We start from the raw sequence: 57,671 nt of genomic DNA on the forward strand, positions 1-57,671 counted from the left end.
CCGTCTTAACTTTTCTACAAGTGATATTATACCATAATATCCGCAAGCAATTAATTTTGATTTAAGCTTACCATACTATAATAAAGTCATTCCTAAAATATTTTTTCATAAAAACTCCCAAATAAAAAGGCTATCACTAGCCTTTTTATTTGCTTTCTTCAGTTGCTGCGTTTTATACTGATGATTGTTTTGACCATTTTAGCTGACTCCAAATCTATAGTGAATTGTCTTTGACACTTTCTCATCTGGTAGAAGTGCGATGCTGCCCCATTCTGGATGATGCGGTAAATCCGGCAACTCCTGAAATTCAATCGCTAACCCCAGTTCTTTTGCCATCGGATGATCATTCACTTGAGTATCCCGATCCCACGCACTGACGCTATAAATGATCACACTCCTAGCCTCGCTCGTCACGTCTAGTCGTCTACCACTTGCTTTATCGTACAGGGTAACATGGTGGTCACCCGCATGGTCATCGAAAACAAAAGCTGTATCTAAGCCACTCGGAAGCGCATTTAGCGCATTTTCTACTGGTTTAGCTGTCGTGAAGTCGTAGGGCGTCTCTGCTACTGGTAAAAATAGTCCTGTCGGAATTAACTCGGCATCTGTGTCCAGAATGTGATCAGCTGAAATTTCAAGGATTTGTTGTCGAATATCTGTTTTCAACTCACCACTAAGGTTAAAGTAGCCATGATTGGTTGGATTAAAGAAGGTAGCAACTGGCGACTCTCCTGTGAAGGTAATGCTGAGCTGATTGTCGATTAGGTGATAAATAACCTGGGCAGCAATCGGACCAGGGAAACCAGATTTGTGATCGATATAACTGAAAGTAACAGTGATCTCGTCATCGCTTTCTTGCCAATCTAAATCCCACTCTTGGAATGACCAGCCTTGAGAGCCACTATGAAGCGAATTTGTATTGTCGTTAACTTCTAAGCTTAGGTCACCAATTTGTGCTTGTTTAATCCGGCCCGCGACTGGTCCTACAGTGGCCCCAAAATACTGTAAATCAGTGGCTAATGCGGATATTGGTGTCACATTTAGAACGACATTTTCAGCAATACCCTGCCTATCTTTAGCCAAGACACGATACAAATGTGCCCCATAGGCGACTAATTCAACTGTCAGACTGGCATTCTCCAATCTGACCAACTGGGTTGTTTTTCCCTCACCCATGCTAACTTTTTCGACTCTTACACTCATATTTTTTCCCTTTCTGCGATTTCACTTCATGAAATCTTGAAACTTGCCATCCGCAAAAGTTAGTGACAGACGTTTCTTATGTGTATCATAAACAGGGTAGACTGTACTTAAGTATTATCAAAGACCTGTATGATAACTCTATTTTAGCTTACAATCTATCAAAATTCAATGATAATCAGTTAGTCTTTGAGAATTTAGACCTTGTTTTCAGAAAAGATTGGGACAAATCAAAATCTTGTCTTTTGCATTCAGATCAAGGATTTCAGTATACGAACAAGCAGTATCACAAAAAACTTGAAACTTTTAATGTGACCGTTTCTCATTCTCGTAAGGGAAACTGTTATGACAACGCTTGTTGTGAAAACTTTTTTTCTCATCTTAAAAGTGAATCTTTGGAATTATTTGTACCTGAAAATGAGACGGAATTGATGCAGCAGATTGACGATTTCATTACATGGTATAACTTTGATAGACCACAACTCAAACTAAAAGGCATGACTCCTATTGAATATAGGCAGACATACCTTTGAGTGGAAATGTGTTTTTTTTGAACTGTCTGTTTTGTTTGGGGCTTGACACCCTGTCTGATTTGGAGTGTTTTTTATTTTTTTTTCGCATGATTACCTCTTACTAATCAAATATTTTCTAGCATTTTTATTACCAATACGCTGTATCTTTCCACGTTTACTTCTGATCGTAAATATTTGATCATTCAATCTAGCAACAAAACCATAAACCTTAGGAAATTCAGTCTTATCCTTTGGATAAGCGACATATTTCCCACCAGGAATAGCTTTAAAACTGATACACCCGAACTGATCACTAATCGCTGAAATCGGCATACCATCTTTTTTAACAATTTCATGTCCTCTTTCCTCGATTAAAATGAAAGAAATGTTGACTAATGGTTTTTGATCAACCAATGCATAAAATACAAAATTATAGTTATGTTTCATGCATTGGTAACTCACATATTTGCGCCAAATCCAATAAGCAAATAGGAAGCAGAGAATTGGTATAATACTTGCAAAAATGAACATTCTATACAGATGATAATCTTTTGTCAACTTAATCTGCTGTGTCATTTTTTTTGTTTCAAATCCGACTCGGACACCTGTTACTAATAAACGGTGTGTGTTAATCATATAGGGCGTGCAGGTCAATAACGTTACAAGGTCGCTCGAGTCTTCTATTTTCAGACTGTCTAATTCCGTTGGTAAAATGGTTTTAAAACGTTCAACACGATAGGCCAATTTTTTTCCTGAGACTTCAATATAAAAAAGATCTCCTTTTTTAAGTTTTTCTAAGTCAGTAAACAACTTTTTTTCAGGTAATCCAGTGTGGCCTGTTATAACAGAATGAGTGCCTTTTCCACCAATCGGAAACGACGTACCTTGAAGTACCGTAGCCCCTTTTTCTAGTAAATCATTGTTTGTTTCATCAAAAATAGGAAGACTAACATGGATTGAAGGAATAAAAATAGCGCCAATCATATGTTTTTGAAAATAGGATTTATCTGGTGATTTAGTATTTTTCACCGCTGCTTCAAATGGATCGGCAACCAATCCCAAGCCTGGAATATTGGTCATTTTATTATTCTTTACTAACGCTTTATTGCTAATTTCCATCTCACTTAGACGTCTTTTTTCCTGTGCTTTATACTGTGTCTGCATTTCTTTTTGATAATTATTAATTGAGAGTTGGTCATAGAAATTATTAACTGAGTCAGCAATAAAGGGATATGAAAAAACGATTGCACCTAGTACGAATAAAAAGGCCATTAAACTTTTTAAAAGCAGATTCACTTTTTCATCTTTTAACCTATCTTGATGTGAATTTAGTTTCTTAACACGCATCATACCTCCTTTTTAAACCACAGGATAAATAACAAGGCTAGGAATAATATCCCAGCCTTGTTATGAGTAATTTTTGAAATCACAAAGAACTAATCACATCTGAAATAACTAAACTTCTGCTTGTCCCCTAAATTTTTTAAACCAGATATAAGCACCAATCATCATGCTTGCACCAAGAATTAAGAATGCATAAATCCCTGATCCACCTGTTGAAGGTAGTAAACCTTTTGGTGTATTAGCGACATCTAATTCTGATGTTGCGTATTTACCATGTTCAACTGTAAATTTAATTGTGCCATCTTTCAAAATAACATAGTCGCTAGAAGGTGTTTTTGTTTCATTCAGAACATAGTTACCATTTGTTAAACCAATGACTTTAATTGAACCATTATCATCTGAAACAATCTTAGTTGCTAGAGTTTTTGAATCTACCCATTTAGAGAAGACATACTCATTTTTTGAGTTCGTTGTGAATTCAGCAAATTTTGTTTGGTCTTCATTTGTAACAACAAATTCAGCACCTTTTAAAGTTTTACCAGTTTGAGCATCCTTCTTAACAAATTGATAGCCACCAGTACCTACAGGTTTTGGTGGTTCAATTTCTTGTTCAGCTGAGTTATTGATTTCAACACTTGCTTTATTGCTTTGTAGTTGATCTGGATTAACCTCAGCAGTTAATTTCATATCATAAGTTAATTGCAATTTTTTACCAGCTAAAGCTTTAACATTTTCACTTGTTAGGTTTAAATCAACCGTGAACCCACCATTTGCATATGAAACAGTGTAGTCAGTACCTGAAGTTAACGCACCAACTGTTATCGTGTTAGTGACTAGGGCTAAACCATCAGAAGGCTTATCGTGAATTTTAAAACTTTGAACGGCATTTGGATCACCGATATTTGCTGGAATGTTGACGGTTAATTTATAATTTAAAATATCGCCAGTTGTAACGTTAGCAAAATCTTGACCGTTAATCGTCACATTTGAAAAATTACCAGCATTGCTAAATTCTTTAGTATCTTTAGCTGTTTCATTTTTAGGATATAATTGGATGTTGGTATTAATCACATCTGTTGGTTTTTGAGTTGCATCTAATTTATAAATTGGCATTGCCAAAACAATTGGCACTGCGCGTTTAGTGACTGTGATGTCATTTGGCGTCTTTGTTTCAACAAATAAATAAACATTATATTGATTAGCTTCATTTTTAATTGTTAAATTGCTAAATGTTGCTTGACCATCACCAGCTGTTACTTTTGCATCAACTTTATTTGCATAAGTTGGAGCAACTGATTCTGCATCACTTTGAATTGCTGCAATTGCCGTTTTTTGGTCGCTGTTTTTAATTAATTCATAGTACTTTTCTGTTACATCATAAACAGTAAACTCAGAACCATTTAGCGCTCTACCACCAAAATCCATTATTTCACCGGTATTTTGAATATCTTTAGGTGTTTGACCTTCATCCCAAATTCGCTTGTTAATTGTTACATCAACAACTTTTGGATCAATGTCGTCAGCTGCAAAGACAGTTCTAACTGGTCCAATGAAAACAACTAACAATGTTAAAATTGAAATCACAACCTGAAATAAATTCTTCTTTTTCATCTTTTTCTCCTATATTTTTTTGCCAAAGTAACAAGGTAGTTAAAATAACAACTAAACCAAACACGCCCATGATTGTTTTTGCCTCTCCCGTTTGTGGTAAGTCAGACTTAATCGCTTGGGAAGGGGGACTAGGGGGGGTCACTGGCTTGATCGATGTATTTTTAGGATACAAATTGACTATATTAAGATAAGTGCCTTTTTTTGTTGGATTTTCAATTGGTAAAATAACCAACATCGGTGTCGCGGTCATCTCAACTTGATCTTTAATAGCTGGGCTTAATTTTGTTTCAATCAACAAATAAGCGCTACTTTCAGAACTTGGATTAACAGTTAACTCTGCAACACCATCTTCTCCGTTAACATTTTTTGTGACAACTTCTTGAATCAATGCATTGTAAGGTGCTATTTCAGATAAAAGTGTTGTTTTATCTGTATTTGTCACCTTTTTTAACAAATCTTCTTGTGACATCTTTCCGAGATTATCTGTGACATATTGTGTCGCATCATACACGCTAAATGTCACATCATTTAAACCATAAGTAGAATCTTCATCCATTAAATCTTTCTCGCCCGCATCATTATCATCAACCACTAAACCATTGTTTTGAACAGATTTCAGTTGTTCACTATCTTTAAAGACTCGCTTATGCAAAATAAACGTAACTGGGCTTGTATCTGCTACTGCATTTACTGGTCTCAATAAACTAGCACCCGTTGAGAAAATAATTAAAACAGCTGATAGATGTAGCAACACACGATTAGATTTTTCTAGATTTCTTTTTTTACTTGCTTTTCTATTTCGATACCAGTAGTAACCACCAAGAATAGCCATAAATAGAATGAAAATAGAACTCATTATCCAATACCCCGTTCTACCTGAACCACCAGTAGAGGGTAATAGACCTTTTATCTGATTATCAACAGTTAACTTAATTGTATGATTTTCTACCTTGACGGATTTATCATCAACTTTGACACTACCATCCTGCAAAACTTCTATTTGTATTGAATGTTTTAAAATAACATAACCATCTGGTGCTTTAACTTCTGTTAACGTGTATTTTCCAGCTTTCAAATTATTAAAAGTAAAGGTTGATCCTTCTGAGTCAGCAACATCTGATATTTCCATTCCACTTTCGTCGACCAATTTAAAGATTGCGCCAGATATTTTTTTACCTAACCCATCTTCCTTCGTGACATCCAATCGTAATGGTATAAACTGTTTTATATTTTTAAAAGTGGTATCATCTACTTGCGTACCATCATAACCATCTACTTTAATTTCATTTGAAATTTTGTAATTAAAGTTGTCCCCTTGTGTATTGTATTTTGGTAACCATAAATTATCAACACCGTTTTGTACGGAAGCCAGTTGATTAGTTGTTTTAGTCCAGATATCTTGATCTTGACTGCCTTCGACTTTGACAAAACCAGTTTTCCAAGCATTGGCAATAGTTGTCTGACTTCTCGTTACCTCATAAGTTACACTTGTTGGTCTATGTGACTTATCATTATCATACTCTTCCCAAATTTTCTTAAAATCTAGCTGTATACCTTCGCCTTTTGCAGAAGGCACCCCAAAATTAACTTTATTATCCGGATTTTTATCATTAGGCATTAATGTCGTTTCACCATTCATTTGATACCACTTATTAGGTACAAAATCACTTGTTTCGGTGTTTAGCCTCACTTGATAATGCAACTGAATTTCTTGATCTTTGCCAAGATTTAATCCCGATACATTCAATTGATTATTAGTAATTGTCGCAGTCGGTAGGGTAGTAACCGATGTTGAACCGACACTTCTTACTTCAGCCTCCGTGCTATTATAAATAAACTGCGAACCAATAGGATCTATGATACTACCGTTATTTATTGAATTAAACTCACTCACAACATTTTTAGCCTGTGATTCAAGATAATTTTGCACATCTTGTGCTGTATTCGCATCTTGATATAGGCCAGGTGATGCCAGTAACCCCATTCGGGCACGAATTTCTTGTATTGTAAGGTAGGTATTCGTACTAATATTGGTATAACCTGAGTCTTTACCAAGTTGAATCCCTAAGGCATGGAGTTCAATACCACTATCCTTAATCATTTTCGCTTCTCCAAGCGTTGCAGGCCATGTATCACGTATGATATTACCTCCAACGTTGTATGAAGTTTGCAACTGAGATGTAAAACCTGGTTGATCTAAGTTATTGGAAAATGAAGTACCATACAAAGTACCTCCTACATTAGTTGCTGAAGTAACAACATAGCTAAAAGTTGGCACGCCATCCGTAAGAAGGATCATCATTTTTCGGTTGCCACTTGTATCAGATTGAAGCATTTTACTACCTTGACGAATGCCGAGTTGCGTGAATGTCCCACCAGAAAATGTGGGTGATAACATTTTATTAATATCATCAATATGTCCATCTTTACCAATACTTTGCATGGGCACTTCGATATAACCATTTGCACCAGTCACATATTGTCCTGGACTTGAATAACCTACTAAACCAACATTTACATAATTTTCAATACCTGCTTCTTTAATAGAATTCAAAAATTGACTAACACCAGTTCTTATCGCACCAGCTCGATCACTATAATTATTACTCTCTGATGGCTCCATTGAACCAGACATATCCACCACTAACACAATATCAATTGGTTTAATATCTTTTTGATTATTACCTCGAACATTTAAATAGACATCATATAATCCAGGTGTATTAGTTTCCTTAGCATATTTACGAATTGCGAACTCTGCATCGCTACCCTCACCACCATATTCAATATAAGAATTTTTAACGTCATCTGGATCACCGCTCCATCCAGTATTACCATCCCAATTTACCGAACCATCTATTTTTCCTTGATGATTAATGACCGTTTGATTACCAGTTGGCATCCAACTGTTAGTTGGATAAGTACCATCAGAATTAGTCGTATATTGTGGCATAATATTTGTATAGTTAGTTACAGCAAAAGGTGCTACTTGTTCACTAACATTTGATTGACTAGCTAATAAGGCTGGGGAATCATTACTTTCAGCTATTACTGTAGATTTAGAATCCGACACAGTTGGATTCTCTGTAGATGAGTTTATCACTGAACTAGATTCAGTTGAATAATCATTGTTGTTTTCTGATATAATAGGGGTTTGACTATCTTCTGACACTGTCAACTCATAAAGCTTTCCGATATCTTCTGGCAAAATATCTTCCTCGATGGTTTTATCATCAAATTGCGCATCAGCTTGAATTTTAATTTTGACATTTGAAATCGAACGCTCTGTTGTGAATTGAATAGAACCAGTATCACTAGCGCTAAAAGGACTAACTAATTCTTTAGTTTCAGTTAATGTCCATCCTTTTTCTGGATTAACTAAAATTGGGTTATCTTGATTATCAAAAATTTTAAACTTCAATCGTCTTTCTTCATTATCTTTAGTCGCTTGATAACGATAATGAATTTCCCAAACATTGTTTTCTTGAGATGCAGTGACATTTGAAGTCACGCCTAAATCTTCCTGGTTGATTAATTTTGTTTCTTTAGTTTCAAATGAATCAGCCAAGACTGTGTATCCTTGCCAAATATTTGGTATTAAATTTATAATTAATACAAAAATACTTAGCCATACAGACCATCTCTTCTTCATATCTCAACTCCTTTCTTTAATACTTAGTCACACAGATCATCTCTTCTTTATATCTCACCTCCTTTTTTTAAATACAAAATTATTAATTAAAATAGGTAGTAACACGATAGAATTGATCGTAAAACAACATTAAACATTCAATTTGACGCCAAAATCTCTTTTGATAGATATACTATCTAATCCTCTGAATGATTTACCTCAGTTCTGTATGACAAGCAATAACACCATAAATGCCCGACTTAATCTTGTATTTTTCTTAGAATAATCAATTCTAAGAAAAGTACAAGGATAGACATCACAAAAAAACATTAAAAAAATATCTGACGGCTGATTGACGACTTTTAACAACACTGCAATAGGTTCTTAAAAATTATTCTATTCTATGAGTATGATCTTCTAAACAATACAAATGAAAAATAACAAAAAATACTTAACTATTTTCTAAGTAAGTAACTTTTACAAGAATGAATAAATACAATTTATTTTATTAAATAATCTTTTTAGGTAAATAAAAAAAGCGAATCACTCAACAGTTACTCGCTTTTAAGAAAATCAGTGTCTCGCATATGTTTTCGCAAAGATATATTATAGGTACTATTTTTATTCAGTTAACAATCTATTATTTTCCATTTTTTCAATCATGGTTCTTTTTTGAAAAGTTAAGGCATCTGTGTAAATATCTAAAGTTGTTTTTACTGAGTTATGCCCAAGTATAGCCGAAATGACAGCAATATTTTCCTGCGCCTCTAAACAACGAGTTGCAAAAGTGTGCCTTAATTGATGGAAGTGAATATCAGGTATACCAATCTCCTTCGTTATCTTTTTAAAATGATAGGTTAACAGTCTTGGTTCTATTGGATGACCGTTATTTTCAAAAACAAATCGAGAATCTGGTACTTGACTTCTCCAATTTAAAAGCATCTTTTTGATAACTTTTCCTAATGGAATCATTCGTTCTTAGCTACTTGATTTTGCTCTGCTAAGGGATAGTTGTGTTTTATGCTTACCTTGACTTAAAGGCATTCGCTGGTACGTATGTTTAACTAAGATAGCATCCCTTTCAAAATCAATATCTGACCATTGTAGACCTGAAATTTCACCAATTCTCATACCCGTGTAAAGTGCAAGAAATGTCGGAAAACCATTTGGATTTTTTTCAGCAATGGTCTCAATTTTTCTTTGCACTTCTAAAGATAAAGCTTTCACTTTTGTCTTCTGTTCAGTTGGTATTTGAATACCATCAAATGGATTTCTGATAAGATACTCCGCTTGTATAGCCGAATTAATTCCTTGTTTAAAGATTGCCAGTATAGTTTTAATGGTATTGACCGATAATTGTTGACGCCTCAGTTCAGAAATTAGTTTCTGAATCTGCTCTGAATTTAAATGACAAAGCTGACAATCACCTAAACTCGGGAAAATGTAGTGTTCAATTTTATATTGATAACTTGCATAAGATGAGAGCTTAACTCTATTTTTGGTCTCAGTTTCAAGCCAGTACATTAACCACTGTTTGACTGTACCTGAATAGGATTGTCTGTCCTGATTATCTCTCCGAAACAAGTACTTCATTTTTATTAACTTATCCTGAACTGTTTTATAACTTTTACTATAAACATAGCCATACTGGATTTTTCCATCTTGTTTCCTTCCCTTAATATATCGCCCTTCCCATCGCCCATCTTTACGCTTATAAATATTCTCTCCACGTTTACTCATTTTATTAACCCCTTTTCATATTTATTTTTGACGGCTATTTTGACGGTTTATAACTTCTTTATTTTTACCTCATGCTAATGCACCAAAATGTCTCATACTAGAAAATAAAAAATTCGAAAATATATTTTCGTCAAATAAAACATATGACAAAAATAGTGAACTAGAAAAATAGAACATATCCCCCAATGATACTATTTTTCACCCTCTTTCCTTTCCCTTTCCTCTAAATTAATACTTTTAATTTTCTTCCTTTATGATTCGAATAAGTTAGTTTTTTTTAATTTCAATGTATTTTACCAGTCACCTCACTATTTTAACTTATCTCTGAATAGATAAGTTTCCTTTTCATTAACAACTTAACACTTCCTACATAATTTTAAATTGAACTTTATATATGATACGTAAAGTTCAGTATCAGGCATAGATATCTTGACAGAGAAGATTAAACTCAAATTGATTATTTTACAACTAGAATCTTCACATTTTAAAATTTTCTATCGTCTATACTAACTGATTATCTTTTTTGTTAGCGCAACCCTATTTATAGCTACTTCTAGTAGATAGTTTTTTGTTCCCTAGCATTTTTTACAAATGAATTCTTTTCTAAACAAGTGATTCATTTCTCTACCGTCTAATTCACCATTTACTAGGTCTTATTTCATAAAAAAATTGGTGCAAAAAACAGGCTTGCAAAACTTTTTAAAATTTAGTATAATGTATTTGAAACATAAGTTATTTTTCTTATAATTATCTATTTTTCTTAGAATTGATTATTCTAAGAAAAATAGACATTTTTTTACTTTTTTCCAGAGAATCAGTTTATAAATTAAAAAAAAGAGTCTTCGAATTGAAGGCCTTTTTATTTTTAAATTCGTAAATAATATCATCTTATATTTTACGAAATCTCTATTTGATATTAGCAAATTTAACACCACCTTCAATCGCCTCATCAAAGATAAAGGAACCGTTTGATGTCCGGTCAAGTAGATTTAAGTCTGGTAAATTGATTTCAAATAATTTATCCGTTTGTGATAGCACTTGTAGCATTTGTAATTCTTGATCAGTTTCAGAGAACAAGTCACCACCATAAACGTTTTTCACGGTGCCTGAAGCAAAGACTTTATGTGGTGCTTTTTTGAGATCACGAAGTATTTGTAAGCCACGACCAGCACGGTTTTTAGCTGGAATTTCAGTGAAATTCACACGTTTCAGAGACCCACGCTGCGTCAAAATATAGAATGAATCGGTATCAGCAAAATAACTTGCAACGACAAAATCATCGTCTTTTAAGTTAATAGATTTAACACCTGCTGCTTTTGCACCCACAACTGGCACATCCTGAGATGGAAATCTCAAGGCATAACCATTGTGTGTCACTAGCATCATGTCGGCATTTTTATCGAAGGCAACTGAAACAACGCGATCATCAGCTTGTTTAAATTTCGCATATTGCGCAGATTTAGAGCGGTAAGTCCGCCAAGGCTTGAAGTCAGCAAGCGCTACTTTTTTGATTAACCCAAATTTAGTTGCAACTATCAGCTCGCGCGTCTCTCCATCAAAATCGTCTAATATTTGGACGAATAATATCTCTTCCTCTTGAGAAAAGTTATTGACCAAAGAAGAGCTGTGCGTGCCAATATCTTTCCATTTAATGTCATCCAGTTCATGTATTGGTCGATAGATGACATTGCCAAAGGTCGTGAACATCAGCAGATGCTGTGTTGTTAAAGCCGGTTGATGGAAAATGAGACGATCGTCTTCACGTTTGCCAATCTCATCCAGTTTAGAGGCTGAAAAACTACGTGGCGTTGTGCGTTTGACATAACCAGAACGTGTCACACTGACAATCGTTTCTTCTTTAACGATGAGTGAGGCAGCTTCAACTTCAACTGCGACTACTTCATCCACCAGAATACTTTTACGAGGTTGACCGAATTTCTTCTTAACTTCTCGAAGTTCACGTTTCATCACATTAAACATTGTTTTCTCGTCATTGATGATAGCTGACAATGTTGTGATACGCTCTTTGAGCTCCGCTTCTTCACTTTGCAAAGTAACCACATCCGTATTTGTCAAACGATACAGTTGTAACGTCACAATAGCTTCGGCTTGTGGCTCGCTAAAGTTGTAAGATGCCATCAAATTCTCTCTAGCATCTGCTTTATTATCGCTGGCACGGATGAGGGCAATGACTTCATCCAAAATACTCAGGACACGAATCAGACCTTCAACAATATGCAGACGTTTTTCAGCCTTATCGCGGTCAAAGATTGAGCGAGAACGAATAATATCACGTTTATGGCTGATATAGCTTGATAAAATCGGGAGAATCCCGACTTGACGTGGTGTCGCATTGTCGATTGCAACCATATTAAAGTTATAATTGACCTGTAAATCTGTATATTTGAGTAAATAATTCAGAATTAATTCAGCATCTGCATCTTTTCTCAGCTCTATGGCAATCCGTAAGCCGTCGCGGTCAGATTCATCGCGAACTTCAGCAATGCCAGCTACTTTAGCGTTAACACGAACATCATCAATTTTTTTAACTAAGCTAGCTTTGTTAAGCTCGTAAGGAATTTCAGTGACAACAATTTCTTTTTTGCCACCCTTAAGTTCTTCAATTTTAGTTTGAGAACGAACGACTACTTTACCTTTACCGGTTTCATAGGCTTTTTTAATTTCAGACTTGCCTTGAATAATCGCACCCGTTGGAAAGTCTGGGCCAGGTAGGAAGGCCATCAGTTTATCAACACCCGCGTTCGGATGGTCAATCATATAAACTGTGGCATCAATAACTTCACTCAAATTATGCGTCGGTATGTCCGTCGCATACCCTGCTGAAATCCCTGTTGAACCATTGACCAAGAGATTGGGAAAGCTGGCAGGTAAAACAGTTGGTTCTTTTTCGGTATCATCAAAATTCCATGCAAAGGGCACGGTATTTTTGTCAATATCTTGCAAGAGGTAGGCAGAAATTTCAGATAGGCGTGCCTCTGTATAACGCATAGCAGCGGGTGGATCACCGTCCATTGAACCGTTGTTACCGTGCATTTCCACGAGGACTTGACCCATTTTCCAGTCCTGAGAGAGGCGGACCATGGCATCGTAAATCGAACTATCACCATGTGGGTGGTAGTTACCCATGATATTGCCGACTGACTTGGCGGATTTTCGGTAGCCCTTGTCAAAGGTGTTGCCATCTTTATTCATCGAATAAAGAATTCGCCGTTGAACGGGTTTTAGCCCATCCCGAATATCAGGTAGCGCTCGCTCCTGGATGATATATTTAGAGTAGCGACCAAATCGGTCGCCCATAATCTCTTCGAGAGAAAGTTTTTGTACATTGCTCATAATTTCTTCTTTTTCTTTTTAAATGATTTCAGAGAATTTTTCGATATCTGCTTTGGTACCAACAACATAAAGGACATCGTCCAAAACGATTTTGGTATTATGTCTTCCGATACTGGCAGAACCATCTGCTTTCTTAACAAAAGCGACATTAACATGATAGTCTTGTGTTAGGTTTGCTTGAAATAAGGTCAGGCCGTTAAACTTACTGTTCTTAACGATAATTTTAGCAAATGAATAATCATCTGATAAATCTAGGTATTCGGAGATATCTGGGTGTGCTAAATTATCAGCAACACGTTCACCAGCATCTTTTTCTGGCTGAATGATTTTGTCCGCACCAATTTTTGTCAAAACTTTAATTTGTACATCGGTCGTTGCTTTAGCCACAACGTTTTTAGCGCCAGCCTCAATCACAATCATCGTCGTCAAAATACTCGCCTGTACATTTTTGCCAATGGCGACAACCACACCGTCAAATTTATCAATTTCGACATTTTTAAGCACACGTTCATCCGTCGCATCCGCAATCATGACGTGTGTCGCAATGTCCTTGTAGTCATCAATTTTTTTGGCATCAGTATCAATCGCCACCACTTCATGACCGTTTTTGACTAAACTTAGCACCACACTAGAGCCAAATCGCCCCAAGCCAATCACACAAAAACTTTTCATCTCATATTCTTTCTTTAAAGTCCCAGGTAGATTAAGTCAATCCCTAACCCACAACAATTTCTTCTTCTGGATATTGAATCAATTCTTCATCTATCTTAGCATGGCTACCAAGGGCATAAATGACTGTCATAATCCCAATTCGCCCAATAAACATTAGTACCATAATTAAGAGTTTACCAATTGCAGTCAAATCTGGAGTCAACCCCAATGATAGACCAACCGTCGCTAGTGCTGAAATGACTTCGAAAAAGACATATTCAATCCCATTATTTAGTGGTAAGTCCTCCGTTATCAATAATACAAAAGAGAAGGTAAAGATAATCGCTAAATAAATAAAGATGATTTCATAAACACGTCGAATAATTCGACGCGGAATTTGTCTTTCATGATAAATTGTTTTGAATCGATTACTAAAAATGTAACGAATATTCATCACCAGAACAACAAAAGTCGTCGTCTTAACTCCTCCAGCAGTCGAACCTGATGTGCCACCGATAAACATTAGCACCATAGTCAAAACAAGACTGGCATAGCTCGTCGCATTATAATTACTAAAGGTAAAGCCACCAGAACGCGGTGTGATACTCAGGAAAAAGTTTTGAGCCAAGTAAGTAACTGGACGACCGTCAAAGCTTTTTATATTAAGTAAACTATATAAAATCGTACCAGCGACAACTAAAATAGCTGTCATCGTCAATGCCAAACGAGAATGCAAGGTGATTTTTTTAACTTCGCGAAAATTAATCAAGTCAAACCAGACAATAAAACCAAAAGAACCTGACAGAATCAGTAAACTCATAATCATCAAGACATAAGGACTATCCTTAAATTGAAACAGTGATGTCTCAAATAAATCAAAACCAGCATTAGAATGAGCTGAAACCGAATGGAATACACTAAACCAAATACCTTTTCCCCAACCAAATTTAGGGATAAAATCTACACTCAGCATCACCGCACCAATAAGTTGTGTCACCAAGGATAATTTGACAATGGACTTGACCAATTTATCACCGTTATTGAAACTTGTAAAGTTATAGGCATCACGAATTAGCATTTTTGATTTGAAAGACGGATGTTGCCCTGTCATGTTCAACAAGAGCACTAAGAAACTCATAAACCCCAGACCACCCACTTCAACCATAATGAGAATAATCACCTGACCAAAAGTATTCCAGTGGTCGGCAGTATTCACAACAGCTAAACCCGTCACACAAGTTGCTGAAACAGCCATAAAAAGACTGTCCAAGTAAGAAGTCGCTTGCCCATTTTGGTCCGACATTGGTAAGGCTAAAAAAATTGAGCCAATCATAATTACAAATAAAAATCCGAAAATAATCATCTGTGGCGGTTTCATATTTTTTATCAATTCGGGAGCACGCATCTTATGGCATCACTTCACTTTTCTCTTCAAGCGTAAATTCAACATTATTTTCAATCCATTTACGACGCGGCTCAACCTTATCCCCCATGAGAACAGATACACGCTTTTCAGCTTGTGCCACATCATCTAGGGTCACTTGAATCAAAGTTCTCGACTCAGGATTCATAGTCGTTTCCCAAAGCTGGTCAGCATTCATCTCACCCAGTCCTTTATAACGCTGGAGAATGGCACCCTTGCTAAAGTGCTTGCGAATCTCGTTTAATTCACCGTCAGTCCAAGCATAGGCAATCTTCTCATTTTTCCCCTTACCTTGACTCATTTTATAAAGCGGTGGCAGGGCAATGTAGACATGACCATTTTCAACTAGAGGTTTCATATAGCGATAAAAGAATGTCAGTAACAAGGTTTGAATATGCGCACCATCGGTATCGGCATCGGTCATGATGATGACTTTATCGTAGTTAATATCCGAAATGTCAAAATCTGCGCCAACTCCCGCACCAATGGTGTAAATCATGGTATTGATTTCTTCATTTTTGAGAATATCTGCCATTTTGGCTTTCTCAGTGTTGATGACCTTACCTCGAAGTGGTAAAATCGCCTGAAACTTACGGTCACGCCCTTGTTTGGCAGAACCGCCGGCTGAATCTCCTTCGACGAGGTAGATTTCATTTTTAGCAGGATTTTTACCTTGGGCTGGTGTCAATTTTCCTGAGAGCAAGCCCTTGTCTTTCTTGCCTTTTTTGCCTGTTCTGGCATCATCACGTGCTTTTCGCGCTGCCTCACGCGCATCACGCGCTTTAATCGCTTTACGAATTAGGTTTTGCGATAATTCCGCATTCTCCATCAAGAAGAAAGCTAATTTATCGCTAACAATATTATCAACGATTGGTCGTGCTTTTGGACTGCCCAATTTATCCTTGGTTTGACCTTCAAACTGGAGATGCTCTTCTGGTACAAGGACGGACAGAATCGCTGTCAGACCTTCACGGTAGTCAGAGCCTTCTAAGTTCTTATCCTTTTCTTTAAGCAAGCCTGCTTTTCTAGCATACTCATTCATGGACTTGGTAATGGCTTGTTTCAGTCCTGCCTCATGCGTGCCGCCGTCCTTGGTTTTGACGTTATTGACAAAGCTGAGAATGTTGTCCGAATAGCCATCATTGTACTGAATGGCGACTTCAACTTGGAAAGCCTCAGCCTCACCTGCAAAATACATGACAGGTGTTAAGGTATCCTTATCTTCATTCAGATAAGCGACAAAGTCCTGTACACCATTTTCATAGTGGAAACTAGCTGTTTCAGGTGCGCCGTCAATCTCATTGCGCTCATCTGTCAAGGTCAATGTAACATTTGGTAGGAGGAAGGCAGATTCGTTAAGGCGATCAAAAATCGTGGCATATTTAAAATCTGTCGTTGAGAAAATCGTTGCATCTGGCATAAAGTGGACTTTAGTCCCTGTTTTAGACTTAGGTGCCTTGCCGACTTTTTCCAGCGTTGTCACTGGTTTGCCACCATTTTCAAAACGTTGGCGATAGACAACACCATCACGCGTGATCTCAACTTCAAGATAACTTGAGAGAGCGTTCACGACAGATGAACCAACACCATGAAGACCACCTGAGGTCTTATAGCCACCTTGGCCAAACTTACCACCCGCGTGAAGTACTGTGAAGATAACTTCAACTGTTGGAATACCTGTTGCGTGTGTCCCAACTGGCATCCCACGACCACTATCAGAAACAGTTAGTGAGCCATCTTGATGAATGGTCACCTTGATTTGGTCGCCGAAACCTGACAAAGCCTCATCAACAGCATTGTCAACAATTTCCCAAACCAAATGATGGAGACCAATCCCATCTGTTGAGCCAATATACATCCCTGGACGCTTACGAACTGCGTCTAGGCCTTCCAAGACCTGAATGGCATCATCATTGTAATTATTAATATCTATTGTCAATTTACTTTTCCTTTGGACATACAGTCTAGATTTTTTAAATCAAACCAGAGTTTAAACCCCTCTAGGCTTTCTTCTGATATAATTTTTAAAAAGCTCCATACTCTAGAATACCTTATTTTTTTGATTTTGGCAAAAATCTTCTGATTTAAGCATACACAACAAGTCATTTTGGCAAAAAAACACCTCTTTTGAGATGTCAGACTGTAGACAAAGTAAAAATCTAGTTAAGATTTTTACGAAATACGGAAATTTTTATTTAGAAAACCGACGGTTAAGCTATTTCTAAATTAGAAAATATCAAAACAAACCCCATTTTGGTTTAAAAATGGGGTTTGTCTACAACCTGACACCTCTTTTGAGATGTTTCTTCAATGATTGAGACTTAGAATTTTTTGAGTATACCATTATGAAAAGGGATTCATGAGTTGCTTTTTGATTCTTTATTTGAGTCTATTAATGATACAAATTTAGACATCTCTTTTGTATCAAATCAAAACGCTATCAACTGACAGACTTTTGAATATAACCTGATTTTAATTTACTTAATTTTCTCTTCCTCATAATCACCATTGCTACAAACAACCTGTTTGCCTCCGCCACGAACTTTCTTCTCAACCAAGAACTGTCCACATTTTGGACAATCTCGACCGATTGGTTTATCCCATGAGGTGAATTCACAGTCTGGATAGCGAGCACAGCCATAGAAAATCCGATTGCGTTTAGACTTGCGTTCAATGACTTGACCTTCATGACAAGTCGGGCAGACGACACCAATTTCCTTGACAATCGCCATTGTATTGCGACAATCTGGGAAATTACTGCAGGCGTAAAACTTGCCATATTTACCAAGTTTAATCACCATAGGGTGCCCACAGACATCACAGTCGAAACCGGCAGGCTCATCTTTTATCTGGATCTTTTCAATCTCGGTTTCAGCTTTTTCAAGCTCAACGGCGAAAGGTTTATAGAACTCATCAACGACCTCCACCCATTTGCGCATGCCGTGCTCGACATCGTCCAGTGACTGCTCCATATCAACTGTAAACTCTGTATTGACGATATTTGGGAAAAACTCGACAACCATGTTATTGACGATTTCACCGAGTTCTGTCGGCTCAAATCGCTTAGCTGAGAGCTTGACATAGTAACGACGCTGAATCGTTTCAAGGGTTGGCGCATAGGTTGAGGGACGACCAACACCGATTTCTTCTAGTGTCTTGATTAGCGTGGCTTCACTGAAACGTGCCGGTGGTTGCGTGAAGTGTTGCTCTGGCTTGATATTGTCTTTCTTAACAACATCACCCTCAGCCATTTCCGGCAGCATCTTGTTCTTATCTGCGTCATTATATACAGCCATATAACCGTCAAATTTGACTTGTGAACCATTTGCCGTAAACATGACACCATTTTGCGAAAGATTGACCTTGACCGTATCAAAGATCGCAGGCGTCATTTGGCTCGCCACAAAACGATTCCAAATCAGACGATAGAGTTTGAGCTGGTCTTTGTCAAGATATTTGGCAATGCTTTCTGGCGTGTTGAAAACGTTGGACGGTCGGATGGCCTCATGGGCATCCTGAGCGCTCGCAACATTTTTAACCTTACTGCCATGTTTGCTATATTTTTCGCCAAAGGTATCGACAATATAGCTGGCCGCTGCCGCTTGAGCAACTGGTGAGATACGTGTTGAGTCGGTACGCATATAGGTAATCAACCCTTGATGACCATTTGGCCCTAACGTGATCCCTTCATATAATTGTTGCGCCACAGACATGGTCTTACGTGCTCTAAAATTGATTTTATTCGCTGAATCTTGCTGCAAAGATGAGGTTGTATAAGGTAAGGGCGCATTGCGACGACGTTCTTTTTTATCAACCTTATCGACTGTGAATTCATCAGTTGTCAAACGTTCCATGACTTCTAGCACATCCGAATTTTTGTGTAGTTTCTTCTTCTTGCCGTCAAGACCATAAAAACTACCTGCAAACTTCTTAGCACCTTTTTTGAAATTACCTTCAATTGACCAGTATTCTTCTGGAATAAAGGCATTGATTTCATTTTCACGGTCAATAATTAGTTTTAGCGCAATAGACTGAACACGACCTGCTGACAAGCCTTTTTTAATCTTCTTCCAAAGAATTGGTGAGATTGAATAGCCGACTAAGCGGTCTAAAATACGTCGTGCTTGTTGTGCATCTACCAAGTCTAAATCAATCGAACGTGGTTCTTTAAAAGCATCTTTGACAGCATCTTTGGTAATCTCATTAAAGACGACACGATTCTTATCATGAACATCGAGACCTAAAATATGCGCCAAATGCCAAGCGATGGCTTCTCCCTCCCTATCCGGGTCACTTGCGAGATAGACGGCTTTAGCATTCTTAGCCTCTTTTTTAAGGGTGTTAATTAATGGTCCTTTGCCCCTAATGTTAATGTATTGAGGCTCATAGTTGTGTTCAATATCGACAGACATAGTTGACTTTTTCAAATCACGGATATGTCCAACAGACGCAACGACTTTATAATTGCGACCGAGATATTTTTCAATTGTCTTTGCCTTAGCTGGTGATTCGACAATGACCAAATTTTTCTTAATTTTTGTTGCTGCTTTTTTCTTAGTTGTTTGCTTCGTTGTCGTTTTTTTAGCAGCCGTTTTTTTAACGGTTGCTTTCTTCGTTGTCGCTGTTACCATGAGGTTAGCCAACTTTCTATCAGATTACTCAACCTATGATAACGGCTTTTTTTCTGATTGTCAAGGCAAATATGTTTTCTTATAGGAGAAACACGTTTTTTCTGTGCCAATTTTAGCAAAAAAGCAATCCTGACCTATCAGAATTGCTTATCATCAATTTTCAGACAAGAAATCTGCTGCTGCACCAATCAAATTGGCATCATTTTGAAACTGGCAAACCGCAATTTTGGGCATGATGGTCGCAATTTCAACCTTGTCATAGACGACTTGCAGGGCTGCTTGAAGTTTTGGAATTAGAAAATCAGCCTGAGAAATCCCGCCACCAAGCAGGATAATTTCTGGGTCTAATGCATATTGCAAATTGAAGATAGCACGAGCGAGGCTGTCAAATAAAGTATCAACTGCTTCTTTCGCGTCATCATCACCATTTTCCGCCAAGGCAAAAAGTTCTTGACCAGTGAAGTCTGTGCCGTGGGCTTCATTGTAGTCTTTTGCCATGCGAACTGGGCTAGCATCTGTCGATAAAGTGCGGTCTTTCATGAGCATAAAGCCAAATTCGCCACCCATGAGGTGCGCACCGTGACGGATTTTCTTGTCAAGGACGACTGCCCCACCAATCCCTGTCCCGATGACAAAGAAAAGTAAATCTTGGTAGTCTTTTCCTGCACCATAAGACACTTCCGCGAGCGCCGCACAATTGGCATCATTTTCCAGCGAAACAGGCAGTCTAAAAAGTTCTTCAAATGCTGCTTTGATCGGAAAATTGTGGATATAGGGAATGGCTGATGCGCCGTAAATCACACCGTCAGCCTTGCTTACAGCGCCTGGGCAACTAATGGCAACGCCTGTCAGTTCAACCTGTCCAGCGACCTCAGCTTTAATGGCTTCAAAAGTCTGATAAAATGCGGCTAAGGTTTTAGGTGTATCTTTAACACCCTTGTGGGCGAGTTGACCATTGTCAAAGCTCGCATACTTAATCGTTGTGCCACCGACATCAATGGTTAAAAGTGCCATAGCCTACTTCTCCTTTTCTGATGCTTTTAAGTCGACACTTGATTTGTCAGCCAGTTCTTTAAAGAAATAGGCTGATTTTTTCAAGGTCTTTTCTTGGGTATGAATGTTGACTGAAATCAAGCCATAGCGATTGCGGTAAGAGTTACGCCAGCTGAAACAGTCGATTGGCGTCCATAGATGGTAACCAAAGCAGTTGCTGCCTTCTTCAATCCCTTTATGGACATAGTAAAGGTGTTCTTTGATAAATTGAATCCGATAATCATCGTTGATTTGTCCGCTCTCAGCGTCAAAATAACGGTCCTCACGACTCACGCCCATGCCATTTTCAGACACGAACCAAGCGATATTGTCATAATTTTCTTGGATATTTTTGGCAATGTCATAGAGCGCTCGTGGATAGATTTCCCAACCCTTATCGACATTCATGCGGACACCGCGTTTTTCGTATTCTTCAAAATATTTATTCGGAATCCAATCCACGGCAAGCGAATCTGATGAATATTTGGGAGCCTGAGCACGATTAGGGTGGTAGAAATTCACGCCGAGGTAATCAATCGTATTTTGACGGATAATCTCAAGCTCCTCAGGCGTGGCATCCCAAATCACGTCATCTTTGGTCAGAATATCAACGAGTTCAGCCGGAAATGCTCCCTTGACGGACGCATCCATGAAGAGACCATTTTGCCATAAATCAGCAAAGTGAGCCGCTGCCTTGTCTGCCTCGCTCTCGCTAGCAGGATAGTTGGGCGTCAAATTCAGAATGATACCGATTTTGCCCTCAGGATTTTTGTTAAGCTTGCGGAAGGCTGCGATAGCTTTTGAAGATGCCAGTTGCAAGTTATAGGCAACCTGCACCGCTTTTTTACCGTCAACAAGGTCTGGGTAGTGGAATTGGTAGAGATAACCACCTTCGACAACGACCATTGGTTCATTGTAGGTAAACCAGTCTGTCACACGGTCGCTGAACAGCTCAAAACATTTTTCAGTGAATTTGACAAATAAGGCAACCACATGTTTAGATTCCCACCCCCCATATTTGTGCAAAAGCTCAACTGGTATATCAAAATGGTGCAGGTTCATGATTGGGCGAATGCCTTGTTTGATGAACTCGTCAATGACCGCATTGTAAAATCTAACCGCATCTGGATTGAGCGAGCCAGTCTCCAAATCATCAATCAAGCGTGTCCATTGGATAGATGTTCTGACAGAATTCAGCCCTGCTGCTTTCATCAAGGCAATATCATTTTTGTAGTCATTGTAAAAATTAGATGCCGTATCTGGGCCAATGCCATGCCAAAAATGGTCGGGATATTTTTCAAAATCATAGTCAAAAATATTAGCGTGAGGTTTGTAGAAACGCCCTTCCGTTTGAGGACCAGATGTCGCAGCGCCCCACCAAAAGTTTTTTGGAAAATTAAAAGTTGTCATACTGCTCTACTTTCTATAGAGTTTTAGACATTCTTCAAACATTTTTATCAAACAATATCTTAGGTCACTAAGTCGTTTAAAGAATGAAAACGCTATCTTTTCTATAAATTTAGTCTAAAGGAAACCCTTATATTTGTCAAGAAAATAAGTAAAGATTTCCTTGAACAAACTAAAGCATAACAAAAAAATAGCTATCTCAAAATAAGATAGCTATTGCCTCAAGTCCAATTGTTTATTTTAAAATAATAGCAGCAATCATTGGACTAACAATAACGTAAACAATGCCTGTCACCCCAATAGATAGACCTGCCATCGCACCTTCAATTTGTCCCAATTGCATGGCTGCACCTGTGCCAATCGCGTGACCCGTGCCACCCAGCGCCACACCTTTCGCCACCTTGTCCTTAATGCCAAATAAATCAAGCAGCACAGGTCCGATGACTGAGGTCAAAATACCAGTCGCCACAACGACAACCAAGGTAATCGTCGCCATCCCCCCCATTTTACTGGTAATGCCGATGGCCATGGCGGTAGTGACAGATTTAGGAAAAAGGCTAATCGCAAGGAAAAAATTCATCCCAAAAGTCTTGGCGAGGAGAGCTGTTAAAGTCGTATTCACGATAGCACCAATCATAACACCTGAGATGATGCTGCGCGCATGAAATTTCATGAGTTTAAAAGCTTGAAATAGCGGTATGCCAAGGGCAACTGTTGATGGGACAATCAAGGTATTGAGATAAGAACCACCGATGTAATAATCGCCATAAGAAATACCTGTTACTTTCAAAAAGATAATCACCATCAAGACAGCTAATAATAATGGCGTTGTCGCTGGATTTGTCCATTTTCGATGGATTTGTGCCGCAATAAAATAGGCCAAAATAGACAGGGTAAGCCCAAATAATGGATTTGCTACAACTTCTTTCATTTTCTGTAATCCCCCTCAAAGCGATGTTTGACAAACTGTGTGACAAAACCAATCACTGCGATATTGACAACAATCGCAAGCAATACAATCACAATGATTTGCCACCAATACTTGGAAATAGCATCCCAATGGCTCATAATCCCAACACCAGCTGGAAGAAAAAGAATGGTCATATTTTCAATCATAAATTGACCTGCATCATAAATCTGGCGTAATCTGATCAATCGAAATTTGAGAGCAAAAAATAATAAAACCATGCCAATAATCGAGCCTGGTACTGGAAGTTTGAGTACTGTGGATAAAGTCTCTCCAATGATAGAGAATAAGAGGATATACATAAACTGAAAATAAATTTTCATTGCAACATTGTGACCTTTCTGGTAGATAAGCTTATTATAGCGCTTTTTTCTGAAAATTACAGGAAAAAACGAATTTCTAACAAATAAAAAATCTATCGTTTAACAGATTTTTCATGATATTGATTGACTAAAACTTAATATTCAACAAGGCCATCATTTCATGATAAGCCGTTTCAATTCTCTGCTGTTTATCCTCAGAAACCTGATTGAAATATTTGCCACCCTTAATATAATCTTCTGCTAAATAGACTTGGTAATCATAGGCAGGATACTCCAAAAATGTTCGATTAATTGGCTCTCTTGATACCCATGTTGGATGAGCTTTAATGGCTGTCAAACTTGTTTTTCCGGCTTTTTTAGCGACTTGAACTTCTATGATCACGCCACGTTCAGTCCAATAATTTTCTAGAGTCTCGAAACGCTGATTTGACAAAAGATTTCCCATAGAGTAGATAATAAATTTCTTTTCACCATCTTTTTCAATGATTTCAGTTGGCTCAGCCACATGAGGATGCCCACCAAAGATAATATCTGCACCAAAATCAACCATTTGACGGTAGGTCGTTTCTTGCTCAGGTGTTGCCTCTAAACTGTATTCAACACCTGATTGAGGCATGACAACCACTAAATCAGCCATTTCTTTTGCTGCCTTAATTTTCTTCTCAACCTTGGCCGTATTTAGGTCATTTAAGTACTTGTCGTAATCTTCCTGACTAATACTTGCTTCTATACCATTAAAGCCATAGCTAAAGCCTAGAATGGCAATTTTGATACCATTCACATTTTTAACAAGTATTTTATCATCTGGTACATTGACACCAAAAGTATCAAGTCCTGCTTTTTGAAACGCATTCGCCGTATATTTCAGGCCACTAAGTCCAGTATCTAAAATATGATTGTGTGCCAAATCCAAAGCGTCATAACCTGCATTTTTTATTGATGTTATCACAGATTCTGGCGCATTAAAAATAGGATATCCCGCCAATTCGTAATCTGGATTAATCGTTCCTTCGAAATCTCCTAAAGCTAGATCAGCAGAAGAAATCAATGACGTAATCTGCTCATAATCGTTTGAAAAATCATATTTTTCACCATCAAAAGCACTGCCATAGACAATATCGTGATACAACATATCACCACTCGCCATAATTGTTGCTTTCTGAATTTGCATAGATTCTTTTGACTTTTCGGACTGTTTCGTTCCAGATTTAGACTTGACCTGACTTGTTTCAGATTGTTCTTGTGCTGTTTTTGCTGGATTTAAAACATATTCCCCAACAAATAAAATAACTAATAATATACCTAAAAATAGTAATATCGCAAACAGACGCTTTGGGTATTTCTCAGAACTTTGTTTTTTATCATGCCTAGTAGTCAATCATCACCCCTGGTATCCCCAATATATACCTTTACTTTTCACTCTCATTAATCAGTCGTGCACACAAGATATCTTACATACTGGGCTTATCCTGTTATAAACACTTATACAGCAACATTATAACACAATCAATATATTAATTGTTTATAAAATCTAAAAATACAGCACTAAATGCTGTATTTTTAGTAGGACATTTGAAAGACTTTAAATGTTTGCGATAATGGCTTGCGTAAATTCTGCTGTCGTTAATTGACCGCCTAAATCGCGCGTTGTTTGACCACTTGCGATAGCTTTAGCCAGTGCTGATTTAACAAGTAATGCAGCCTCTCCCCAACCCATAAAGTCAAGCATCATCACACTTGATAAAATCAAGCTTGACGGATTGGCAAGGCCTAAACCAGCGATATCTGGTGCAGTACCATGTGTCGCTTCAAAAATCGCGTGCCCTGTAATGAAATTGATATTAGCACCTGGCGAAATCCCAATGCCACCGACCTGTGCAGCTAAAGCATCAGAAATATAATCACCATTAAGATTAAGCGTTGCGACCACCTGATAGTCTGACGGATTGAGCAAGATTTGTTGCAGAAAATTATCCGCAATCGCATCATCCACATAAATTTTACCTGATGCAAGTGCCTCAGCTTTAGCGACATTTGCAGCGTCAATTCCCTCTAATGCTTTAATATCATTAAATTCATTCACCGTAAAAGTAGGATACTCACTTGCGACCTCATAGCCCCATTTCTTAAAGCCACCCTCAGTAAATTTCATGATATTACCTTTATGAACAAGTGTCACCCGCGTATTGCCATTCGCAACCGCATGGTCGAATGCTGCTCTAACCAAACGTTTCGTACCATCCGGTGAAACAGGTTTAATGCCAATGGCAGAGGTTTTGTCAAAACGGATTTTATTGATGCCGAAGTCAGACTTTAAAATCTCAATTAAACGCAGGGCATCTGCACTTTCACTTTCGAATTCAATACCCGCATAGATATCCTCGGTATTCTCACGAAAAATCGTCATATTAACATTTTCAGGATGTTTAACTGGTGAGGCAACACCCGTGAAATAAGCAACTGGCCGAACATTCGCAAATAAGTCAAAATTTTGACGCAAAGTCACATTCAAACTGCGGAAACCACCACCAATTGGCGTCATCAATGGTCCTTTGATAGCAATGAGATTTTCCGTCAAGCTCGTCAAAGTCGCTTCTGGTAAATAATCACCCGTTGTCTCAAAAGCTTTTTCACCCGCGAGCAATTCCTGCCAAACAATTTTTTTCTCGCCCGCATAGCTTTTAGCAACTGCTGCATTCACCACTTCAATCATGGCCGGAGAAATATCAATCCCCACACCATCTCCATTAATATAAGGAATTTCAGGGTTATTAGGAACACTTAACTTCCCGTCAATCATTTCAATCTTTGCCATCTAACACCTTTTCTAATCCAGTTTATGAAACACAACACCTAGTCAACGCCTAAGCTATAAATCGCTAAGGCACGTTGCCACTAGCTTTTCCGTAAGCCACTAAAATGGCAACTACAATGCCATAGGGAAAAAGATAAATCATAGAACCTGTGCTGGCGCACAGAACCTTATGATTTCCTATTTTCCTACGGTGCTAAACGCGTTTCAACACCTTTTTCTTAATCACCATTTGCAAGATACCGCCATTTTCGTAGTACTCTAAATCAGCTTGTGAATCAAAACGTAGTTTAGCTTGGAACGTTTTGTCGTCTGCATGAACTGTAATCAACTGACCAATTTCTGGTTTTTCAGGGAAATCAAAACTGAAACTTTCAAATCCTGTCAAACCAAGACTGTCTGCTGTTTCACCTGGTAAAAATTGTAGTGGAATCAAGCCCATCATGGCAAGATTACTGCGGTGAATCCGCTCAAAACTTTCAGCAATGACGACTTTAACACCTAGAAGATTAGTCCCCTTGGCTGCCCAGTCACGTGATGAGCCCATACCATAGTCTTTACCTGCTAATACGACAAGCGACGTACCGTCAGCCTTGTATTTCATGGCCGCATCGTAAATCGGTAGCACATCTTCACCATATTTAGTCACACCACCTTCAATACCAGGTGTCAATTGATTTTTAATGCGAATATTGGCAAATGTACCACGCGTCATGACTTTATCATTCCCACGTCGGCTACCATAGGAATTGAAATCACGTGGCTCAACGCCTGCCGCTGATAGAAATTCACCTGCTGGTGATTTCATGGCAATGTTACCGGCTGGGCTGATATGGTCTGTTGTGACAGAATCGCCAAATTTTGCCAAGACACGTAAGTTCATAAGTGGTGCATGACTAGCATTGTCAGCCAAACTCAACGTTTCAAAATATGGTGGATTGGCAACATATGTTGAACTTTCATCCCAATGATAAGTTTCAGATTTTGATGATTTGATGTCATTCCAAGCTTCATTAGCATCAAATATATGTGCATAGTAAGTCTCATAGAGCTCACGTGTAACATATTTATCCACTTCTGCTTTTACAGTTTCATAATCAGGCATGATATCTTTGAGATAAACAGCCTGTCCTTCTTGGTCCACGCCAAGTGGCACCGTTGTTAAGTCTTTTTTGACATTGCCTGCAATGGCGTAAGCAACGACAAGCGGTGGGCTCGCCAAATAATTGGCTTTAACAAGTGGATGAATGCGACCTTCAAAGTTTCGGTTACCTGAAAGAACTGAGGTCACGAGCACGTCTTGATCAAGAATAGCCTCAGACACATCATCAGCGAGAGGACCTGAGTTCCCGATACAAGTCGTACAGCCATAGCCAACAACATCAAAACCAAGGCTTGCAAGTGGCGCCATCAAGCCGGCATCTTCTAAGTAGGCGGTAACGACTTTTGAACCAGGTGCCAATGACGTTTTAACTGTTTTAGGCACTGTCAAACCTTTAGCTACTGCGTTTTTTGCTAAGAGTCCTGCCATCATCATGACATACGGATTACTGGTATTGGTACAAGAGGTGATGGCAGCAATCGCGATGTCACCCTCTTGCATGAGACTGTCAGCTTTGGGTTGGTTAGTCGCAAAGTCTTTTGAAAAAGTCTCAAATTCAGATGCCATTTGCCCTAAAGCAATCAAATCTTGTGGACGTTTAGGTCCTGACAGATAGGTTTCAACTGTTGCCAAATCAACTTCGATGATTTGATTATAAGCTGCTTCTTTTGTTGCATCGTAAAACAAATGATTGGTTTTGGCATAGGTTTCAACTAATGATACTAGTTTTTCGTCTCGGTTGGTATTAGTCAAATAATTAAGTGTTTCATCATCAATCGGGAAGAATCCACAAGTTGCACCATATTCAGGTGCCATGTTGGCAACCGTAGCACGGTCTGCAAGTGTCAAACTCGCAAGACCTGGACCAAAATACTCGACAAATTTACCCACAACATTTTGGTCACGGAGAATTTTTGTCATGGTTAAAGCTAAATCAGTTGCTGTTGCAAGTGGATTGAGCTTACCGACAAAGCGAACGCCAATCACTTCAGGCATTGGGAAATAAGAGGCCTCTCCTAAAATAGCAGCTTCAGCCTCAATTCCACCAACACCCCAACCAAGGACGCCTAGTCCATTAATCATGGTCGTGTGGCTATCTGTACCAAAAACAGTATCTGGGAGTAAAACACCATCTTTCACGCTGACAACATCTGACAAATATTCGATATTGACTTGGTGAATAATACCTGTCGCTGGTGGAACAACTCGGAAGTTCTCAAAAGACTCAGTCGCCCATTTGAGAAATTCATACCGCTCACCGTTACGCTCAAATTCACGTTTGGCATTAAACTGGAGTGCTTGCTCAGAACCTGAATAATCGACTTGTAATGAGTGGTCAATAACCAAATCAACTGATACTTCAGGATTAATTAACTCAGGCTGACCACCTAATGCTTTAACTGAATCACGCATAGCTGCAAGATCGACAACTGCAGGGACACCTGTAAAATCTTGCAAGATGACACGGCTAGGTTTAAAAGGAATTTCTCCCGAATCTAGTGTTTTGCCATCATAATGCTGTAATTTCTCAAGATGTTCTGAGGTAAATTTGACACCATCAAAATGACGAAGAATTCCTTCCGCTAAAATCCGTAATGAATAAGGCAGTTTCTCAATATTTGAAATAGCAGATTGAATGTCAAAATAAGCATAATCAATCCCATTAACCGTCAACATTTTCTTGTAATTTTTCGATGTCATGCGTTCCTATCCTCTATTTTTTTATATTTTTTAGTCGTCAGCACGCTTTCATAAGCCGGACGAATAATTTTATTCATATTCAACATTTCTTCCATACGGTGAGCACTCCAACCAACAATCCGGGCAATCGCAAATAAGGGTGTGTAAAGCTCCTCAGGTAGTCCCAACATTTGGTAAACAAAGCCACTGTAAAAGTCGACGTTAGCAGAAACGCCCTTATACATATTTCTCTCTTGAGCAATAACTTGCGGTGCGAGGCGTTCAATTTTTTTATAAAAATTGTACTCATCATGCAAGCCTTTTTCTTCAGCAAGTTCTTTCACATATGATTTAAGCACTTCCGCACGAGGGTCAGAAACAGAATAAATAGCATGTCCCATACCATAAATCAAGCCTTGTCTGTCAAAAGCTTCCTTGTTCAAAATCCTTCGTAAATACTCAGAGATTTCTGCTTCATCACTAGGATCAGAAATATTTTCCCAAATATTATCTAACATTTTTGCAACTTGGATATTAGCGCCACCATGTTTAGACCCTTTAAGACTAGATAGAGAAGCGACAACAGAGGCGTAAGTATCCGTTCCAGAACTTGTCACAACGTGCGTCGTAAAAGTTGAGTTGTTACCACCACCATGTTCCATATGCAGAATCAAAGCTAAATCTAAAACTTTTGCCTCTATATCCGAAAATTGCTTGTCCGGTCTCAAAAGACGCAAAATATTCTGTGCTGTCGTCAAATTTTCATCTGGATAGTGAATATAGAGACTCTTGCCATTTTCATAGTGATTATAAGCCTGATAGGCATAAATCGCAAGCAATGGAAAATTAGCAATCAAACAGAGCGATTGGTCTAATACATTTTCAAGTGTCATTTCACTCGCCTTAGAATCAAAAGTCGCCAAACTCAAAATACTTCGGCTGATAGAATTCATGATATCACAAGATGTCGCTTCCAAAATAATATCTCGAACAAAATCTTTTGGTAACTGCCGTTTTGCCGCAAGTTCCTGGGTAAATGTTGTGAGTTCTTCAAGCGTCGGTAACTCACCAAAAAGGAGCAGATAGGTAATCTCTTCAAAACCAAAACGATTTTCCGCTTTAAGATGCTCAGATATATCTTTAATATTAATCGCACGATATTCTAAGATACCAGCCATCGGATCTCCATTATCATCAAAGGAATGGATGGCTGAAATGTTAGTCAACCCTGCTAATACCCCTTTACCATTGACATCACGGAGCCCCTTTTTAACATCATATTGTTGGTAAAAATCAAGTGGAATAATCGAATTTTTTTTAATCTTTTCTGTATACTTATTCATGAAATGCGTCAACCTTTCGAATGAATCTTCTGAAAATTTTGATATTGCCTTATTATAATTTATTTTAAAGAAATTTACAAGTTTTTATATATATTCTGTTATCACTTTTACTTTAATAGTTCGTATTTTTGCAAGTAATTATGATATGATGAGTTTTTTCCTATCAAAAAAACTTCATCAGAGGGTCTGACGAAGTTGACTGGCTAATTCTTTAATTTTCCTTAAACGATGATTGACACCTGATTTGCCTAACGGTATCGCTAATTTTTGTCCTAACTCGACAATTGTCGCATCAGGATTTGCCATTCTTGTGACTGCTAGTTCACGCAAATTATCTGGTAACTTGCCATGACTTTGTAAGAATTTGATATCTTCAATCGCAGACTGGGCTGCGTTGACTGTTTTTCCAATATTTGCTGCTTCAAAGTTGGTCTGACGGTTAGCTGTGTTGCGCATTTCGCGGACGATTTTAGCATCTTCATACTTAAATCTCGCGGCATTGGCCCCAATGAGGCTGAGGAAATCTATAATCATCTCGGAATTTGATAGGTAGGTGATAACTCGCGTTTTACGAGCAATTATTTTACTTGCGATATCAAAATTTTCAAGTAAATACTGCAAGTCAGACGCATGTTCCTCATAATATGAGGCAATCTCTAGATGATACTTGCCATTTTCAGGATTTGTCACACTTCCACTACTCAAAAAAGCGCCACGTAAGTAGCCAATCGCTTTTCTTTCGTCGAATTTAACAGTATCAGGGACCCCATGATCAAGTAAAAGACTATCCGCCAACTCAAAACGGTCGAGGACTTCTGACACATTGTCTGTCACCATTAAGGTGTAAACGCGATTTTTAGACAGGGTGGTCTTTTGGTGTGTTTGAATGACAGATTTGATGCCGTATTCTTCTGATAAGGTCGCATAGATATAGCGTGCGGTTGTGGCATTTTCCGTCGTCACAGAGAGTGTCAAACCGTTTGAAAGTCCGAGGACACCATTCATTCGAATGAGTGCGATGATAACTCCGTCTGTCCCTTTTAACTGGGTCAATTCTTTCTTCACATCAGCTGAAAAACTCATTGACTGCGACGCTCACTAATTCTCATGATTTCTTCAGTGACTGCGTCACCATTATGGAAGGCACCTCCGTCTACTAATTTCAAGAAATTTGCGGAAATCACGCGGACATTCTGAGTCTGTAATCCTTTAAAATCATGCGTCACTTGGACGAGATATTCGTCGAATTCATTGGAATTCATGTAGGCATCTGGAACTGGCTCAACATTAACCAAAACTGTGTCAATAAAAGGTACACCGACATGTTCATGCAAGATTCTAACATGGTCAGCATCTGTGAAATTTTCAGTTTCACCACGTTGCGTCATAATGTTGCAGACATAGACAACTTGAGCTAAGGTTCTCACAAGTGCCTCTCGAATTTCTGGAATGACGACATTTGGTAAAATTGACGTGAAAAGACTACCTGGCCCCATAACAATCATATCTGCTGTCATAATCGCATTAACAACATGGCGAGACGCAGTTGGCTGTTCTTCATTACAGGTATTAGTCACATAAACATGATCAATTGTGCCTGAATAATCCGCAATCCGACTTTCACCAACGATTTCTGTTTTATCCTTAAACACGGCATGTAAAGTCAGAGCTGATTCACTTGAAGGCAAAATACGACCTTGCACATGGAAAAATTTAGATAAAATTTTAAGGGCATTGTAAGTCGAACCCTGCATTTCAGAAACGCCTGCGATAACTAAATTGCCAATAGGATGACCACTAAGTGGACCATCCTCAGCTCTAAAACGATATTGGAAAATCTGCCCATACACGCTAGGCATATCACTCATGGCAACTAGCACATTACGTAAATCACCGGGTGGTGCAATATCAAGTTTGCCTCTTAATTTGCCTGAACTCCCACCATCATCAGCAACCGTCACAATCGCTGTTAACTCGACATCTTCTTTTCGCAAAGAAGCTAGAATAACTGGAATACCTGTACCACCGCCAATGACAACAATTTTTTTCTTTCTCATGAGCGGTTTACCGTTTCCTTTCTTCTATCTTTATCACGATGACTGAGATTAACTAGCCAGCCATTAGTAGCTAGTTCTTCTGAGATACGTTTAGCAAAAGCGACACTTCGATGCTGTCCGCCAGTACAGCCAACAGCAATCATAAGCACTGATTTTCCTTCTTTTTCATAACCCGGAATAATCGGATTGAGCATGGTCATCAAATTTTGATAAAAAGCCTCTGATTCTGGTGCATCCATGACATAATGATAAACGGCATCATCAAGTCCTGTTTGATTACGTAATTCTGGTACATAATGCGGATTAGGCAAGAATCTGACGTCAAACACTAAATCAGCATCTAAAGGCAGACCATACTTAAATCCAAAACTCATGACTTCAATTCTAAAGGCAGCTTTAGTATTTTCAGTCGCAAATTGTTGAATAATTTGTGAGCGCAGATTTCTAGGTGTTAACTCTGTCGTATCAATCACATTTTGTGAAAATGATTTTAAAGGTGATAATAATTCTCGTTCTCGCATGATACCATCCAAAACACGACCATCTTCAGCAAGAGGATGACTACGGCGCGTTTCTTTATAGCGCGCAACCAATTCTCCATCAGAACTATCCAAAAAGAGCAATCTAAAATCAACTTGTGGATTATCTGAAAGGTCATTGACTATGTCAGATAAGGCATCAAAAAAGCTACGGCTCCGCATATCCACTACCATTGCGACTTTATCAATATCTGAACTTTCAGAAGTTGTCAATAAACTAATAAATTTTTCAATTAGGTTCGCAGGCATATTATCAATTGTAAAGTAGCCCATGTCCTCAAAAGATTGAATGGCGACCGTTTTACCAGCACCGCTCATCCCAGTGATAATCACTAAATTAATTTTTTTCATTTGAAAAACTCCTTTTCGTTTTGAGCAATAAGTAAGACCAAAATACCATGTAAATCACACCAAAAATCATGAAACATAGCATAAAATAGTTTTCGGGTAGGATGTTAATGATTGGATCTGTGGCAGGATCAAAAAGCCAGGTGGCATCTCGAAAAAAAATACGATGAAAACTAATAAAAATCGAGTCAAAGCCACCGAATAAAGCCATAACTCCGATAAAAACTGGAATGACTAGGCAAATTTTTATACCTTGATAGAACTGGATATAGCGTTTTTTCTTGATAAACAAAAATGTCGGAACCAGTAAAATCACGGTTAGCAAAATGGCTAATAGAAAGAGTTGCTTTACATCAGCAAAATGTTTCAATCCTGCCTGTGAACTCGTAAAATCTGGCATGTCTAGCTTTGAGATAACCGGGTTAAGCAAGTAACGCATCAATTTATCAAAATTATAGCTAATCGTTTTTTCACTCAGATAGGTCAGTTCTGGTAACTGAAAAATATTGACAAGACTATGAAATAAAGGAATCGCCGCTAAAATCGTGAGAGTAGCACTAGCCGAAATTGACCAAATTATCGTCAGCAAAAATTGAGCTTTAGTTTTCATAAATCGCTACTCACATTACCCAATCATCCAATGTTGCGACAACATGCGTTGGTGCAATCGGTAAATCTGGTACTTCTTCTGCTCCGGTAAACCCTGTCGTGACAAGCAAAGTATCAATATCATTATCAATACCAGCTCGAATATCTGTCAAATAATTATCACCAACCATCAAGAGGTCACGTCGAGCAATCCCGATTCGCTCAACGGCTTTATTCATAATAATTGCATTTGGTTTGCCGATGAAAATCGGTTTGACCCGTGTGGCAACTTCCAATAATTTATTGATACTGCCCGCACCAGGTAATAAACCACGCTCTGTTGGAATATTTAAGTCAGGGTTAGTCCCAATAAACATGGCACCTTTGGCAATCGCAAGCGTTGCTAGCGTCAATTTTTCATAGGTCAAGTCATTATCTAGCCCTACGACCACATAAGCAGGATTTTCAGTATCCCGTTGGTAGTTACCATAAATCGCAGATTTGAGACCCGATTCACCAATGACATATGCTGTCTTTCCTTTTGCCATGTCATCCATATATTCTAATGTTGCTAGAGTCGCAGTATAGATTGTGTCTTCAGAAGTTGTAATATCGAACTTCTCTTGCAGTCTTGCCTGAACTTGTGCCGGTGTTTTTGTTGTATTATTGGTCACAAATAAATATGGGATATTTTTTTCTTGCAGACGTTTGACAAATCGTGTTCCCGCTTCAATCCGGTCTTCTCCAAGATAAATCGTACCGTCCAAGTCAATCAAATAGCCTTTGTATGTCGTCATCTTATTTTTTTCTCCAAGTCATCTCAGCCTGAGCATGCTTACCTTCCGATGTAATGTCGTGAAACGATTGCAGTCCCACCAAGTCCACACGTGATGTCACGGTAGTGCCGTAAAGTACTTCCTTACTGTATTTCAAATGAATTCTTGACGGTACATGGCTACTCAAAAAGTCATAGCCCAAGACATCTGTCATCCAGTCAAAATACTTACTATTATTGACATGCCCATTTTGGTCAATGTCGTTGAACCTCACGTGATAACTTTTTTCAAGTGTCGTATCTGACAAGTCCGTATATTTGTGACCACGAACAATCTTCGAGATTTTCTCAGACTGATAAGGGGTGACAATATCATCCTCGACATGCGCCACTTTTCGACTCGTGGTATCAATTAACACAAAGGTCGAATTAATCGTTAGGAGCGTGTCACCATTTTCAGCATAAAAAACAAAATCTCGGTAGCAGAAAAATTTATTGTAGGATTTAGCGAATGTTGCCATTGTAATAATTTCACTAAACCTAGGCAAACGCTGAATGGTCACATCATATTCGACCACAACCCAAGCGTAATTGTAGGTTTCTTTTAACCAATCATCGCTAATGCCGAGATTATGAGATTGTTCACCAGATAGTTGCAAGGCAATATTGAAAAGACTGGGTAATTTCATGTTGCCATTAGCATCAGTTTCATAGTAAGGAACTGTATATTTTTTCGTGTAAGTTAACATACTCTTATTTTACCAAAAAAACGCCGAAATTGGCGTTTTAGTTATTTGATAGGTTGTCCATGATTAAAGAGTTTATTATAGTCTTCAATATTTGTGACGCGATTAAAGTCTAGATCCCCCGCAAAACCATTAAGACGACCTCGACTGGTATATTGATGCAAATCATAGGGAATAGTTGTATTAGGTGATGTATCCCAATACCCCGTATCACCACCGTAATGTGCCAACCAAACACTGCTAAAAGGCGTAACATCTAATTGATTGGCTGTGATAAACCAATCTTGTGTATAGATACCAATATTTTTAGCACCAAGTTTAGCTAATTCATCTCGAAAAGCCTCGATGCCTCGATTAAAATTTGTTGGCATCGTCACTTCTTCAACATCTAACCACCAATAAGTTGGCTTATATTTTTCAGCACGCTCATAAAATTTCTGGGCTTCCTTGCGCATCTCAGATTCAGAATTACCATTGACAAAGGCATAGACAGCAACTGGCACATTACGTTTTTGAAATTCTTCTATATGTGTATCCATCGCCTTATCTTTACCATTCTCAAAAGCAGCATTATTTTTCTTCTTCATACTAATGCCATGCTGCACACGAACAATAACACCATTGACCTGTTGTGACAAAGTATCATAGTCCATTTCTGACGGTAATTGCCAACCAGAAATATCGATAATCGGCTTTTTAAGGTCGACATCATGATTCAGAGATACCATCGTAACCGTATCATCTCCAGTATTGTTATTTTTTGTAATATTTAACTTAAGAAAAAGCGCAACAAAGGCTAGTGAGAAAAATAGAGCCAGCAAAATCCCTGGCGGCTTCAAATGTTTTCGCATCATATTCATTATTACATTATATCAAAAAAATCTAGTCATCGTCTAGTATAAACGCCTCAAATACATCATTACCAAGCATTAAGCCCTGACGTGTCATAAAAATTTGTTCTCCTGATTTTTCAAGCAATTGCTTTTCTATCAGATTAGCAACTATTTGTCCATAAATTGAGTCAAAATCTTGGTAAAATTTTTCAGAAAAATGTTGCGTATTCACACCGGATTTTTTCCGTAAGCCTAAAAAGAGCTCCTCCTCCATCTGTTCTTTCTGCGTGAGTTTTTCTTTGACAGCTTGCTTATCCGTATGTTGCAGATAATGGTGAATTGGCACATGGTTCTTATAGCGCACACCATCAACATATCCGCTAGCCCCTGCACCAAATCCATAATATTCTGCATTATCCCAGTACATGAGGTTATGCGCACTCTCATAACCAGTTTTCCCAAAATTCGAGATCTCATAATGCGCATACCCCGCAGCTTGCAAGCTATCAATAATATAATTATACATCTCAAAATCGGTATCTTCACTTGGTAAATCAAGTCGACCACGACGCATTTTATTCATGAAAATGGTGTGGTTTTCAAGAATCAGTGAATATAGAGCAACGTGTGGTAAATTTAAACTCAGAATATTTTCAATGTCTTTTTTGACATCAGCCATGGTCTGACCAGGCAGCGCATAAATCAAATCAATTGTGATATTATCAAAGCCTGCTGCTCGAAGTTTTGCCACATTATCAAAGACATCTTGCGAGTTATGACTACGTCCAATTTTCTTGAGAAGTTTGTCATTAAAAGTCTGCACCCCAAGCGAAACTCGGTTGACATGATTTTTTTTCAGAACCGCAATTTTATCATCTGACAAATCACCCGGATTAGCCTCCACTGTGAATTCTTGTAACGTCGTCAGGTCTAAATTTTGAGTCAAACCCGCTAATAATCTGTCAAGTTGGTCAGCAGTTAAAGCCGTTGGTGTGCCACCACCAATATAAAGGGTCTTAAGTTCAGAGATTTTTTCTGTAGCAACTTCTTCCAAAAGTGCCGTAATATAAGCATCTACTGGTTGATTTTTGATATAAACCTTAGCAAAGTCACAATAATAACAAATTTGCGTACAAAATGGTATATGGACATAGGCTGAGCTCGGTTTGTAACTAACTTTTTTCATTAATATTCTTTCATTTCTTCTTGATTTTGAACAAGTCTCATGGTTCATTATGCTGTTTTTAGCTTATCATGTCAAGTTTAATCGCCTTGTCTTTATTGTAGGCAATAAAAAACTCAAGTCCTCAGACTTGAGATATGTTTTATCAGCTTGCTTGATAGCCAAAATAACCCAATTTTAAAACTCACGAGATAATTTTTCATCACTATTCATTTGTGTAATCAAAGCATCAACACCATCAAACTTAATCATACCACGAATCAGTTTTAAGAAATACACTGTTACTGTTTCACCATAAATTTCATCATGGAAATCAAAAATATTGACTTCAAGTGTCTTATTCTTACCACCAAAGGTATCATTATAGCCAATAGAGGCCATGCCACGGTAACGTACACCAGAAACCTCAATATCGACAATATAAACACCAATAGCTGGTAAATATTGGTAATGTTTAGATTCGATATTAGCAGTCGGATAACCAATGGTGCGCCCTCTTGCCTCACCATGAACGACTATCCCAGATACCTCATAATCGTAGCCTAAAAGTTGATTGGCAAGGCTGACATCACCATCAAGAATCGCTTGACGAATTCTAGTTGATGATATCTTTTCACCTGCATCTGACACTTGCGCAATCTGGTAAGACTCATAATCAGAAAACTGACCGATGTCGCCATGGTCTGAACCAAATTGGTAGTCAAAGCCAACAACTATCGCAGCGATAGTCAAATGACTCACATACTTTTGAATAAAATCATGGCTGGTTAACTTAGCAAAATGACTGGTAAAATCTGTCAAATAAAGGAAATCAACACCCATTTCTTCAAAAAGTGCTAGGCGTTTATCTGGTGATGTCAGATGTTTAAATAAATCTTTATTAAATTTTTTAAAAACAAGTACCGGACTCTCAGGAAACGTCAGCACTGAAATACTGGCATTTTTTTCAGCTGCCAAATCACGTGCCTTATCAAACAAGGTCTGATGTCCGCGATGCAGACCATCAAAATACCCTAAAACAAGTATTGTTGGGGCTGAATCGAGATTTTTTTCGTTAAATTTAATCACTTTCATTTGATTACTTTCTTAGGTTTGTAAAGTTGACCATCTCTTTGTTCTAATATTGCGATAAGCTGACCGTTTTGAATACCTGCGACAATTTTGTTCTCAGCAGTAACCTTGACGAAACGCCCAAAACCAATCTCTGAAACTTGCGCCTCAGTCAATTCAACTTTTTCTAAATCAGAGATACCGTATTCAATAGGTAAGAAAGCCTCATCTATCCGATTTTCGGCTTTAAGTTGCTCAATTTCTGATAATTTAAATGCCTTGTCAATCGTCAAGCCAGCTGATGCTGTCCGCTGTAAGTAAGACATATGACTGGCAAAGCCAAGTTTTTCACCCAAATCAACAGCCAGAGTTCTGACATATGTCCCCTTGCTACAAACAACACGGAAATCAAATCTAACCAGTCCATTTGCCGCATCAAAAGTGGGCTCAGAGGTTCTGACAAACTCTGAGATTACAACCTGTCGCTCCGGTCGGTCAACTGTTTCACCAGCACGCGCATACTCATAGAGCTTTCGACCATTGACTTTAACAGCTGAGTACATTGGTGGAATTTGTTTAATTTCGCCGACAAAGTCGGCCATGGCAGCATCAATCTCTGTCGTCGTTGGCATGTTTAGAACGGGAGTAGATGCGACCACTGCACCACTTGCATCCTCTGTTTCCGTCGAATAGCCTAGGGTAACTTGCCCCTCATAGACTTTTCCGGCCTCAGTCATGTACTCAATCACGCGCGTCGCTTTGCCGACAGCAATCGGCAAAACGCCAGTCACGTCAGGATCCAAAGTCCCACCATGCCCAATTTTTTTCGTCTGTAAAATCTTACGTAGCTTGAAAACGACATCATGACTCGTCATGCCCGCTTCTTTATAGATATTTAAAATTCCGTTAACTATCATTTTGAGTCCTTGTTTAGATTGGCAAATTTCTCAGCCATGGTTGGATTTTTCTTAGTTAATTTTTTGACCGATACATCTTCTAATTTATTATTCGCTAAACGCAGCTGATTTTCACTGGTTAAAAGTGCTTTTTTAACTTCTTCCATTCGTTTGATTGACTTGTCTATCTCATCAATTGCCTTGGCGAAATTTTTGCTTGCTGAATTGTAATTTTTAGTAAAGCCTGTTTTAAAGATATCTAAGTCCGACTCAAATGTCGTAATATCAATATTTTGCTCAAGAATTAAGGAAAGCTCTTGCTTATAATCCAGTGAATTCATAGCAGCATTACGCAATAAGCCGATTAATTGAATAAAAAAATTAGGGCGTACAACATACATTTTAGCATATTCATGCGAAACATCCACAATCCCAGTATTAAAATAATCATTATCGGATTCTAGCATGGTCACTAAGACAGCATACTCACAATTTTTTTCGTTGCGGTCTTTGTCCAATTCCTTATAGAAATCTCGGTTTTTATGCTTGGTTGCAGTTTCATCTCCTTCATTTTTCATTTCAAACATGATGGAGATGATTTCATTGCCATATTCATCATGTTCACGGTAAATAAAATCGCCCTTACTGCCTGTTCTAGCATCATTATCCTTTTCAAAATAAGCTTTTGGAAACATGGTGGCGCGCACTTTATTGAATTCATTTTCAGCAAAATTCTCGAGACTTTCGCCAATGGCTTTAGTGGATTGTTGTGCCTTGAAATTTTTGTAAAACTCGACTTCATCAGTTTTAGCTTTGAGTAAGACTTCATATTCTGTTTTGACCGCATTTTGTACGATTTCCTGTTCTTTCTCTGCCAAAATGAGCTTCGTTTTGACCGCATCACGCTGGCGAGCAACCTCGGCTAATTCTTTTTCTTTCTCAGAAATCGTTTGTTGCAAGACTAATTCTTTTTGCGATTCCAGAGTTGCCAACTGAGCTTTTAACTCTGAAAATTCGTTTTGAAAAGCTGCTTTGGTTTGTTCTTCAACCAATTTCACTTCAGCTGACTTTGATGCTGCCAAATTTTTATTTTCCAATTTAGCTTTTTCCAATTGATTTTGAAGTTCAGATAACTTGACCTCAGCTTGAACAGCTAACAATTCCTTTTCTTTTGCCAATTGCGTATGAATTTCTTGTTCAAACTCATGTGTCCGAACCTGGGCTAAAATGTCCGCAAAACCAGATGCATCAACCGTAAATACTTCCCCACAATGTGGGCATTTGATTTGATTCATTTATTCTCCTAAGATCATTCATACCTAGTCACTTTTCAACCTTTTCAATCGGTGCCATCTGCGCCAACAATCGTTTCAAGCCGACTTCTGGGAAGGCGATTTTTAGTTCCATGTTAGAGCCTGTGCCTGAAACATCTAAGACCATGCCATCCCCCCATTTTTTATGGTGGGCGGTGTCGCCGATGTGCCACTCTCCGACTGGTTTAGCAACAACACCTTGTCTTGCTGAAACTGAGGCAGTCGATGATACTGCAGATTTCCGACCCTTAATAGCGTCTGCTAAGCTGACACCTGAACCAAATTGTCTTGTCGTACCTGAGTTTGCTGTTTTATAAGTTGTATTAAAGGCTGTATTAGCTTTTCTCGCTTGACCGGTATAGGTCAATAAATCGTCGTCAATTTCACGCAAGAAACGAGATGGTTGATTATAGCTCGAGCGACCAAAGAGCATGCGGGAACTCGCATTTGTCATATACAAAACTTCCTCTGCTCGTGTAATGCCGACGTATGCTAGTCTGCGTTCTTCTTCTAATTCGTCTTCATCTTCGGCTTGCCGACTGAGTGGAAAAATGCCTTCCTCCATGCCAACGAGAAATACGACTGGAAACTCTAATCCTTTAGCTGCGTGCAAGGTCATGAGGGTCACTTGCGACGTTTCATCGTAGCTGTCGGTATCTGCGACCAAACTGAGGTCGTTTAGGAATCGGCTAAGTTTATCTAAACCTGTCTCGCCTTCAACAGCGTTTTCAGCTTCCTTGTCATCAAAGTTTTTGGTAACGGTCAAGAATTCTTCGATATTTTCCAGACGATTTTGTGCTTCAAGACTAGTTGTTTGAATTTCTAGCGCTTTTTTATAGGTGGTTTTATCTAGGACTTTTTCGACTAACTCAGTAATGGTAAACTGATCGACATCATCAGCAAGATTAAGTAAAATATGCGCTAGATTAAAGAGTTCTGATGCTGCCTTGCCTTTAAGCGAGCTGAGCGTCACATCGCGCGCTGCTTCCAACAAAGAAACATCTTGCTGGGTCGCAAAATCACGAAGTGTTTCAAGCGCCTTAGGACCGACACCACGTTTAGGTTCATTGACAATTCGTTCAAAAGAGATATTATCACGAACATTGGCAATGACATTGAGATACGCTACAATATCACGAATCTCTTTACGAGAGTAGAATTTAGTGCCACCGACCATGGTGTAAGGAATGTTAGATTTAAGAAGTGCTTCCTCGATGGCACGAGACTGGGCGTTAGTGCGATACAAAACAGCGAAGTCTGAGTACTGCCGCTTGTTTTCTTGCAGTTCATGGTTAATTTGCCCCGCAACAAAATTGGCTTCTTCACGTTCATCACCAGACCGGTGATAAATGATGTTTTCTCCGTCCGCATTTTGCGTCCAGAGTTTTTTAGGGCGACGTTTTTGGTTGTTATTGATAACTTCGTTGGCAGCTTGCAGGATTGTTTTAGTTGAGCGATAATTTTCTTCTAACAAAACGACTTTAGCCTCGGGATAGTCCTGCTCAAAATCCAAAATATTTTGCATATCAGCGCCACGCCAGCCATAAATAGATTGGTCTGCATCCCCTACGACACATAAGTTTTTAAATCGTTTAGCTAACAGCTGCACCAATTGATACTGGGCATGGTTGGTATCTTGATACTCATCAACGTGGATGTACTGAAATTTCCCTTGATAATAAGCGAGAACATCTGGATTTTTATCGAAAAGGAGAATCGTGTTCATAATAAGGTCATCGAAGTCCATAGATTCGCTGCGCTTGAGTTCTGTTTCATAGCGTTTATAAGCTTTGGCGACGATTTCTGAATACAAATCGTTGGCGTTTTTAGCGTAGCTTTCTGCAGTAACTAAATCATTTTTACTGTTAGAAATTGTGCCTAAAATCGTACGCTCTGTAAACTTTTTCGGGTCAACATTGAGCTCTTTTAAAATACGTTTCATCAAGGTACGCTGTTCACCTGGGTCAACAATCGTGAAATTGCGGTTATAACCGATATGGTCTGCATCACGACGGAGAATACGGACACACATACTATGAAAAGTTGCGATAAGCGTATCTTGTGTGCGAGAGTTAAGGTCAAACGCCCGTTCGCGCATTTCTCGTGCAGCTTTATTGGTAAAGGTAATCGCAAGGATATTCCAAGGATTGACCATTTTTTCTTCTATGAGATAGGCGATTCTGTGAGTCAAGACACGTGTCTTACCAGAACCTGCTCCCGCCATGATTAAAAGTGGGCCTTCTGTTGTCTGTACCGCCTCAGCTTGGCGATCGTTCATACCTTGTAATAATGGATTCATTTTACTCTCTTTTCCTGTTTGACATCTCTATTATTATAACATAAATGACTGAAGGTGTAGAAACAGTAATATTTGAAAACAACCCTCATTTTGGCATCATAAGTATGGTGATATTGCCGCTCAAGTAGTAGAAAAATTAATCCCTAAAATAAAAAAGTAGGTCAGAATCCACAATTTTCTAGTCTATTTTTTAGAAATTTCTTGTTTGATTGATGTCTCAACTTTTTTATCATTAGAATAATAAGTGGGTAAACTATTACTGGACTCCATAACTAAAAGAGTGTTATTGGGATACTTTTAAGCATGACAAATAGATAATGATACCGATAAAAAGTTACCATACTTGTCAAAATGATAGAGCTAAAACAGGTATGACAGTCAAGTGCACCAATTTGAGATACTGAAACTTCTCTTCAAATTTAAGCATTTCATCTCCTTTACTCTGACAGTAACACACTTTTTATAATTTTACCTTATACTAAAAAGCCCTAGCATCTTTCAGTAGACACTCAGGGCTTTTCTTAGTCACTTTAAAAATTAGTAAATTGATTATAACGCATTTCAAAAGCTTTTTTAACATCTTTTTTAGCGGTATCGAAAGGAAATTCCTTGACGTAATCTGCAAAGACAATAATCCGATTAACAGCCTCGATATCGTCACAAGTAATCAGTGTCAGCTCTTTCTTACCTGGATGATCATCAATCACTTCGACATGGTCGGGTGTCATGACTTGGACATCACGAATTTTATATTGATAAATTTTTTCTTTATCCGTGATATAAATCACCATACCATTTTTAGCACGCTCAAGTGGTGTAAATAGTAGCTGAGGTGCACCAGCCACACCGCTGATATGGTGACTTGCCAAGGCATAATTTCCTTTCCCCATCACAGCATCAGGTTTCATCGTACCAGCACCGTATGTCAGCTCAACATTGCCAATCCCACGGAAAATCGGTAGGTTGATACCCAAATCAGGGATGGCAATACCTCCAATCACTGGTAATTTCTGGACATTTAATTGATTCTTCATGACATCTTCAAAGGAAATTGGATTCACTTTTGAAAAATCAAAATCACCGACGCCATCTTTATCATTATCTTTCAATGTTTTTTTATCAATCTTCGTCACCTGATACTTATTGGCATTCCATGCCATAATCATATTTCGAAAACCTTTGTTAAAAATGAGTAATAAGCCTAGCATTAATAACAATATCAGAAAGATATTCACTAACCAACGTCTCAATTTTTTCATTAGGTCTCTCCCTTGCTACACTTGTGACTTACTGCATTATTTCAAATCAGCGATATCACCAAGTTGATACTCTGATTTTTTATCAATTTCAAATCGTTCTTTCAGATTTTTACTAACATAGACTTTATTATCTTTATCAACAAAAATTGCTTCAATGTTTTTATGCTGCTCAACAAACTCATAACCTTTTTTGGTGCCCAAAGAAAAGATTGTGGTTGAAAGCGCATCACCATCTACCCCTTTTTTACTGACAATCGTGACACTTTGAATATCGTTATCAAAAGGATAGCCTGTTTTGGGATTTAGTAAATGTGGATAGATTTTACCATCTACTTTTAAAAAGCGCTCATAGATACCAGAGGTTGAGACAGATTCATCTTGTGCCTCTAAGAGACCAACTTGGGTAGAGACCTCTTTATTGGGATCTTTGATACCAATCGTCCAAGGCTGATCATCTCCTCGATATGAATGCCCAATCAGAGAGAGACTTGATGAGCCCAAATCCACAATCGCTGTTGTCACACCATGTTCTTTTAGATAATCAGTCATCCTATCTGATACATAACCTTTGGTAATGGCACCCAAATCAATTTGGGCACCTTTTTGGGTGATATAGACTGTTTGTTTTTTGTCATCGAATTTAATTAAACGATGAGATACCAATGGTAGAGCTTGATCAATTTCGCTTTGACTTGGTTTTCTAGCGTCGTCAAATCCGATATGCCAGAGACTACTAATAGCCCCAATCATCATGTCAAAACCAGTTTGTTCATCAGAATAGTCATATGCTTCTTTCAACAGTTTATAAACTGATTTTGAAACTTTGACTGGTTTGATACCGGCTTGGTCATTTACTTCGTCTAGCTCGCTACCAGATTGATTAACCGAGGTTTTCTTATCATAATCTTTCGCAATTGCAAGTGCTGCAGCGATGTCTTTTTCATGCCCTTTATCATAGGAGGTGATTTTGATATAGGTGCCCATTGTAAAGACTTCTTTGACATAGGGTTTTGATCGTAAATCACGCTTGTGTGCACTACAGGCTATCAAAGTTAGACTAAGTCCTAAAAGCATGGCAAATATGCCTAGCCCTTTTTTAAACTTCTTCACTTGTCACTTCCTCAGGACCATTTTCAGCGGTTTCAGCATCAGTCTGCTCGGGTTCTTTCTCAACTAAGGCAAAAGTCACAATGTGAGCTTCTTTATCCAAACGCATGACTTTCACGCCTTGGGCGCTACGGCCAGTTTGCGAGATATTGTCGACGTTGGTCCGGATGATAACACCTGTATCTGTAATCAGCATGAGGTCTTCGTCACCGTTAACAGTCACAAGGCCTGCTAATTTACCAGTTCGCTCGGTCACGTTCATGACTTTAATCCCTTTACCACCACGTCCTTTGGTTGGATACTGTTCAGCGCTTGTCCGTTTACCGAGACCGTTTTCACTGACAACGAGGACTTCCTGGTTGTTGTTAATGGTACTTGAACCAACGACAAAGTCACCGTCACGGAGATTAACTCCTTTAACACCTGTTGCTGAACGACCCATATCACGGAGAATGTTTTCTTTGAAGCGTACAGAATATCCGTTATGCGTCCCGATGATGAGTTCTTCCTGACCAGTAGTGAGTAAAACATTAACTAACTCGTCATCTTCACGAAGATTGAGAGCTTTTAAGCCATTAGTTCTGATATTACTAAAATGATTGGCGTTAGTCCGTTTGACGACACCACGCAAGGTGGTAAAGAGTAGGAAACGCTCTTGGTCAGATTTCTCAACATTAATGACTGTTTGGATTGTCTCACCATCGTCCAGTTTGAGGAGGTTGACAATTGGCAATCCTTTCGCTTGACGACCGTACTCTGGAATTTCATAGGCTTTCATCCGATAAACACGACCACGATTGGTAAAGAACAAGAGATGATCATGCGTTGAGGTTGACACCATGTGTTTGATGAAATCTTCATCGGACACACCAGAGCCTTGGACACCACGACCACCACGATTTTGCGCTCGGAATTCATCTTGGTTAAGACGTTTGATATAACCTTTATTTGACAAGGTAATCAAGACATCTTCTTCTTCGATTAAATCTTCGTCTTCAACGCTAAGGACTTCACCGACGAGTAGCTCTGTCCGGCGAGCATCTGCGAATTTACGCTTGATTTCTTCCATTTCTTCGGTGATAATGGCAACCACGCGCTCAGGTTTTGCCAAAATATCAATCAAATCAGCAATTAACGCCAATAACTCATCATATTCTTTCTGAATCTTATCACGTTGCAAACCTGTCAGACTACGAAAACGCATATCTAAAATGGCTTGTGATTGACGTTCTGATAAGTCAAAACGAGACATCAATTCAGCTTGAGCAATAGCATCAGTTTCTGACCCACGGATAATGTTGATGACCTCATCAATATTATCCAAGGCAATCAACAAGCCCTCTAAAATATGGGCACGTGCTTCAGCTTTTTCTTTATCAAACTGGGTTCTGCGAGTGACCACTTCTTTTTGATGCACAATATAATGTGTCAGAATTTCTTTAACTGATAGGATTTTTGGCGCACCATCAACGATTGCCAGCATATTAAAGCTGAAATTCGTCTGAACACTGGTTAATTTATATAAATTATTCAGGATAACATTGGCAGAGGCATCACGTCGTACTTCAATAATAAATCGAACGCCATCTCGGTTAGATTCATCACGAACTGCGGTAATCCCCTCAATCCGTTTTTCCTGTGCCAAACGCACGATGTGCTCATGTAATTTAGCCTTATTAACCATATATGGAAATTCAGTAATAACGATGCGTTCCTTACCAGATTTTGTCATCTCAATCTCTGACTTGGCACGTAGCGTGATACTACCTTTACCAGTTTCATAGGCACGATGGATGCCACTGCGTCCCATAACAAGGGCACCCGTTGGGAAGTCAGGACCAGGCATGACTTCCATAATATCGCGGGTTGTCGCCTCAGGGTTTGCCATAAGGAGTTTCACGGCATCAATCGTTTCACCTAAATTATGGGGTGGAATATTGGTCGCCATCCCAACAGCAATCCCAGTCGTCCCATTAACCAACAGGTTAGGGAAACGCGCAGGAAGTACAACTGGTTCACGTTCAGTCCCATCATAGTTATCAATAAAATCGACTGTTTTTTTATTAATATCGCGCAACATTTCAAGCGCAATCTTGCTCATCCGTGCCTCGGTATAACGCATGGCAGCGGCACCATCACCGTCCATGGAACCGAAGTTACCATGACCGTCGACGAGCATATGGCGGTAACTCCACCATTGCGCCATCCGAACCATTGATTCATAAATTGCCGAATCACCATGTGGATGATATTTACCCATGACATCTCCGGTAATACGAGCAGATTTTTTATGTGGTTTATCAGGGGTCACACCCAGCTCGTTCATCCCGTAAAGAATACGGCGATGCACTGGTTTCAGACCGTCCCGTACATCGGGTAGCGCCCGCGCGACAATGACACTCATAGCATAGTCGATGAAACTTGTCTTCATTTCACTAGCCAGATTGACACTGACCAAATTTTTGTCTTGCATTGATTTACAGCCTTTCAAATACTAATCACGTATTGTTTCCATTGTACCAAAAAAATAGGAAAAAAGCTAGGAATGTCCTAGCTCTACAGCTATCTCATTAGTCATGTAAATAACAATGATAGACAAGTTTATCATAACTTGTGACATATTCTTGTTTTAAGACATGAACTGCTTATATTTCGTCAAATCAAGATTATCTTTTTTGATTAGCGTTCCAAAACCCTCACTAGTAAACAATTCAAAAATCAGCGAATTTTTCATACGACCATCTAGCAAAACCGCCTCATTTAAACCGTTTTGCATGGCGTATTTAATCGCCTCCAATTTTGGAATCATACCACCTGAAATCTTACCTGCTGCAACCAATTGATCAATTTCTGACAAGGTTGTTTCCGATAGAAAAGATGCTTCATCTGGAAAATTTGAATATAAACCACGGACATCTGATAATAAAATAAAGCGTTCAGCCTGCAATTCTCCCGCAATCCGACTAGCCGCAGTATCCGCATTGACATTGTAAATCTCGCCTGCTGCATCAACACCCGCTGTTGCGATCACAGGAATAGCCGCGGTTTTTGCAATCCGCTCAATAATTTCAGTATTAATTTTCGTGATATTCCCCACGAACCCCAAATCTTCAGACAGTTGCTCAACTTCAATCATTCGGCCATCAATGCCAGAGATGCCAATCGCTTCACCCCCTAGCCGTTGAATATCCCGAACTAGACTTTTATTGACCATACCTGATAAAGCTGTCAACGCAAGCTCAGCAGTCTCCTCATCGGTGTAGCGCAAGCCATTGATGAATTTGGACTCTTTACCATATTTCTCTAGCAACTCATTGATAGCAGGACCACCACCATGCACGAGGACGACATTGATGCCCAATGTTTTCAGCAGTAAAATATCACTCAGGACTGATTTTTTAATCGCATCATCCGTCATAGCGTTACCGCCATATTTGATGACGACTGTCTGCCCCTGATACTTGAGCATGAAAGGCAGCGCCGCCGTCAGCGTTTCTGGTACATTCATAAAACCTCCTCCAATATCGCCACACCGTCTGCCAACTGCGCTTTCGTCATGACTAATGGTGGCAGAAGTCTAACAACGTCTTTACCTGCAGATAAGACTAATAGACCTTGCGCTCTGGCCTCTGACAAGACTTGTTGCAACTGATTACCATCAGTGAGTTGGATACCAACCATGAGACCTAGATTTCGGATGGCTTTAACTGACGGTTTGATTGCCAATCTTTCCTCAAGTTGTCTTTTTAGAAAATCTGCTTTATCTGCCACTTCAGATAAAAAATCGACAGAAGTCAGTTCAGTCAAGACAGCCTTAGCGCTTGCCATCGCTAAGGGATTACCACCAAAAGTTGAGCCGTGTTTACCAGCACTAAAACAATCTGCATAGCAATTTTTAGCCAACATCGCACCAACTGGTAAACCATTGCCCAAACCTTTAGCCGTCGTGAAGATATCAGGTTCAAATCCGAAATTTTCAAAGGCAAATAGTTTACCCGTCCGACCATTACCAGTTTGGACTTCGTCAACGATGAGCAGAATGCCCTGTTCTTGACAGCTTTTGAGTGCTGCCGCAAATTCTGTTGTAAGTGGGGTCACGCCACCTTCACCTTGGACGATTTCAAAAATAATGGCACCCGTATGAGGGGTGACAGAGGCTTTAAGACTATCAACGTCGTTATAGATGGCTTTAGAGAAGCCTGATACCATTGGAAAAAATCCGTTTTGGATTTTGTCTTGCATAGTGGCTGACATGGCGCCGAATGTTCGGCCGTGAAAGCCGTCTTCAAATGCTAATATTTCTTTGCCTGGTTTGATTAAACGCGCCAGTTTTAGTGCCGCTTCATTGGCTTCTGCGCCTGAGTTAGCAAAAAATGCCTTGTAGTGATTTGCTTGGTCTAATAAATCTGCCACTTCTTCCTGCAAAGGATTGTTGTAGAGGTTAGAGAGATGAGCGAGGGCATCCACTTGTGATTTGACAGCAGATTTACCCGCTTCGAAAGAATAGCCCAGGTTCATCACACCAATGCCACTCGTGAAATCTAAGTATTTTTTGCCAGTTTCATCAAATAAATAAACGCCTTCGCCATGCGTAAAGGTCATGGGAATTCTTGTTCCATAGTTTTGGAGTAAATGTGTCATAAGCTTTTTCTTTCTTAAGAATGATAGAGAGCATTGATTTCAACGTATTTATAGGTTAAATCACAGCCCCAAGCTGTTCCGGTTTGTGTGCCGTTGTTAAGATCAGCATCAATAACAACGACTTTTTCTTTGAGTTTTTCAGAGAGTTCTGCTTGGTCAAAATCAACAGGTGTTGAATGGAGCAAGACTAGATCGCCTTGAATCTCTAACTCAATATCTGGTACCTCAAAGGGTGCAACTTGTCCAATCGCTGAAATTACGCGCCCCCAGTTAGGATCAGCACCAAAAATAGCTGTCTTTACAAGGCTAGACCCCACAATCTGTTTAGCAATCAGACGCGCAGACAACTCATCTGGTGCACCAGTAACATTAACTTCAATAAGCTTGGTTGCCCCTTCGCCATCTGCTGCAATTTTCTTAGCTAAATCTTGACAGACAATGGCTAAAACAGCTTTAAAAGTATCATAATCTGCTGTATCAACTAGGATCTCAGAATTGTCAGCTTGACCATTCGCCATGACTAGCACTGTATCATTGGTAGAAGTATCGCCGTCTACCGTAATTTGATTAAAAGTCGTTTCAATTATTTCTGACAGCATGTTTTGCAGCAAAGGCTGGGCGATTTTGGCATCGGTTGTGATGAACCCAAGCATGGTTGCCATATTAGGATGGATCATACCTGAACCTTTGCAGACACCTGCGACCGTGACTGTTTTGCCTGCAATCTCAACTTCATAAGTCACTTCTTTTGTAACCAGATCAGTTGTCAAAATAGCTTCAGCGAAACCATTGGCATGACCATTCTCAGCTGATAGCTTTGAAATGCCTAGCGCGATTTTATCCATAGGAAGCTGTTTGCCGATAACCCCCGTCGAGCAAACTGCCACATGATTTGGATTGAGGTCAAATTTTTCTGCCAACAAACGCTGCGTTTTTTTGGCGTTTGTGTTACCCTCGTCTCCTGTCACGGCATTGGCAATGGCCGAGTTGACGATGATAGCTTGCGCTACACCACCTGCGACCACTGCTTTATCCAGATCAATCGGTGCGGCTGCGACCTTATTTGTTGTGAAAACGCCTGCCACTGCTGCGGGCACTTCTGATAGAATGAGCCCTAAATCTAGCTTTTGGAATTTGAGCTCCGCGTGTATAGCATCAGCCATGAACCCCTTAGGTGAGGCGATATTTCCTTTAATTGCTTTAAATTTTGTCATGTTATAAAATCGGCACGAGGTCAAGCCCAGCTTTTTCGTCAAAATCGAAAAAGTGGTTCATATTTTGAATTGCTTGCCCTGCCGCTCCCTTCACTAAATTATCGATAACGGTCACAACCGTCAAGGTATGCGTCAATTCATTATAACCCAAGCCAATGTCGGTGAAATTGGTGCCCACGACACTGTGCAAATCAGGCAAGAGACCATCATTTAAGACTCTGACGAAGTATTTATCGTCATAAGTCTGGTGATAAGCCGCCACCACATCTGAGAAGGTGATTCCCTCTGCTAATTTCGCATAGGTTGAAACGAAAATCCCACGATTGACTGGAATAAGTGACGTTGAAAATTGGATTGGTTTTGCATCGACATTCCAAGAGACTAATTTGTTAAATATTTCTGGAATGTGCTGGTGCTGATTGAGTTTGTAGAGACTGACATTTTCGTTAGCATTGACATAGTGACTGCTGTCGGTCAATTTCTTACCTGCACCTGACAAGCCCGATTTGGCATCAATGATGACACTGTCTAGCTGAATCAGGTTGGCTTGATATAGCGGTGCTAGGCTTAATAGCGTTGCAGTCGCATAACAGCCGGGATTAGAGATGTAAGGTTGCGTCGGTCGGTCAAAATCAGCTAAGACATAATCCGCTTTTGATAATAAATTTTTATGGATGGCGGTTTTTTTGTACCATTTTTCGTATTGCGCTGGATTTTGCAAACGGAAATCACCTGACAAATCGACGACTGGAAAATCTGCAGCAATGAAATCTGCTGCTAACTCTGCCGCAATCCCAGCTGGTGTCGCAAAGAATACCAAATCTGCCTTTGCTATGATTTCCTTAGAAGAAAATGTCTTGATGGTCAAATCTGCATATTTTGGAAAATTAATCAGTTTTGGAAAAAGTTCTGTGAGTTTGGTCCCGATGTTAGACGTGCCGTAAACACTAACAATTTCAGCGTCTGGATGGCTATGGAGCAGCCTTAGCAATTCCAAACCTGAGTATCCCGAGATACCGATGATGGCTATTTTTTTCATAAGCGTTATCCTTTAATTGAATATATATACAATAATAATGTATATTTTTGCATTTGTCAAGTATGATGTGGGTTATTTTGCAAATTTATGCAAGATTTTGTTTAAACTAAACTTGCTAAATGTTTCATAACTTTATCATTATCTTGATTTTCTAGTTCTTGAATCACATGTAAGTAGGTGGATTGTGTTGTTGTCATGTTAGCGTGGCCTAATCTCCGAGCCACTGAAGCAACACTGACGCCTGCATATAATAACAGTGAGGCATGTGTATGCCGCAATCCATGAATGGAGATAATCGAGACACCTGAACGCCTGCATAGACGTTCCAAGTAGTGATTCAAAGTATCGTTGTAGACTTTTTTATCTTTAACAAATATAGGTTCATCTGCTGCCATTTTTTTAGTCAATTGGGAAAATTGAATCACAGTCTGCCAATCCAAGGGGACTTTTCTCACAGAGGATTTATTCTTGGTTGGTGCAAAGCCTGATTCGACACTTTTATAATCCCAAGTTTTATTAATCGTCACATACTGATGTGCAAAATCAAAATCACCAGGTGTTAAACCTAAAGCTTCTGAAAATCTTAAGCCTGTTTTCGCGATTAACAAAATAAAGTAATCCCAATTCAAGCCTTCATCAAGTACCAAATTATTCAAAACTGCTTGTAGCTCAAATTGATTTAAAAATTTTGTCTTATGCTTGCGATGCTGCGTCCCTTTGATAATCGCTTTTCGAGTAGGATCTCGATGAATCAATTGTTCTTCTAGGGCATCAATGAGTGAACTGCGAATATGTCGATGAAAATCTAACACAGTTTGACGTTCATGTGTTCTAGCATAATCATTTAATAATTGCTGATAAGCCAAACGCGAAAGGTTATCCAAGGTCAAGTCAGGCACCAGCCGACGTAAATTTCTATACGTCAACTTATATTTGGCATAGGTCACCTCACGCACTGCATCTTTCTTGTATAACTCCATCCATTGCTTAAAATAAGCATGTAACTTAATTTGTGTCATCTCAACACCTCCATTTTTATTTGAAGTATAATAACTAGGCAAAGCCACTCTCACTATACAACATCATTATACAGAGACTCAAAATAAAAAACCTGCTCAAAATAAGAGCAAGTTTCCATACTTAAAATTCACCATAAATGGATTTTGTGACAAACAAATAATTCAATAAATCATTTTCCAGGTCATTTTTATAGCGCAAAGCTGGAAGACCCCCCATAGCATTTTCCGGATTTTGATACCAGTCAGATTTCAAATAATCATTACTGCTCTTTAATTCATCCAAATAGTTGATTACCTTGTCGCCAACATGATAATTTTGATAGACTTTCAGTAAAATTTTCTGATCAACGGCCCAAGTTTTTGCATAGGCACCTAATGAATCTTGACCAGTTTTGACTCTAAAGGCCTGATAATTATCCGCAACACTGAGATGATTATCAAGTTTATCTACTGTTACCACGTCAGCCATAAATTTCTCGAGTAATTCGGCATTATCATTATCACCAAAGGTACGCAATTTTTGGATTGCTTCAGTGATTAAACGTTCATTTTCAGCATTATTAGCATCTGATGTATCTAACTGCCCAGAGGGTGTTGTCAATTTACCAATCAATCTGATAATCTCAGAGAAAGTAATATCCTGCGTATCAATCAGCTGTGTACTACCGACAAGATCCGCAATTTCGTCTTCTGGACCACCCTCTATTTTAGGTTTCAAATTCTGGTAGGCGCCAAAATATTTCAGCCAGGTTTCTTCTGAGAATGCCAAGGCTTTTTCACCCGTGCCTAACCAATCAAATTCATAATACTGTTGGAGTAAGTTGAGTTTCTTGGCGACTTTCTTAAAGGCTGTGATAAAGTCGCTTTGGTTTGGTTCGAGATCCTTGATATCTAGCCATCTCTCAGGTTGAGCTAGCGTTTCATGCAATGCCTCAAAAAGTGGTACCATTTGTTTGACAACAACGACATATTCATCAACAACGACATGTGAACTTTTTCCACCTGAACCGTATAATTTTAGCGCTCTTTCAAGAGCATATCTCGATTTAGCCGGATATTGAAAATTCACAATCGTCCCAAATTCTTTATCCTCCTCATAAATCCGGTTGGTCCGAGAATAAGCCTGAATCAAGCCTTGTAGTTTTAAATACCGATCAACATATAAAGTGTTTAATAGTTTTGAATCATATCCTGTTAACAGGCGATCAGCAACAATTAGGAGGTCAATATTTTTTTCATTGTTGGCATGTCCACCATTTTTAAATACCGCTGTAATATCGCTAAAGAAACCACTCTCACCATTATCAGGCTTAGCAGCATCAACTTGATATAGAGGATGTCCCATCTCATGCCAATCTTGAAAAATAGTGGCGAGGTTGTCTTTATCTTTTTGACCTAAATCAGTATTTTCATTACCCGTTGAGAATGTCGCAGTTATATTGAGCTTAAGACTACTCTCTGCTAACTGTTTTTTAAATTCATCATAATAGGCGATCACACGTTGCTTACGTGCAACAGTTAAAAGCCCATTAAACTTATGACTGACTTTTTTTCCGTTAACACTGCCTTTTGAATGTTTTTCCCAGTTATCAATGATACTCTTGACCACTTGAGGGATATGCAGTTCATCATGGTATTCTAGGACATTTTCTAACTCAGCACGGCCAATATTAATGCCATCTTTATCCGTTTTTCTATCATTTTCCAGCTGCAAAGCATAACAGGCAAGTTCATCATCAGATCGTTTATTTAAAGGATCCGCTTTTTCATGCGCAAGCCATTTTTCTTTTAACAGACTGTAGCTACCGATTTCACCTGTATCAATATAATCTACGTGAAATCCAAGTACATTTTTATCTTTAATGGCTTCATCAATTGTATAACGATGCAATTCTTTACCAAACATATCCTCAGTTGTTTTCATACGCTCAGAATATTCATTGACAAAGCCAACAGTGTTACTTTCATCAAACAAAGGGGTGCCTGTAAAGCCGAAGAATAAGGTATTTCTCAAGGCAGACTTGATTGTTTGCATCATCTCGCCCATTGTCGTGCGGTGTGCTTCATCCACAATCACCGCCATTCTTTTTTTCAGGATAGATTTATCATCACCATTTTCCTGAAGCTCTTTAATGACGTTATTGAGTTTGAAGGTCGTCGCAACAACCACACCTTTTAAAGACGTACTGAGACTTTCACGCAAATCATGCGTATGCGGTGAATCGCTGACTTCGATCGTCTCATACTGGGAATAGGCTTTAAAATTCTTAGAAGTTTGGGCATCCAAATCTTTTCTATCAAGCAAAAAGATGACTTTGTCAAATGTCTTAGACAGGGATAAGGCTGCCTTAAAAGAGGTGATTGTTTTTCCAGAACCAGTCGTATGCCAAACAAAACCACCATGCGGAACGTGCGTCGCGATATCTTTACCAGCAGCAGCGTACTCAATTGCTCTTAAGGCTTCAACCTGATAAGGTCGCATCAGCATATGGTACTGATTTTTCGAATCACGTGTATCTTCATTGATAATCAGATAATCCCCTACCATTTGATGAGCCATCGGGATACGCAATAGCGTCTTGACAATATCTGTCATGCTGTTGATACTTTGATTTTTTGAATCTGCCCAATGAAATTGGAAGGCTGGATTAAAGGCTTCCAAGGTTTTAGGTGTCGCAAAATAACGCGTGTCAATATCAGTCATGATGACCATCATCTGTGAAAAAGCAAAAAAGTTATTGGTATATTCACCATCTTGATAATAACGTCTAAATTGTCCAAACGCCTCATCCGCATTTTTATCCACGCGTTTTTGCTCAATATTAATGAGCGGCAATCCGTTGATTAAGAGTAGAATATCAAAGCGATTGCGGTCATTTTCAGTCCAAACTTCACGCGCGAGCTGATAAACGGTATCTCCACCATTGACTTTCGCCTTTTCAAAAATACGTAAGGTGATGCTATCATGGGTGACACCTACTAAGTTATTGTCTCGAATAATCCCATCTATTTTACCCACACCATTTTCAGAAGCTAGCAGTTTAGCTGCTTGATAAGAATTTTCAAGGGTATTAACTTTTGACAAAACTTGCTGAAATTCAGCATCCGTCAAGTCATGCCCCTCTAATTCCTTGGTGTTTTGTTGATTTAAAATATGGCGCCAATTATCAATCAAAGTCTGATAAGTGACTTTATGCTTCGTGCCATCTAAAAAATCTGGTGCAGTCCAAGACTTAACATTATCATATTTACCAGTCAAACCGCGTACTGTCGCCTCTTGAAAAGCTTCCTCGGCTAAATTTTTATTCTGAATCATATCACTTATCTTTCTTAAAATATTTTTGATTATATGGGAAATCCTTGTAAATGCAGGGGAAAATCGCTTATTTTGCTTATGCTCATTAACAGTAATCAGGTTGTCTAGGTGGTTGAAGAACTCTCCTATTTTGGTCTGTTCTTCTCTTTTTGGTAATATCACTTCAAAATGTCCGAACTGTGGACCGGTCAATTGTGGAACGCCCGTTGATTCAACAAAAAAATTATTTGTGTTTATTAAATTCTCTAGAAAGTCTACATCTGAATTGAAAGGTTCTAAAGAAATCAATCGAACAGTAGGTGTATAACTGATTTTTCTTGCCTTTGCATGTCCAATATTGCCTCGCCCAGTTATTGTAACAGCTGGAGCAGAAACTTTATAATCATCGTAATAACCAATAATTCCATCGTTATTTAGTGAATTTGCTAAAACTGGGTAGTTGCCCGAAAGAAGTAAATCTTTTTTATTCACATCTCCTCCTGCAGTGATGATGCCTAAATCTTCAAACGTACACTTCACCCAAGCGTAAAGGGAAAAACTTCAATACTTAGCACATTTACGCTTGGGTGAAGTGTACGTTGAATGATATCTCTGAAAATAGTTTTGGGGGTGGTACACCGAAATCAGATGTTGATGAATATTGGAATGGTAATATTCCATGGTTACAGAGCTCAAATTTAAAAAAT

At 38.8% G+C, this 57,671-nt stretch carries 39 protein-coding genes and 2 pseudogenes (1 of these 41 running past the window's edge); 2 read left to right on the forward strand and 39 right to left on the reverse strand.

Annotated features, from left to right (window positions below; genetic code table 11):
- Positions 1–198: 198 nt before the first annotated feature.
- Positions 199–1,203, reverse strand: coding sequence for an aldose epimerase family protein (locus tag RR45_RS02225; RefSeq protein ID WP_081144397.1), 1,005 nt, complete (start codon positions 1,201–1,203; stop codon positions 199–201).
- 56 nt (positions 1,204–1,259) lie between these two features.
- Between RR45_RS02225 and RR45_RS02230 the strand changes: the two are divergent.
- A pseudogene (locus RR45_RS02230) lies at positions 1,260–1,733 on the forward strand (transposase); the annotation flags it as partial.
- A gap of 90 nt (positions 1,734–1,823) precedes the next feature.
- Here RR45_RS02230 and RR45_RS02235 read toward each other — a convergent pair.
- The 38 genes and pseudogenes from RR45_RS02235 to RR45_RS02425 all read right to left on the reverse strand — a co-directional run bounded on the left by RR45_RS02235 (position 1,824) and on the right by RR45_RS02425 (position 57,504).
- The gene (locus tag RR45_RS02235; protein ID WP_244898837.1) at positions 1,824–3,062 is read right to left on the reverse strand and encodes a class C sortase; all 1,239 of its coding nucleotides are present in this window, start codon (positions 3,060–3,062) and stop codon (positions 1,824–1,826) included.
- Positions 3,063–3,167: 105 nt separating this feature from the next.
- Positions 3,168–4,667 (reverse strand): SpaH/EbpB family LPXTG-anchored major pilin, encoded by a 1,500-nt coding sequence (locus tag RR45_RS02240; RefSeq protein WP_072353411.1) that lies wholly within the window; start codon positions 4,665–4,667, stop codon positions 3,168–3,170.
- Entirely contained in the window at positions 4,594–8,319 is a 3,726-nt protein-coding gene (locus RR45_RS02245; protein ID WP_072353410.1) for a pilin N-terminal domain-containing protein, read from the reverse strand. Before RR45_RS02245 ends, RR45_RS02240 begins: the two co-directional genes overlap by 74 nt.
- Before the next feature lie 600 nt (positions 8,320–8,919).
- A pseudogene (locus RR45_RS11400) lies at positions 8,920–10,038 on the reverse strand (tyrosine-type recombinase/integrase).
- Between the two features lie 906 nt (positions 10,039–10,944).
- On the reverse strand, positions 10,945–13,392 hold the full coding sequence (gene parC / locus RR45_RS02260) for a DNA topoisomerase IV subunit A (RefSeq protein ID WP_072353409.1): 2,448 nt from the start codon (positions 13,390–13,392) through the stop codon (positions 10,945–10,947).
- Positions 13,393–13,410: 18 nt separating this feature from the next.
- Positions 13,411–14,064 carry a potassium channel family protein gene (locus tag RR45_RS02265; RefSeq protein ID WP_031365635.1) on the reverse strand — a complete coding sequence of 218 codons (654 nt, stop codon included), beginning with the start codon at positions 14,062–14,064 and terminating at the stop codon, positions 13,411–13,413.
- A 43-nt stretch (positions 14,065–14,107) separates the two neighbouring features.
- Positions 14,108–15,421: a TrkH family potassium uptake protein gene (locus RR45_RS02270; RefSeq protein WP_167362554.1), complete on the reverse strand. Its 1,314-nt coding sequence runs from the start codon at positions 15,419–15,421 to the stop codon at positions 14,108–14,110.
- A 28-nt stretch (positions 15,422–15,449) separates the two neighbouring features.
- Complete coding sequence (gene parE / locus RR45_RS02275; protein WP_096823136.1) at positions 15,450–17,405, reverse strand: DNA topoisomerase IV subunit B; 1,956 nt, start codon at positions 17,403–17,405, stop codon at positions 15,450–15,452.
- Positions 17,406–17,943: 538 nt separating this feature from the next.
- Positions 17,944–20,097: a type I DNA topoisomerase gene (gene topA, locus RR45_RS02280; RefSeq protein WP_031365638.1), complete on the reverse strand. Its 2,154-nt coding sequence runs from the start codon at positions 20,095–20,097 to the stop codon at positions 17,944–17,946.
- Between the two features lie 153 nt (positions 20,098–20,250).
- Positions 20,251–21,111 (reverse strand): ROK family protein, encoded by an 861-nt coding sequence (locus RR45_RS02285; protein WP_031365639.1) that lies wholly within the window; start codon positions 21,109–21,111, stop codon positions 20,251–20,253.
- A gap of 3 nt (positions 21,112–21,114) precedes the next feature.
- Positions 21,115–22,539 (reverse strand): glycoside hydrolase family 1 protein, encoded by a 1,425-nt coding sequence (locus RR45_RS02290; protein WP_031365640.1) that lies wholly within the window; start codon positions 22,537–22,539, stop codon positions 21,115–21,117.
- A 232-nt stretch (positions 22,540–22,771) separates the two neighbouring features.
- A complete protein-coding gene (locus tag RR45_RS02295) occupies positions 22,772–23,467 on the reverse strand; it encodes an LrgB family protein (RefSeq protein WP_031365641.1) in 696 nt (231 codons plus the stop codon).
- On the reverse strand, positions 23,464–23,826 hold the full coding sequence (locus tag RR45_RS02300; RefSeq protein ID WP_031365642.1) for a CidA/LrgA family protein: 363 nt from the start codon (positions 23,824–23,826) through the stop codon (positions 23,464–23,466). The genes RR45_RS02295 and RR45_RS02300 overlap by 4 nt, the downstream gene beginning before the upstream one ends.
- A 127-nt stretch (positions 23,827–23,953) precedes the next feature.
- Positions 23,954–25,204 carry a CapA family protein gene (locus RR45_RS02305; protein ID WP_031365643.1) on the reverse strand — a complete coding sequence of 417 codons (1,251 nt, stop codon included), beginning with the start codon at positions 25,202–25,204 and terminating at the stop codon, positions 23,954–23,956.
- 204 nt (positions 25,205–25,408) lie between these two features.
- Positions 25,409–26,641, reverse strand: coding sequence for an NADP-dependent isocitrate dehydrogenase (icd, locus tag RR45_RS02310; protein WP_031365644.1), 1,233 nt, complete (start codon positions 26,639–26,641; stop codon positions 25,409–25,411).
- Between the two features lie 193 nt (positions 26,642–26,834).
- The gene (acnA, locus tag RR45_RS02315) at positions 26,835–29,441 is read right to left on the reverse strand and encodes an aconitate hydratase AcnA (protein ID WP_031365645.1); all 2,607 of its coding nucleotides are present in this window, start codon (positions 29,439–29,441) and stop codon (positions 26,835–26,837) included.
- Positions 29,438–30,763: a citrate/2-methylcitrate synthase gene (locus tag RR45_RS02320; RefSeq protein ID WP_031365646.1), complete on the reverse strand. Its 1,326-nt coding sequence runs from the start codon at positions 30,761–30,763 to the stop codon at positions 29,438–29,440. Before RR45_RS02320 ends, acnA begins: the two co-directional genes overlap by 4 nt.
- Positions 30,764–30,940: 177 nt before the next feature.
- Positions 30,941–31,846 carry a DNA-binding protein WhiA gene (gene whiA, locus RR45_RS02325; RefSeq protein WP_031365647.1) on the reverse strand — a complete coding sequence of 302 codons (906 nt, stop codon included), beginning with the start codon at positions 31,844–31,846 and terminating at the stop codon, positions 30,941–30,943.
- Positions 31,843–32,820, reverse strand: coding sequence for a YvcK family protein (locus RR45_RS02330; RefSeq protein ID WP_031365648.1), 978 nt, complete (start codon positions 32,818–32,820; stop codon positions 31,843–31,845). The genes whiA and RR45_RS02330 overlap by 4 nt, the downstream gene beginning before the upstream one ends.
- Positions 32,817–33,710 (reverse strand): RNase adapter RapZ, encoded by an 894-nt coding sequence (gene rapZ / locus RR45_RS02335; protein ID WP_031365649.1) that lies wholly within the window; start codon positions 33,708–33,710, stop codon positions 32,817–32,819. Before rapZ ends, RR45_RS02330 begins: the two co-directional genes overlap by 4 nt.
- Positions 33,697–34,317: a TIGR01906 family membrane protein gene (locus RR45_RS02340; protein ID WP_031365650.1), complete on the reverse strand. Its 621-nt coding sequence runs from the start codon at positions 34,315–34,317 to the stop codon at positions 33,697–33,699. The genes rapZ and RR45_RS02340 overlap by 14 nt, the downstream gene beginning before the upstream one ends.
- 10 nt (positions 34,318–34,327) lie before the next feature.
- On the reverse strand, positions 34,328–35,092 hold the full coding sequence (locus RR45_RS02345; protein ID WP_031365651.1) for a TIGR01457 family HAD-type hydrolase: 765 nt from the start codon (positions 35,090–35,092) through the stop codon (positions 34,328–34,330).
- A 1-nt stretch (position 35,093) separates the two neighbouring features.
- Positions 35,094–35,819, reverse strand: coding sequence for an acyl-ACP thioesterase domain-containing protein (locus RR45_RS02350; protein WP_031365652.1), 726 nt, complete (start codon positions 35,817–35,819; stop codon positions 35,094–35,096).
- Positions 35,820–35,860: 41 nt separating this feature from the next.
- Positions 35,861–36,667: a glycoside hydrolase family 25 protein gene (locus RR45_RS02355; protein WP_031365653.1), complete on the reverse strand. Its 807-nt coding sequence runs from the start codon at positions 36,665–36,667 to the stop codon at positions 35,861–35,863.
- A gap of 31 nt (positions 36,668–36,698) precedes the next feature.
- Entirely contained in the window at positions 36,699–37,835 is a 1,137-nt protein-coding gene (gene hemW / locus RR45_RS02360; RefSeq protein ID WP_031365654.1) for a radical SAM family heme chaperone HemW, read from the reverse strand.
- Between the two features lie 174 nt (positions 37,836–38,009).
- The gene (locus tag RR45_RS02365; RefSeq protein ID WP_031365655.1) at positions 38,010–38,906 is read right to left on the reverse strand and encodes a bifunctional riboflavin kinase/FAD synthetase; all 897 of its coding nucleotides are present in this window, start codon (positions 38,904–38,906) and stop codon (positions 38,010–38,012) included.
- The gene (truB, locus tag RR45_RS02370) at positions 38,903–39,796 is read right to left on the reverse strand and encodes a tRNA pseudouridine(55) synthase TruB (protein WP_031365656.1); all 894 of its coding nucleotides are present in this window, start codon (positions 39,794–39,796) and stop codon (positions 38,903–38,905) included. The genes RR45_RS02365 and truB overlap by 4 nt, the downstream gene beginning before the upstream one ends.
- Entirely contained in the window at positions 39,796–41,073 is a 1,278-nt protein-coding gene (locus RR45_RS02375; protein WP_031365657.1) for a DUF2130 domain-containing protein, read from the reverse strand. The genes truB and RR45_RS02375 overlap by 1 nt, the downstream gene beginning before the upstream one ends.
- A gap of 28 nt (positions 41,074–41,101) precedes the next feature.
- Complete coding sequence (gene pcrA / locus RR45_RS02380; protein WP_031365658.1) at positions 41,102–43,390, reverse strand: DNA helicase PcrA; 2,289 nt, start codon at positions 43,388–43,390, stop codon at positions 41,102–41,104.
- Between the two features lie 530 nt (positions 43,391–43,920).
- On the reverse strand, positions 43,921–44,649 hold the full coding sequence (locus tag RR45_RS02385) for a class A sortase (protein WP_031365659.1): 729 nt from the start codon (positions 44,647–44,649) through the stop codon (positions 43,921–43,923).
- Between the two features lie 36 nt (positions 44,650–44,685).
- Positions 44,686–45,723 (reverse strand): FAD:protein FMN transferase, encoded by a 1,038-nt coding sequence (locus RR45_RS02390; protein WP_031365660.1) that lies wholly within the window; start codon positions 45,721–45,723, stop codon positions 44,686–44,688.
- A gap of 22 nt (positions 45,724–45,745) precedes the next feature.
- Positions 45,746–48,229, reverse strand: a complete 2,484-nt coding sequence (gyrA, locus tag RR45_RS02395) for a DNA gyrase subunit A (protein ID WP_031365661.1) — start codon at positions 48,227–48,229, stop codon at positions 45,746–45,748.
- 156 nt (positions 48,230–48,385) lie between these two features.
- Positions 48,386–49,264, reverse strand: coding sequence for an acetylglutamate kinase (argB, locus tag RR45_RS02400; protein WP_072353408.1), 879 nt, complete (start codon positions 49,262–49,264; stop codon positions 48,386–48,388).
- Positions 49,261–50,397, reverse strand: a complete 1,137-nt coding sequence (argD, locus tag RR45_RS02405) for an acetylornithine transaminase (RefSeq protein WP_031365663.1) — start codon at positions 50,395–50,397, stop codon at positions 49,261–49,263. Before argD ends, argB begins: the two co-directional genes overlap by 4 nt.
- Positions 50,398–50,411: 14 nt before the next feature.
- Complete coding sequence (argJ, locus tag RR45_RS02410; protein ID WP_031365664.1) at positions 50,412–51,611, reverse strand: bifunctional glutamate N-acetyltransferase/amino-acid acetyltransferase ArgJ; 1,200 nt, start codon at positions 51,609–51,611, stop codon at positions 50,412–50,414.
- 1 nt (position 51,612) lies between these two features.
- A complete protein-coding gene (gene argC, locus RR45_RS02415) occupies positions 51,613–52,650 on the reverse strand; it encodes an N-acetyl-gamma-glutamyl-phosphate reductase (RefSeq protein ID WP_031365665.1) in 1,038 nt (345 codons plus the stop codon).
- Between the two features lie 101 nt (positions 52,651–52,751).
- The gene (locus RR45_RS02420) at positions 52,752–53,669 is read right to left on the reverse strand and encodes a site-specific integrase (protein ID WP_031365666.1); all 918 of its coding nucleotides are present in this window, start codon (positions 53,667–53,669) and stop codon (positions 52,752–52,754) included.
- Between the two features lie 121 nt (positions 53,670–53,790).
- Complete coding sequence (locus RR45_RS02425; protein WP_072353407.1) at positions 53,791–57,504, reverse strand: type I restriction endonuclease subunit R, EcoR124 family; 3,714 nt, start codon at positions 57,502–57,504, stop codon at positions 53,791–53,793.
- Between the two features lie 47 nt (positions 57,505–57,551).
- Between RR45_RS02425 and RR45_RS02430 the strand changes: the two genes are divergently transcribed.
- A protein-coding gene (locus RR45_RS02430; protein WP_072353406.1) for a restriction endonuclease subunit S crosses the window boundary here: on the forward strand, positions 57,552–57,671 show its 5' portion. The gene runs 432 nt beyond the window's last position; 120 of the gene's 552 nt are visible here — the first part of the coding sequence; its start codon is at positions 57,552–57,554; its stop codon lies beyond the right edge, outside the window.

It is taken from the genome of Pseudolactococcus chungangensis CAU 28 = DSM 22330 (assembly GCF_002441885.1).
GTDB classification, from domain to species: domain Bacteria; phylum Bacillota; class Bacilli; order Lactobacillales; family Streptococcaceae; genus Pseudolactococcus; species Pseudolactococcus chungangensis.

Excerpts from the sequence above, each read along its gene's own strand:
- RR45_RS02285 (WP_031365639.1), bottom strand. The coding sequence starts at position 21,111 with ATGGCACTTTTAACCATTGATGTCGGTGGCACAACGATTAAGTATGCG.
- RR45_RS02330 (WP_031365648.1), bottom strand. The coding sequence starts at position 32,820 with ATGAGAAAGAAAAAAATTGTTGTCATTGGCGGTGGTACAGGTATTCCA.
- RR45_RS02420 (WP_031365666.1), bottom strand. The coding sequence starts at position 53,669 with ATGACACAAATTAAGTTACATGCTTATTTTAAGCAATGGATGGAGTTA.
- RR45_RS02300 (WP_031365642.1), bottom strand. The coding sequence starts at position 23,826 with ATGAAAATTTATTTTCAGTTTATGTATATCCTCTTATTCTCTATCATT.
- topA (WP_031365638.1), bottom strand. The coding sequence starts at position 20,097 with ATGGTAACAGCGACAACGAAGAAAGCAACCGTTAAAAAAACGGCTGCT.
- argC (WP_031365665.1), bottom strand. The coding sequence starts at position 52,650 with ATGAAAAAAATAGCCATCATCGGTATCTCGGGATACTCAGGTTTGGAA.
- RR45_RS02235 (WP_244898837.1), bottom strand. The coding sequence starts at position 3,062 with ATGATGCGTGTTAAGAAACTAAATTCACATCAAGATAGGTTAAAAGAT.
- RR45_RS02225 (WP_081144397.1), bottom strand. The coding sequence starts at position 1,203 with ATGAGTGTAAGAGTCGAAAAAGTTAGCATGGGTGAGGGAAAAACAACC.
- RR45_RS02295 (WP_031365641.1), bottom strand. The coding sequence starts at position 23,467 with ATGAAAGAAGTTGTAGCAAATCCATTATTTGGGCTTACCCTGTCTATT.
- RR45_RS02265 (WP_031365635.1), bottom strand. The coding sequence starts at position 14,064 with ATGAAAAGTTTTTGTGTGATTGGCTTGGGGCGATTTGGCTCTAGTGTG.
- RR45_RS02240 (WP_072353411.1), bottom strand. The coding sequence starts at position 4,667 with ATGAAAAAGAAGAATTTATTTCAGGTTGTGATTTCAATTTTAACATTG.
- RR45_RS02365 (WP_031365655.1), bottom strand. The coding sequence starts at position 38,906 with ATGAAAGTGATTAAATTTAACGAAAAAAATCTCGATTCAGCCCCAACA.
- icd (WP_031365644.1), bottom strand. The coding sequence starts at position 26,641 with ATGGCAAAGATTGAAATGATTGACGGGAAGTTAAGTGTTCCTAATAAC.
- RR45_RS02320 (WP_031365646.1), bottom strand. The coding sequence starts at position 30,763 with ATGAATAAGTATACAGAAAAGATTAAAAAAAATTCGATTATTCCACTT.
- acnA (WP_031365645.1), bottom strand. The coding sequence starts at position 29,441 with ATGACATCGAAAAATTACAAGAAAATGTTGACGGTTAATGGGATTGAT.
- argD (WP_031365663.1), bottom strand. The coding sequence starts at position 50,397 with ATGACACATTTACTCCAAAACTATGGAACAAGAATTCCCATGACCTTT.
- RR45_RS02270 (WP_167362554.1), bottom strand. The coding sequence starts at position 15,421 with ATGAAACCGCCACAGATGATTATTTTCGGATTTTTATTTGTAATTATG.
- argB (WP_072353408.1), bottom strand. The coding sequence starts at position 49,264 with ATGAATGTACCAGAAACGCTGACGGCGGCGCTGCCTTTCATGCTCAAG.
- rapZ (WP_031365649.1), bottom strand. The coding sequence starts at position 33,710 with ATGAAAAAAATTAATTTAGTGATTATCACTGGGATGAGCGGTGCTGGT.
- parC (WP_072353409.1), bottom strand. The coding sequence starts at position 13,392 with ATGAGCAATGTACAAAAACTTTCTCTCGAAGAGATTATGGGCGACCGA.
- gyrA (WP_031365661.1), bottom strand. The coding sequence starts at position 48,229 with ATGCAAGACAAAAATTTGGTCAGTGTCAATCTGGCTAGTGAAATGAAG.
- RR45_RS02355 (WP_031365653.1), bottom strand. The coding sequence starts at position 36,667 with ATGCGAAAACATTTGAAGCCGCCAGGGATTTTGCTGGCTCTATTTTTC.
- whiA (WP_031365647.1), bottom strand. The coding sequence starts at position 31,846 with ATGAGTTTTTCAGCTGATGTGAAGAAAGAATTGACCCAGTTAAAAGGG.
- RR45_RS02340 (WP_031365650.1), bottom strand. The coding sequence starts at position 34,317 with ATGAAAACTAAAGCTCAATTTTTGCTGACGATAATTTGGTCAATTTCG.
- argJ (WP_031365664.1), bottom strand. The coding sequence starts at position 51,611 with ATGACAAAATTTAAAGCAATTAAAGGAAATATCGCCTCACCTAAGGGG.
- hemW (WP_031365654.1), bottom strand. The coding sequence starts at position 37,835 with ATGAAAAAAGTTAGTTACAAACCGAGCTCAGCCTATGTCCATATACCA.
- RR45_RS02245 (WP_072353410.1), bottom strand. The coding sequence starts at position 8,319 with ATGAAGAAGAGATGGTCTGTATGGCTAAGTATTTTTGTATTAATTATA.
- RR45_RS02350 (WP_031365652.1), bottom strand. The coding sequence starts at position 35,819 with ATGTTAACTTACACGAAAAAATATACAGTTCCTTACTATGAAACTGAT.
- pcrA (WP_031365658.1), bottom strand. The coding sequence starts at position 43,390 with ATGAATCCATTATTACAAGGTATGAACGATCGCCAAGCTGAGGCGGTA.
- RR45_RS02345 (WP_031365651.1), bottom strand. The coding sequence starts at position 35,092 with ATGACGACATACAAAGGCTATTTGATTGACTTGGACGGTACGATTTAT.
- RR45_RS02390 (WP_031365660.1), bottom strand. The coding sequence starts at position 45,723 with ATGCTTTTAGGACTTAGTCTAACTTTGATAGCCTGTAGTGCACACAAG.
- RR45_RS02375 (WP_031365657.1), bottom strand. The coding sequence starts at position 41,073 with ATGAATCAAATCAAATGCCCACATTGTGGGGAAGTATTTACGGTTGAT.
- RR45_RS02290 (WP_031365640.1), bottom strand. The coding sequence starts at position 22,539 with ATGACAACTTTTAATTTTCCAAAAAACTTTTGGTGGGGCGCTGCGACA.
- RR45_RS02385 (WP_031365659.1), bottom strand. The coding sequence starts at position 44,649 with ATGAAAAAATTGAGACGTTGGTTAGTGAATATCTTTCTGATATTGTTA.